The 57,481-nt window shown below is 59.5% G+C and carries 51 protein-coding genes (2 of these 51 cut by a window edge); 25 read left to right on the forward strand and 26 right to left on the reverse strand.

All coding sequences use genetic code 11. From position 1 onward, the window contains the following. From ABJ076_RS03420 to ABJ076_RS03430, 3 genes are all read left to right on the forward strand, one after another. Positions 1-865 carry the 3' portion of a pentapeptide repeat-containing protein gene (locus ABJ076_RS03420; RefSeq protein WP_348186318.1) on the forward strand. It extends 398 nt beyond the left edge of the window, so only the last 865 of its 1,263 coding nucleotides appear in the window; the start codon falls outside the window, past its left edge; the stop codon is at positions 863-865. A gap of 79 nt (positions 866-944) precedes the next feature. Continuing rightward, on the forward strand, positions 945-2,471 hold the full coding sequence (locus tag ABJ076_RS03425; protein WP_348186316.1) for a YifB family Mg chelatase-like AAA ATPase: 1,527 nt from the start codon (positions 945-947) through the stop codon (positions 2,469-2,471). A 74-nt stretch (positions 2,472-2,545) separates the two neighbouring features. Further along, positions 2,546-3,373 (forward strand): DNA/RNA non-specific endonuclease, encoded by an 828-nt coding sequence (locus tag ABJ076_RS03430; RefSeq protein ID WP_348186314.1) that lies wholly within the window; start codon positions 2,546-2,548, stop codon positions 3,371-3,373. Between the two features lie 4 nt (positions 3,374-3,377). On the opposite strand, the gene gshB is transcribed toward ABJ076_RS03430, so the two are convergent. From gshB to rsmI, 5 genes are all read right to left on the reverse strand, one after another. Next, positions 3,378-4,316: a glutathione synthase gene (gene gshB / locus ABJ076_RS03435; RefSeq protein WP_348186312.1), complete on the reverse strand. Its 939-nt coding sequence runs from the start codon at positions 4,314-4,316 to the stop codon at positions 3,378-3,380. A gap of 81 nt (positions 4,317-4,397) precedes the next feature. Continuing rightward, positions 4,398-5,219 carry a transglutaminase-like domain-containing protein gene (locus ABJ076_RS03440; RefSeq protein ID WP_348186310.1) on the reverse strand — a complete coding sequence of 274 codons (822 nt, stop codon included), beginning with the start codon at positions 5,217-5,219 and terminating at the stop codon, positions 4,398-4,400. Between the two features lie 3 nt (positions 5,220-5,222). Continuing rightward, entirely contained in the window at positions 5,223-5,813 is a 591-nt protein-coding gene (locus ABJ076_RS03445) for a BON domain-containing protein (RefSeq protein ID WP_348186308.1), read from the reverse strand. A 9-nt stretch (positions 5,814-5,822) separates the two neighbouring features. Continuing rightward, positions 5,823-6,254: a YraN family protein gene (locus tag ABJ076_RS03450; RefSeq protein WP_348186306.1), complete on the reverse strand. Its 432-nt coding sequence runs from the start codon at positions 6,252-6,254 to the stop codon at positions 5,823-5,825. After that, positions 6,254-7,252: a 16S rRNA (cytidine(1402)-2'-O)-methyltransferase gene (gene rsmI, locus ABJ076_RS03455; protein ID WP_348202585.1), complete on the reverse strand. Its 999-nt coding sequence runs from the start codon at positions 7,250-7,252 to the stop codon at positions 6,254-6,256. The genes ABJ076_RS03450 and rsmI overlap by 1 nt, the downstream gene beginning before the upstream one ends. Positions 7,253-7,431: 179 nt before the next feature. On the opposite strand from rsmI, the gene ABJ076_RS03460 reads away from it, so the two are divergent. After that, positions 7,432-8,730: a penicillin-binding protein activator gene (locus tag ABJ076_RS03460; RefSeq protein ID WP_348186302.1), complete on the forward strand. Its 1,299-nt coding sequence runs from the start codon at positions 7,432-7,434 to the stop codon at positions 8,728-8,730. Between the two features lie 22 nt (positions 8,731-8,752). On the opposite strand, the gene hemW is transcribed toward ABJ076_RS03460, so the two are convergent. The 3 genes from hemW to rph are packed head-to-tail and all read right to left on the reverse strand — an operon-like array spanning position 8,753 to position 11,327. Next, positions 8,753-9,955 (reverse strand): radical SAM family heme chaperone HemW, encoded by a 1,203-nt coding sequence (gene hemW / locus ABJ076_RS03465; protein ID WP_348186300.1) that lies wholly within the window; start codon positions 9,953-9,955, stop codon positions 8,753-8,755. Further along, entirely contained in the window at positions 9,945-10,592 is a 648-nt protein-coding gene (gene rdgB, locus ABJ076_RS03470; RefSeq protein ID WP_348186298.1) for an RdgB/HAM1 family non-canonical purine NTP pyrophosphatase, read from the reverse strand. The genes hemW and rdgB overlap by 11 nt, the downstream gene beginning before the upstream one ends. 3 nt (positions 10,593-10,595) lie before the next feature. Further along, positions 10,596-11,327, reverse strand: a complete 732-nt coding sequence (rph, locus tag ABJ076_RS03475) for a ribonuclease PH (protein WP_348186296.1) — start codon at positions 11,325-11,327, stop codon at positions 10,596-10,598. A 220-nt stretch (positions 11,328-11,547) separates the two neighbouring features. On the opposite strand from rph, the gene hrcA reads away from it, so the two are divergent. Continuing rightward, a complete protein-coding gene (hrcA, locus tag ABJ076_RS03480; protein WP_348186980.1) occupies positions 11,548-12,594 on the forward strand; it encodes a heat-inducible transcriptional repressor HrcA in 1,047 nt (348 codons plus the stop codon). Between the two features lie 119 nt (positions 12,595-12,713). Further along, positions 12,714-13,337, forward strand: coding sequence for a nucleotide exchange factor GrpE (grpE, locus tag ABJ076_RS03485; protein ID WP_348186294.1), 624 nt, complete (start codon positions 12,714-12,716; stop codon positions 13,335-13,337). Positions 13,338-13,352: 15 nt separating this feature from the next. Here the strand turns inward: grpE and ABJ076_RS03490 are convergent, their stop codons facing one another. Further along, a complete protein-coding gene (locus ABJ076_RS03490) occupies positions 13,353-14,240 on the reverse strand; it encodes a DUF1848 domain-containing protein (RefSeq protein WP_348186292.1) in 888 nt (295 codons plus the stop codon). Between the two features lie 179 nt (positions 14,241-14,419). Between ABJ076_RS03490 and dnaK the strand changes: the two genes are divergently transcribed. Both dnaK and dnaJ read left to right on the forward strand, forming a co-directional pair. Further along, entirely contained in the window at positions 14,420-16,369 is a 1,950-nt protein-coding gene (gene dnaK / locus ABJ076_RS03495) for a molecular chaperone DnaK (protein WP_348198754.1), read from the forward strand. Between the two features lie 125 nt (positions 16,370-16,494). Beyond that, complete coding sequence (gene dnaJ / locus ABJ076_RS03500; protein WP_348186289.1) at positions 16,495-17,613, forward strand: molecular chaperone DnaJ; 1,119 nt, start codon at positions 16,495-16,497, stop codon at positions 17,611-17,613. A gap of 525 nt (positions 17,614-18,138) precedes the next feature. Here dnaJ and ABJ076_RS03505 read toward each other — a convergent pair. Further along, on the reverse strand, positions 18,139-18,675 hold the full coding sequence (locus ABJ076_RS03505; protein WP_348186287.1) for a PadR family transcriptional regulator: 537 nt from the start codon (positions 18,673-18,675) through the stop codon (positions 18,139-18,141). Between the two features lie 152 nt (positions 18,676-18,827). Here ABJ076_RS03505 and dapB point away from each other — a divergent pair, with 152 nt between their 5' ends. Further along, positions 18,828-19,628: a 4-hydroxy-tetrahydrodipicolinate reductase gene (gene dapB / locus ABJ076_RS03510; RefSeq protein WP_348186285.1), complete on the forward strand. Its 801-nt coding sequence runs from the start codon at positions 18,828-18,830 to the stop codon at positions 19,626-19,628. 12 nt (positions 19,629-19,640) lie between these two features. On the opposite strand, the gene ABJ076_RS03515 is transcribed toward dapB, so the two are convergent. Continuing rightward, positions 19,641-20,138 (reverse strand): DUF2244 domain-containing protein, encoded by a 498-nt coding sequence (locus ABJ076_RS03515; protein ID WP_348186283.1) that lies wholly within the window; start codon positions 20,136-20,138, stop codon positions 19,641-19,643. A gap of 156 nt (positions 20,139-20,294) precedes the next feature. Between ABJ076_RS03515 and nth the strand changes: the two genes are divergently transcribed. Beyond that, positions 20,295-20,936, forward strand: a complete 642-nt coding sequence (gene nth / locus ABJ076_RS03520) for an endonuclease III (protein ID WP_348186978.1) — start codon at positions 20,295-20,297, stop codon at positions 20,934-20,936. Between the two features lie 6 nt (positions 20,937-20,942). Here the strand turns inward: nth and ABJ076_RS03525 are convergent, their stop codons facing one another. The 3 genes from ABJ076_RS03525 to ABJ076_RS03535 form a co-directional block, all read right to left on the reverse strand. Next, positions 20,943-21,425, reverse strand: coding sequence for a hypothetical protein (locus tag ABJ076_RS03525; protein WP_348186281.1), 483 nt, complete (start codon positions 21,423-21,425; stop codon positions 20,943-20,945). Between the two features lie 14 nt (positions 21,426-21,439). Further along, entirely contained in the window at positions 21,440-21,886 is a 447-nt protein-coding gene (locus ABJ076_RS03530) for a polymer-forming cytoskeletal protein (RefSeq protein WP_348186279.1), read from the reverse strand. A 257-nt stretch (positions 21,887-22,143) separates the two neighbouring features. Beyond that, on the reverse strand, positions 22,144-22,812 hold the full coding sequence (locus tag ABJ076_RS03535; protein ID WP_348186277.1) for an EI24 domain-containing protein: 669 nt from the start codon (positions 22,810-22,812) through the stop codon (positions 22,144-22,146). A 250-nt stretch (positions 22,813-23,062) separates the two neighbouring features. Between ABJ076_RS03535 and ABJ076_RS03540 the strand changes: the two genes are divergently transcribed. Together ABJ076_RS03540 and ABJ076_RS03545 are read left to right on the forward strand one after the other, a co-directional pair. Beyond that, positions 23,063-24,055, forward strand: a complete 993-nt coding sequence (locus tag ABJ076_RS03540) for an adenosine kinase (protein ID WP_348186275.1) — start codon at positions 23,063-23,065, stop codon at positions 24,053-24,055. Beyond that, entirely contained in the window at positions 24,048-25,373 is a 1,326-nt protein-coding gene (locus ABJ076_RS03545; RefSeq protein WP_348186273.1) for an AmpG family muropeptide MFS transporter, read from the forward strand. Before ABJ076_RS03540 ends, ABJ076_RS03545 begins: the two co-directional genes overlap by 8 nt. Before the next feature lie 24 nt (positions 25,374-25,397). On the opposite strand, the gene phoB is transcribed toward ABJ076_RS03545, so the two are convergent. The 8 genes from phoB to ABJ076_RS03585 all read right to left on the reverse strand — a co-directional run bounded on the left by phoB (position 25,398) and on the right by ABJ076_RS03585 (position 35,639). Next, positions 25,398-26,105 carry a phosphate regulon transcriptional regulator PhoB gene (gene phoB, locus ABJ076_RS03550; RefSeq protein ID WP_348186271.1) on the reverse strand — a complete coding sequence of 236 codons (708 nt, stop codon included), beginning with the start codon at positions 26,103-26,105 and terminating at the stop codon, positions 25,398-25,400. 26 nt (positions 26,106-26,131) lie between these two features. Continuing rightward, positions 26,132-26,845: a phosphate signaling complex protein PhoU gene (gene phoU / locus ABJ076_RS03555; RefSeq protein WP_348186269.1), complete on the reverse strand. Its 714-nt coding sequence runs from the start codon at positions 26,843-26,845 to the stop codon at positions 26,132-26,134. A gap of 21 nt (positions 26,846-26,866) precedes the next feature. Continuing rightward, the gene (gene pstB, locus ABJ076_RS03560; RefSeq protein ID WP_348186976.1) at positions 26,867-27,658 is read right to left on the reverse strand and encodes a phosphate ABC transporter ATP-binding protein PstB; all 792 of its coding nucleotides are present in this window, start codon (positions 27,656-27,658) and stop codon (positions 26,867-26,869) included. Between the two features lie 28 nt (positions 27,659-27,686). Then, the gene (gene pstA / locus ABJ076_RS03565) at positions 27,687-28,985 is read right to left on the reverse strand and encodes a phosphate ABC transporter permease PstA (protein WP_348186974.1); all 1,299 of its coding nucleotides are present in this window, start codon (positions 28,983-28,985) and stop codon (positions 27,687-27,689) included. A 7-nt stretch (positions 28,986-28,992) separates the two neighbouring features. Beyond that, the gene (gene pstC / locus ABJ076_RS03570; RefSeq protein WP_348186267.1) at positions 28,993-30,375 is read right to left on the reverse strand and encodes a phosphate ABC transporter permease subunit PstC; all 1,383 of its coding nucleotides are present in this window, start codon (positions 30,373-30,375) and stop codon (positions 28,993-28,995) included. A gap of 139 nt (positions 30,376-30,514) precedes the next feature. Beyond that, entirely contained in the window at positions 30,515-31,555 is a 1,041-nt protein-coding gene (locus ABJ076_RS03575) for a substrate-binding domain-containing protein (protein ID WP_348186265.1), read from the reverse strand. 120 nt (positions 31,556-31,675) lie between these two features. Beyond that, on the reverse strand, positions 31,676-33,172 hold the full coding sequence (locus tag ABJ076_RS03580) for an ATP-binding protein (RefSeq protein ID WP_348186263.1): 1,497 nt from the start codon (positions 33,170-33,172) through the stop codon (positions 31,676-31,678). 202 nt (positions 33,173-33,374) lie between these two features. Further along, positions 33,375-35,639: an NADP-dependent malic enzyme gene (locus ABJ076_RS03585; RefSeq protein WP_348186261.1), complete on the reverse strand. Its 2,265-nt coding sequence runs from the start codon at positions 35,637-35,639 to the stop codon at positions 33,375-33,377. Positions 35,640-35,969: 330 nt separating this feature from the next. Between ABJ076_RS03585 and mutS the strand changes: the two genes are divergently transcribed. Beyond that, on the forward strand, positions 35,970-38,615 hold the full coding sequence (gene mutS / locus ABJ076_RS03590; RefSeq protein ID WP_348186972.1) for a DNA mismatch repair protein MutS: 2,646 nt from the start codon (positions 35,970-35,972) through the stop codon (positions 38,613-38,615). On the opposite strand, the gene ABJ076_RS03595 is transcribed toward mutS, so the two are convergent. Then, positions 38,612-39,805: an FAD-binding oxidoreductase gene (locus tag ABJ076_RS03595; protein ID WP_348186259.1), complete on the reverse strand. Its 1,194-nt coding sequence runs from the start codon at positions 39,803-39,805 to the stop codon at positions 38,612-38,614. The genes mutS and ABJ076_RS03595 overlap by 4 nt on opposite strands. A gap of 156 nt (positions 39,806-39,961) precedes the next feature. Between ABJ076_RS03595 and ABJ076_RS03600 the strand changes: the two genes are divergently transcribed. Both ABJ076_RS03600 and murJ read left to right on the forward strand, forming a co-directional pair. After that, positions 39,962-42,793, forward strand: a complete 2,832-nt coding sequence (locus ABJ076_RS03600; protein ID WP_348186257.1) for a [protein-PII] uridylyltransferase — start codon at positions 39,962-39,964, stop codon at positions 42,791-42,793. An 84-nt stretch (positions 42,794-42,877) separates the two neighbouring features. Then, on the forward strand, positions 42,878-44,455 hold the full coding sequence (murJ, locus tag ABJ076_RS03605) for a murein biosynthesis integral membrane protein MurJ (RefSeq protein WP_348186255.1): 1,578 nt from the start codon (positions 42,878-42,880) through the stop codon (positions 44,453-44,455). Here murJ and ABJ076_RS03610 read toward each other — a convergent pair. Further along, positions 44,359-45,324: a DMT family transporter gene (locus ABJ076_RS03610; RefSeq protein ID WP_348186253.1), complete on the reverse strand. Its 966-nt coding sequence runs from the start codon at positions 45,322-45,324 to the stop codon at positions 44,359-44,361. The genes murJ and ABJ076_RS03610 overlap by 97 nt on opposite strands. Before the next feature lie 110 nt (positions 45,325-45,434). Between ABJ076_RS03610 and ABJ076_RS03615 the strand changes: the two genes are divergently transcribed. Continuing rightward, on the forward strand, positions 45,435-46,349 hold the full coding sequence (locus ABJ076_RS03615) for a LysR substrate-binding domain-containing protein (RefSeq protein ID WP_348186251.1): 915 nt from the start codon (positions 45,435-45,437) through the stop codon (positions 46,347-46,349). A 144-nt stretch (positions 46,350-46,493) separates the two neighbouring features. After that, the gene (trpS, locus tag ABJ076_RS03620; protein ID WP_348186249.1) at positions 46,494-47,495 is read left to right on the forward strand and encodes a tryptophan--tRNA ligase; all 1,002 of its coding nucleotides are present in this window, start codon (positions 46,494-46,496) and stop codon (positions 47,493-47,495) included. Between the two features lie 4 nt (positions 47,496-47,499). Here trpS and ABJ076_RS03625 read toward each other — a convergent pair whose 3' ends face one another. Beyond that, complete coding sequence (locus ABJ076_RS03625) at positions 47,500-48,906, reverse strand: adenylate/guanylate cyclase domain-containing protein (RefSeq protein WP_348186247.1); 1,407 nt, start codon at positions 48,904-48,906, stop codon at positions 47,500-47,502. Between the two features lie 114 nt (positions 48,907-49,020). On the opposite strand from ABJ076_RS03625, the gene ABJ076_RS03630 reads away from it, so the two are divergent. Together ABJ076_RS03630 and ABJ076_RS03635 are read left to right on the forward strand one after the other, a co-directional pair. Further along, positions 49,021-49,578: a NifU family protein gene (locus tag ABJ076_RS03630; RefSeq protein ID WP_348186245.1), complete on the forward strand. Its 558-nt coding sequence runs from the start codon at positions 49,021-49,023 to the stop codon at positions 49,576-49,578. 99 nt (positions 49,579-49,677) lie between these two features. After that, complete coding sequence (locus ABJ076_RS03635; RefSeq protein ID WP_348186243.1) at positions 49,678-50,676, forward strand: glucosaminidase domain-containing protein; 999 nt, start codon at positions 49,678-49,680, stop codon at positions 50,674-50,676. Positions 50,677-50,691: 15 nt separating this feature from the next. Here ABJ076_RS03635 and ABJ076_RS03640 read toward each other — a convergent pair whose 3' ends face one another. Further along, positions 50,692-51,726 (reverse strand): polysaccharide deacetylase family protein, encoded by a 1,035-nt coding sequence (locus ABJ076_RS03640; protein ID WP_348186241.1) that lies wholly within the window; start codon positions 51,724-51,726, stop codon positions 50,692-50,694. A 170-nt stretch (positions 51,727-51,896) separates the two neighbouring features. Here ABJ076_RS03640 and tsaB point away from each other — a divergent pair, with 170 nt between their 5' ends. From tsaB to ABJ076_RS03670, 6 genes are all read left to right on the forward strand, one after another. Next, positions 51,897-52,610 carry a tRNA (adenosine(37)-N6)-threonylcarbamoyltransferase complex dimerization subunit type 1 TsaB gene (gene tsaB / locus ABJ076_RS03645; RefSeq protein WP_348186239.1) on the forward strand — a complete coding sequence of 238 codons (714 nt, stop codon included), beginning with the start codon at positions 51,897-51,899 and terminating at the stop codon, positions 52,608-52,610. After that, positions 52,607-53,083, forward strand: coding sequence for a ribosomal protein S18-alanine N-acetyltransferase (gene rimI, locus ABJ076_RS03650; RefSeq protein WP_348186237.1), 477 nt, complete (start codon positions 52,607-52,609; stop codon positions 53,081-53,083). The genes tsaB and rimI overlap by 4 nt, the downstream gene beginning before the upstream one ends. Positions 53,084-53,444: 361 nt before the next feature. Beyond that, the gene (locus ABJ076_RS03655) at positions 53,445-54,260 is read left to right on the forward strand and encodes a GNAT family N-acyltransferase (RefSeq protein ID WP_348186970.1); all 816 of its coding nucleotides are present in this window, start codon (positions 53,445-53,447) and stop codon (positions 54,258-54,260) included. After that, positions 54,257-55,174, forward strand: coding sequence for a lysophospholipid acyltransferase family protein (locus ABJ076_RS03660; protein WP_348186235.1), 918 nt, complete (start codon positions 54,257-54,259; stop codon positions 55,172-55,174). The genes ABJ076_RS03655 and ABJ076_RS03660 overlap by 4 nt, the downstream gene beginning before the upstream one ends. A gap of 195 nt (positions 55,175-55,369) precedes the next feature. Beyond that, complete coding sequence (gene miaB, locus ABJ076_RS03665; protein ID WP_348186233.1) at positions 55,370-56,806, forward strand: tRNA (N6-isopentenyl adenosine(37)-C2)-methylthiotransferase MiaB; 1,437 nt, start codon at positions 55,370-55,372, stop codon at positions 56,804-56,806. Beyond that, on the forward strand, positions 56,803-57,481 hold the 5' portion of the coding sequence (locus ABJ076_RS03670; RefSeq protein WP_348186232.1) for a PhoH family protein. 347 nt of this gene lie beyond the right edge of the window; only the first 679 of its 1,026 coding nucleotides appear in the window; its start codon is at positions 56,803-56,805; the stop codon falls past the right edge of the window. Before miaB ends, ABJ076_RS03670 begins: the two co-directional genes overlap by 4 nt.

Below are 57,481 nucleotides of genomic sequence, written 5' to 3' on the forward strand. Positions count from 1 at the left end.
TGATATGTCCGAAGCGAAGCTGATCCATACTGACCTCACCAATGCCAACCTTTCCGGTGCTGTTGCGGTCAACGCAAATTTCTCCGCCGCCAAGCTGGTTGGCGCAAATCTCCATCATGCCGACCTCAGCCGGACAGTTTTCAAGGATGCGGTGCTTCAGAACGCCAATCTTCAGGGCGCGAACCTGACTCAGGCGCAACTGCGCAACAGCGATCTTTCCGGTGCGGATCTGCGGTCCTGCAATTTTGACGGTGCGGATCTGACCGATGCGGATCTGACCGATTGCCGGATCGCTTCCGGCATGGAAAATCTGCCGGAGGACATTCGTAACCGGCTTATTGAACATTTCTACTGGGTTTCCTCCGGAGGGGTTAAAGGCACGCGTGGCGATTTCCGGGATACGGATCTTTCCGGCATGGACTTGAGCGGAACCGAGCTGAGTGCGGCGGAAATGTCCCGGGTCAAGCTAAACGGGACAAAGCTGAAAGGCGCGTCGCTTCGGCTCGCCAACCTGCAGAATGCCAACCTGACCCAAGCCGATCTCACCAGGGTCGATCTGCGTGGGACAAATCTGAAAGACGCGGACCTGAGCGGGGCAACCCTGGTTTCCGCACGGCTGTCCCGGATTTCGATCCTGAAACCGGGGACGCTTGAAGTCTTGCGTGAATGGCCGACGGATCTTCGTGGCGCCACGTTGGTTGGCGCCGACTTGCAGCGCGCCGATTTCTCCGGCGCTCTTGTTGAAGAGACCTGCTTCGATCATGCGGACGTGACCCATGCCAGCTTTACCGAAGTGGCGGTGCGATCCTGTTCGTTCCTTGATGTACGTGGCGGCGATCCGGCCATGCTGGAAGAGAGTTCCTAGGCTGCCGTATCAGCAACCTTCCTGAAAATCCGCCTGATCACTCCATGATCAACCGAGAGACACTCTCGGTGGGGCGGATATGGTTGCGCGGGTTCGGACAGTGGCGTTTCAGGGGGTCGATACCCTCGATATCGATGTCCAGGTGCATATGGGCAGCGGACTACCGGCCTTTTCCATCGTTGGGCTGCCTGCCAAGGCCGTGGACGAAAGCAAGGACAGGGTTCGGGCGGCGCTCAGCGCGCTTGGCCTTGCTCTGCCGCCCCAGCGCATCACAGTCAATCTCGCCCCGGCAGATGTGACGAAAGAAGGCAGTCATTACGACCTGCCGATAGCCGTCGGAATTTTGGTACAGATGGGCGTGCTTCCGGCGGAGGAAATCGCTGGCTATATGGTGCTCGGCGAGCTGGCCCTTGACGGGCAATTGACGGAAGTCTCGGGGATACTCCCCGCTGCGCTGGGAGCGGTTTCCCGTGGTGTCGGTATCATCTGTCCGGAGCAGGTTGGACCGGAAGCCGCCTGGGCTGGGGACCTGGATGTGTTGGCGCCACGGACACTGCTTTCCCTGATCAACCATTTCAAAGGCAGTCAGGTGTTGACCCCGCCCGAGCCGTCGGGGGCGGAGGAGCCAGGCCTGTTTCCTGACCTTGCGGATGTGAAAGGCCAGGAAAGCGCCAAACGGGCGCTCGAGATTGCTGCAGCAGGGGGCCATAACCTGCTGATGACCGGACCACCTGGTGCGGGTAAGTCGATGCTGGCTGCGCGGCTGCCGGGGCTCCTGCCGCCGCTCGACGCTCGGGAGGCTCTTGAGCTCAGCATGGTGCGCAGTGTCGCGGGCGATCTAAAAGGCGGCCGGATATCGCGCGCCCGGCCATATCGGGATCCGCACCATTCCAGCAGCACCCCTGCGCTTGTCGGTGGTGGATTACGTGCCCGGCCGGGAGAGGTTTCGCTCGCGCATTGCGGGGTCTTGTTTTTGGACGAGCTGGCGGAATTTCCGCGCACGGTGCTCGATTCACTGCGGCAATCGATCGAAACCGGGCAGGCGGCGGTCAGCCGGGCCAATCATCGCGTGACTTACCCGGCGCGTTTCCAGCTCATCGCGGCGATGAACCCCTGCCGGTGCGGATATCTTCCCGACCCGGCCCAGGCTTGCGGCCGGGCGCCAAAATGTGGACTAGACTATCAGGCGCGCCTTTCCGGCCCGCTGCTCGACAGGTTCGATCTGCGGATAGAGATCGAGCCGGTATCGGTTCAAGAGCTGGGCCAACCGCTTGATGCCGAGCGGTCGGTGGATGTGGCCGTCCGGGTGGCTGCGGCACGGGGGCTCCAGCGCCGCCGGTTCGAGGGTGCGGGGGAAGGGACCACAGGCCGGGTCAATGCGGATCTTGACGGAAAGCTGCTTGAGGAGCATGCCCGACCCGATCCGCCGGGTAAGGCGCTTATGGAGGAGGCAGCGTCTCGTCTTTCGCTCTCGGCACGTGGCTACCACCGTATATTGAGAGTAGCCAGGACCATCGCCGATCTGGAGCAGTCCGGGCCGGTTAGGCGGCACCATATTGCCGAAGCACTGGCCTATCGTGGCTTGGCGCTGAAACGAGCAGCCTAAAAGAATATATATTTACTCAAACGAACGAATAATATGATACTCAATCGCATCGATAATGATCGGTGTGATTGTTTATGTCTGCCCTACGCTCGTTGCATGCTCGGCTGTTGGCGCTTGCTCTGCTTCTTGCCTTGCAGCCTCTTTCAGCGGCCTCGGCGGCGCCGTTGGATCCCAACTGCTTCCAGCAATGCCCCATCACCGCGACGGACAACCGGGTGTTGACCAGGGTCAGCCATACGCTCTCCAACAACGCTGTAACGAAGTTCGCGGACTGGGTGGCCTACGAGGTTACTGCTGCGGATATCGGCAGATCCCAGCGCCGTGTCTGGCGTCCGGACCCTCTGTTGCCGGAAGACGATACCCTTGAGCCGGCGGACTTTAAGGGTGCACATAAGGCGCTGAAAACAGATCGGGGACATCAGGCACCGCTCGCCAGCTTCACGGGCGCGCCGGGTTGGGATGCCACGAACTATCTCTCGAACATCACGCCGCAGAAGAGCGCCCTCAATCAAGGGCCTTGGAAGAAGCTTGAGGCAGCGGTCCGGACACTTGCAAATTCAGGTGTGGGAGTGGTCCATGTGATTACGGGACCGCTTTATGAGCGCGAAATGCAGCCTCTTCCAAAAGCGGACGAACCGCACCGTCTGCCGAGTGGGTACTGGAAAATCATTTCCCTGCCTCTTGGAGGCGTGACCGCCGTAGCCGGGTTTGTTTTCGATCAGGAAACACCGCGAAAGGCTGATTTCTGCGACACAGCCTATGCCGTTTCAGTCCGTGAGATTGCTAGGCGATCAGGGCTGGATTTTGCGCCTGGGCTGGAAAGCGGTTCCGCAGCTCAGGTGCGGGTGCATCTCGGTTGCACGGCGGTCGCCTCGTCGTCCGAAGCGGCGCCGCGCAGTTGAGGGTTCAGCGTTTGGCCTCGATGGCGTCCCAGAGTTCGCTCTCGATGGAGCGGCCTTCGAAACGGCCGAGTTCCTGAAGGCCGGTCGGGGAGGTCACGTTGATTTCCGTCAGATAGTCGCCAATCACGTCGATGCCGACAAAGATTAGTCCCTTCTTGGCCAGGGTCGGGCCGATGATTTCGCAGATTTCCGCGTCGCGCTTTGTCAGGCCGATCTTTTCCGCCCGGCCGCCGACATGCATGTTGGAACGTGCCTCGCCAGCGGCCGGCACGCGGTTGATTGCGCCGACAGGCTTGCCGTCGATCAGGATTATGCGTTTGTCGCCCTGTCGCACTTCCGGCAGATAACGCTGGACGATCACCGGCTCGCGATACATCTCGGTGAACAGTTCCAGTAGGGAGTTCAGGTTCTCGTCGCCGGGCTTCAGATGAAACACGCCTGCCCCGCCATTGCCGAACAGGGGTTTTACGATGATGTCTTCATGCTCGGCCCGGAACGCCTGGATCTGTTCCCGGTCATGGGTGATCAGGGTTGGTGGCATGACATTGTCGAAATGCGTGACGAACAGCTTCTCCGGTGCATTCCGGACTTCCACCGGATCGTTCACTACCAGTGTTTTCGGGTGGATGTGTTCAAGAATGTGGGTCGCGGTGATGTAGGACATGTCGAAGGGCGGGTCCTGCCGCATCAGCACCACGTCCATCTCGGAGAGGTCGATCAGCTCCGGCGCGCCCAGCGTGAAGTGGTTGCCCGCTTCACGGCGTACGTCGAGCGCCCGGACCCGGGCCATCACCTTACGGTCCTGGAAGCTGAGGTCTTTCGGCTGGTAATGATACAGCGTGTGACCGCGCCGTTTGGCTTCCAGTGCCATGGCGAAACTGCTGTCGCCGTCAATGTCGATATGTTCGATGGGATCCATCTGGATGGCGACGCCGAGACCCATTGCTTCCTCCGTCAGGTAAGCGCTTTTAACGAGCCGCGACTATGTGGTGATCAGGCCTGCGGGATCAACCGGATTTCCGGCTCAGTTCAATTGACTTTCAAGAACTTGAAGAACGCGTGCTGCATCCATCCGCTCCGGCTCTCGAATACCTTCAAGGGAAAGGAAGTCGCGAAGGCAGCCTATGGCCGCCCGGCGCTCCCCCTTCCGGGCCAGTAGCAGGCCCTCTTCGCGCAGCAGGCTCGGGATAGCGGGTGCGAGCAGCCGCATGTCTCGGATGATCTGCAGCGCAGGCTCCAGCTGACCGTCTCGCAGCAGGCGCAGCTTTATGTTGTTTTGCAATCGTAATAAAATATCGAGATCTGTGACGTCGGTGTAATGGGCCTGGGTGAGTTCGGCGCTTGCCCCTTGAAAATGGGCGAGCAAATCGCGTAGCGCGCGTGCATCCAGGCTGACACCGCCATTGAACGGATCGACAATGGCACGTCCGCTATCCCATTGCAGTCGGATCAGAAAATGGTTGGGGAAGTTCAGACCGCAGGCCTCAAGCCCGAGCGCGCGCGCTGTCTCAATATAGAGGATTCCAAGTGAGACCGGCAGGCCTTTGCGCCTCTCGATCACCCGTATCAGGTTTGCGTTTTGCGGATCGTCGTAGGTTTTCTGGTCGCCCTCATAGCCGAACGCTCCAGCGATTGCCTGACGCAGGGCGGAACTTGGGTCATCGGCTGAAAATTCCACCGCCGTCTTGGCGATGGACGCCAGATGATCACGATATTGGTCCAGCGGCAAACCAGGGCAGTCAAGTGAGGCGAGCAATAGAGCCGCTTCTCCGAGATTGGCGTTCTTCAGACCACCTTCGCCGAAGCCGGCAAGGGTGGCGCGGGTGGATTCCGGGTCGGGTACCATGACTTACGAGGCGCCGCGGACACGCACATAACTGACGACATTGCGGACATAATTGAGATTGCGCGCATGATTGACGACACGCAGATGCTCCGCATTGTCCTGGGCGGTTCCAAAGATATAGACGGTGCCGTTGACCGTATCGATACTATAGTTGATCGATTGGATTGCGCCGTCGAACAGCAACTTTGCTTCAAGCTGTGTTTCGATCCAGGTGTCGCGGGCCTTGTCGATAATGTCCGAATTGTCGACGACTTGAATTTCGTTGATCACCTCCCGGACGCCATCTGCCTTCCACGCAAGCCGCGCGGCCTCGATTCGGTCGTCCGGCTTCTCCACCGAGCCGGTCAGCAGGACGCGTCCGCTTTCGACGGAAAGCCCGACCGCTGCAAACAGATCTACATTGCTCTGGAACAGATAGTGGTTGATCTCTGTATAGAGGGCGATGTCCTTGGCGGTTCCTTCAAGCCCCCGCTCGCTCTGACTGGCGGTCCCGGCGGCCGCACCGGCTCCTACCACAGCGCCGATCGGTGTACAGGCGCCAATGCCGAATGGAGCAAACAGAAGGAGCAAGGCAAATATGAGACGATGCGACATGAGAGCACTCTATCGGTTGGGGTCGACGGTCCAAGCATTTTGAATATGGCGAGGAATGCGCCAGTGTGCCACCGCGAAGAGGTCGAATCTAAGGCAATGGTTTGCGAGCCTGTTGTTTCCATGCTGGACCCAGAGGGCAGCGCGCTCGAGACGCCTCCGTTGTGACATCGAAACGGCATTGAGCGCGGCTTCCTCTGTTGGCCGTGCCTTTACCTCGACGACGGCCAGGACGTGACCCCGTTCAGCGAGAATGTCGATTTCTCCAACCTTCGTTCGTAATCGGCTCGCCAGTATTCTGTAGCCTTTCAGCCGCAGGATTAGACGGCAGAGCCATTCGGCCATGGCCCCGTAGCGGAATGCCCGGCGCCGGGCTTCCCGTTGATTGTTTCTCTGGCTGGGCCGCTTGCCGGGACTAGGGGAGGCGCCGGGCAGGCGGGACATCACCCGGTCTTGTCCTTTAACTGTACGGCCCGGTCATAGAGTGTCTTGCGGGGTAACCCGGTCTGCGCGGCGATTTCCTTTGCCGCATCCTTGACCTTCTGGCGGCTGAGAGCTTCCGTGAGCATGTTATCCAGTTCGGCGTCGCTGATTTCGTCGCGTTGTTCCGGAGGGCCGAAAAGCAGCACGGCTTCGCCCTTTGGCGGTTCGATTTCCGCATAATGGCGGGCGAGATCTTCAAGGCGGCCACGGGTCACATCCTCGAACCGCTTGGTCAGCTCCCGTGCCACCGCCATATCCCGGGGGCCGAGAATTTCGGCGGCGACAGCCAGGGATTCTGCCAACCGGCGCGGTGCCTCGAAGAAGATCAGCGTGGCACGCAGTCCGGATACCTCTTCCAGAATACGGCGGCGTTCGCCTTGCTTGGTCGGCAGGAAGCCGCCGAAGAAGAATCGGTCTGTTGGCAAGCCGGAGATGGATAGGGCAACGATTGGCGCTGCCGGTCCGGGCACAGACGTGACCGGTGTGCCCTGGGCGGCGGCTTCGCGGACCAGCTTGTAGCCTGGGTCGGAGATGGTCGGCGTCCCGGCATCGGTCACCAACGCGATGCTTTTACCACCGGCGAGCAGGCGCAGCAGCTCGGGGCGGCTGCGCTCCGCATTGTGATCCTGGTATGCGAGTACGCGGGCCTTAATGGCGAAACGCTGCAGCAAGCGTCCGGTGAGCCGTGTATCTTCGCAGGCGACAATATCGGCTGCCGCCAGTGTTTCTAGGGCCCGGCGCGAAACATCGCCGAGATTGCCGATTGGTGTGGCAACCAGAATTAGTCCTTCGACAGAACGCCCTGAGGCCTCTGAAACAAGCGCATTTTCAGGCTCTGACGCAGGGTTCGTATCAGTGGTCACAATGGTGCCATCTTGCAGCGGTTTACTCTCGTCGCCAGCTTGATTAGCCTTTGGCGCCGAAGAGCGGGAGGAGATCTGAGGTGTACGAGTCTTCATACCGTACCGGATGTGACTGGAGCGACAGTCGAGTTATGGGAGGAACCGGGCGGTTTCTCCAAGCCCTTTTCGCCATCGCGGGTAGGGCGGCCCGACTTTGTCTGCTTCTGGTTTGTGTCTCATTGACAGCTTGCCAGACGCCGAATCCCCTTGCGGGCTTCGGGCAGGAATCCAGCGCTGTGCCCGTGGCGACGGCTGAGCCGCAGCCGATCACCCCGCCATTGGACCGGACGCGCACAGGGGAAGAGACGCCGGGGGCTGACATGGGGCTTGTGGTACCCGAGACCGAGTTGTCGCTCGAGACTCCGACGGCACCAGTACAACTGGTCGAGCCTGATGGAACCACTGTCAGCATAGCCATGTTGTTGCCATTGAGCGGTGCCCGCGCTTCGGTTGGACAGATCATGCTCGATGCCGCGCAGATGGCGGTGTTTGACATTGCCGGTGATGATTTCAACCTCATGGTCTACGACACGCAAGGCACGCCGGAAGGCGCGGAGGATGCTGCCAGGCTTGCTGTTGCGGACGGGGCACGGATAGTGCTTGGGCCGCTCTATGGGCGTTCCGCTGCCGCGATCCGGCCGATTGTCGCGGCGGCCGGGATCAATGCTGTTGCGTTTTCCAATGACCGCACCGTTGCTGGAGCACCGGTGCACCTGATGGGTCTGATGCCGGAGCAGCAAATCGAACGGGTGATCCGTTATGCCGTTCAGCGCGGGTACCGTCGGATCGGTTTATTGCTGCCGCATGGCGGTTATGGCGATCTGGTGCTGGAAAGCGCCCGTGCCTCGGCTATCGCGTCCGGTGCCGAGATCACCCGGATTGCCTATTACGATGCGCTGGCCAGCGATTTCACCGAAACCGCTCGCTCGTTTGCGGAATATGACAGCCGACGGGAATCCCTGAAGATCCAGCAAGATGAGCTGGCAGGCCGGACAGACGAAATTTCCCGGCAGACCCTCGCCCGTCTGGAAGCGATGGAGACACTCGGCGATCCGCCCTATGACGCTGTCCTGATCCCTGAAGGCGGCAATGTGTTGCGCACGATCGCGCCTCTGCTCGCTTTCTACGATGTCGACACGCGGCGGGTGAAGCTGCTCGGCACGGCACAGTGGGAAGATCCCAGCCTTGGCACCGAGCCCAGTCTGGTCGGCGGGTGGTTCGCCGCTCCACCATCTCTCTACCGGGAGAATTTCGCGCTGCGCTATGAAGCTGCTTTCGGTAAGCGGCCTTCCGGGCTTGCCGCTCTCGCTTACGATTCAATCGCGTTGAGCGTCTCGCTGCAGCGTGGCGAAAATGGTGCGAACTTCGGTGGGGCAGCCTTGATGTCGAAGGGTGGTTTTGTCGCGCTCAACGGTCTGTTCCGTTTTGTCGAGGATGGCACCAATCAGCGCGGACTTACTGTTTTCGAGATCGGCGACAGAGCGCTTGATGTGGTTGATCCGGCGCCGGATCAGTTCACGGATCTGATTAACTAGGCGCCGGGCCTCAGGCTTAATCTCAGAGCCGCTCAGTCAGGGCGGCGATGACGGCGTTCAACCGCTGTCGCCCTTCAAGGGTCGCGGCGAGACGGGTGTGCGGCCGTTCTATGTAGCCAGCCGTTTCGAGGTCGGAGAGCAGGTCTGCACTGAACAGCGTTTGCAGATCGCATCCGGCCTCCTGTTCAAGTCGGTCTTTTTCTATGCCGCCCCGCAACCTGAGGCCCATCATCAGCATTTCGGTCAGTCGTCCGGTTCGGCCGACAGTCTCTTCCTCGGCAATGCCATGACCCTGCTTGCCGACCTTGTCGAGCCAAATGGCTGGCGCCCGCACTGTTTGAATTGCTTTCGTAATGACCGGATTGCCAGCTCCGGCGGTCCGTATCCGGGAATGGGCGCCGGGTCCGACGCCTGCATAGTCGTGATAGCGCCAATAGACCAGATTGTGTCGGGATTCATCCCCGCTGCGCGCATGGTTGGATATCTCGTAGGCCGGCATGCCTGCCAGTTCCAGCGCCTCCTGCGTTGCTTCGTAGAGCGCTGCCTGGGACTCGTCCTTTGGCAGTTTGATCTCACCCTTTGCATGGCGGGCGAAGAACGGGGTCTCTGGCTCTATGGTCAGCTGGTAGAGCGAAATGTGATCGACGGCGAGATCCAGCGCTTCTTTCAGCTCGGCGCGCCAGGCCGCCACCGTCTGTCCTGGCCGGGCATAGATCAGATCGAAGGACATGCGCTCGAAAGTATCCCGGGCGATACTGATCGCCGCCCGGGCTTCCGCCGCGTTATGAGTGCGGCCGAGGAATTTCAGGTCTGTATCGTTCAGTGCCTGGATACCGAGAGAGACCCGGTTTACACCGGCTTCACGGAAAGCGGTGAATTTGTCTGCCTCGACGGATGTCGGGTTTGCTTCCAGCGTAATCTCGACCTGGTTGGTCCATGGCCAGAGCCGGCGGATCTCGGAGATCACCGCATCCACCGTCTCGGGTTCCATCAGGGACGGCGTACCGCCGCCAAAAAAGATGCTGGAGACCGTGCGCTCCGGCGCCAGTGCTTTGAAATATCTCAGCTCTTTGGTCAGCGCCGTGCGCCAACGCGCATGATCCACTTTCGTGGAAACATGGCTGTTGAAGTCGCAATAGGGGCATTTCGAGAGGCAATAGGGCCAATGCACATAGACCCCGAACGGCTCCGCTGCTGCGGCGTTGATTCCGGCTCTATCCGGCATTGTCCCCGGCACCGCTTGCCGCTCGATCGAGGCCGACCTGTTGAAGCAGGTCTTTGAAGGCGATGGCCCGATGGCTGACGGAATGTTTCCAGGCTGCATCGACCTCACCAAAGGTCTGACTGTAACCCGAGGGAACGAACATCGGATCGTAGCCGAAGCCATTATCTCCGCGCGGTGGCCAGACCAGATCACCATGAACCCGGCCTTCGACCGATTCTGTATGACCGTCCGGCCAGCAAATGGTCAGGGCGCAGACAAAGGCAGCGGAGCGGTCACTGTTTCCGCTGTCTGCCTGCTTCTGCAATTCGTCTTCGACCTTTTGCATGGCCATGGCGAAGTCTTTCTCAGGTCCGGCCCAGCGGGCGGAATAGATGCCGGGATCGCCATCGAGCGCTGTAACACTCATTCCGGAATCATCTGCCAGCGCGGGCAGGCCGGAGCCTTCGGCTGCGGCCCGCGCCTTCAGTTCAGCATTCGCGATATAGGTGGAGCCGGTTTCTTCCGGTTCCGGCAGGCCAAGCTCTCCAGCCGACACCACCTCGATCCCGAGCGGGCCAATCAAGGCGCGGATCTCCCGGAGCTTGCCCTGGTTGTGACTGGCAATAACCAGTTTCGTCTCGGAGAAGGTGCGGCCCATGGATCAGCTCCCGATTGCGGCTTTCTGCAGGTCGACCAGCTCGCCGATTCCCTTCCGCGCGAGACGCAGCATATCGGTGAAAGCGCTGTCCTCGAATGGCTCGGCCTCGGCGGTAGCCTGGATTTCGACGATGCCGGCTGTGCCGGTCAGCACAAAGTTCGCGTCGGCTTCCGCATTGGAGTCTTCCGGGTAATCGAGATCCAGTACCGGCGTGCCTTGATAGATACCACAGGAGACGGCCGCGACATGATCGGTCAGTGGGATGTCTTTAAGGGCGCCGAGCTTTACCAGCTTTTGCATCGCAAGATGCAGGGCGACGAATGAGCCGGTGATTGCAGCTGTGCGGGTTCCTCCGTCGGCCTGCAGAACGTCGCAATCGACTTTGATCTGGCGTTCGCCCAAGGCCTTTAGATCGGTCACAGCACGCAGTGAGCGTCCGATCAGGCGCTGGATTTCCTGGGTCCGGCCGCTCTGTTTGCCGCGCGCCGCTTCCCTGTCGGTCCGTGTATGGGTTGAACGGGGCAGCATACCGTATTCGGCGGTTACCCAGCCGGAGCCGGAATTGCGCAGGAACGGAGGAACCCGATCATCGATTGAGGCTGCGCAGAGCACGTGCGTGTCGCCGAATTTGACGAGGCAGGATCCCTCGGCATATTTGGCGAAGCCCGGCTCAAGCGAGACCGCGCGCATATGGTCGGCGCTGCGCCCGGAGGGGCGTTTGGCTGTTACGGTCATGACAATACTCCTATTTTCCGGCCATTACGTGGCCCAGGCGGCGCCGGTCGGCACCTGCCATTGAATGTGTCTGTTTGGAAAGCGCGCGCAACCTACTATCGGGTCCGGGATGCGTCCATGACTTTGCGTGACTACGGACGCGGGTCCGGGAAAGAGGAGCTATCCATTCTGCCGCATTGACGGGCCGCGGGGGGCTGCCTAGGTTTTGCTCATGGAACATATGTCAGGCATCGGCGCACTCAACGCCCGTTCGCGGGAAATTCTGCAGCACATTGTCGATACATATGTCGAGACCGGTGAGCCGATAGGCTCGCGTACGATTTCCCGGCGTATTGGCGACATGCTGTCCCCGGCCACCATTCGCAACGTGATGGCGGACCTTGAGGAAGCGGGCCTGCTCTACGCACCGCACACGTCCGCTGGGCGCTTGCCGACCGACCGTGGCCTCCGCATCGTGGTCGACGGGCTGCTCGAGATTGGCGGCGATCTGAGCGAGGACGAGCGCGGGACGATCGACTCCATGCTCGGGGCCACCGGGCGCGGCTATGACGAAGTGCTGGAGGAAGCAACCAGCGCGCTTGCCGGCCTCTCGGCCTGTGCCGGCCTGGTGATTTCCCCGAAGTCTGATCCGTCTCTGCGTCATATCGAATTCGTTCCGCTGACAGCTGGCCGTGCGCTGGTGGTGCTGGTGAACGAGCTTGGCCTGGTCGAAAACCGGGTCATTGAGCTGCCGCCGGAAGTCTCGACGTCGGTTCTGGTCCAGGCAACGAATTTTCTGAACACCCGGTTCCACGGCGCCTCCATCGATCAGGCGCTCAGGGACATCAAGGCGGAGATGGATCAACGCCGAAGCGAGCTGGACGAGCTGACGGCGCGGGTGGTCGAGAACGGTCTCGCCCTGCTCGCAGGCGGTGGGCCGGATAGCGGGTCGCTGATCGTGCGAGGCCAGTCCAAGCTGCTTGACGATGTGAATGCGGTCGAGGATCTGGAGCGGATCCGGCTTTTGTTTGACCAGCTTGAGCAGAAGCAGGGCATGTTACGGTTGTTGCAGGCGACCGGGGATGCCGACGGCGTGCAGATTTTCATCGGTGCCGAAAACCAGCTGTTCGATCATACCGGCTGCTCGATGATCCTTTCACCTTACCGGGATACGAAGAAACGAGTGGTCGGCGCCATTGGTGTGATCGGTCCGACCAGAATGAATTATGCCCGGATCATTCCGATGGTCGATTATACTGCCCGGCTTATCGGTCGTGTCATCGGTTGATTGCGACGCCAAGCCGGGGTAAAGCAGGCGATGCAGGCTCGGAATGATTGATTTCCCGTTCCAGCCGCCCACATTTGGGCCTGACTTTCAGGATCTACAGACGAGAAAGAGCCGGGATTATGGCCGAAGACGACAAGAAGACAGAGCAGCACGCCAATCAGGACGCGGAGCCGCTGGTCAATCCGGATGACGGCATCATTGACATGGACGCCCTGACAGGCGGTGAAGCGTCACAGGAAGCGAGTGCGGAATCCGATGAGGATAGTGAGGCCCACCAGCTGAAAGACCAGCTGATGCGGACTCTCGCCGAACTCGAAAACACGCGTAAGCGTGCAGAGCGTGACATTGCTCATGCGCGCAAGTTCGCGATTACGGATTTCGCGCGTGATCTTCTCAGTGCTTCCGACAATCTCCGCCGTGCCGTTGAATCGGCGCCGGAAGACCGGGATGAGCTGGATATTACGCTGAAGAATCTGGTGATCGGTGTCGAGATGACCGAAAAGGAAATGCTCGGCGCGTTCGAGAAGCATGGCATCCGCAAGATCGACCCGATGGGTGAGAAGTTCGACTACAACCTGCATCAGGCGATGTTCGAGGTTCCGGATGCGAACAGCGAGCCGGGCACCGTCGTCCAGGTGATGCAGCCGGGTTACGTGCTGCAGGACCGCTTGCTGCGCGCGGCCATGGTCGGAGTCTCTAAAAACCCCGATGCTCAAAAGGAAACAGTCGACACAACCGTCTGATTTCAGAACTGAGGCCTAGTCTGTCTTCGCCGGGAGCAAAGTCTCTCCGAGGGGGTCATGGCGCTTCAGGGCGTCCTTTGCCCGCTGCCGGTTTCCAACCGCATAGCAATAGACGCAGCCGTGCGGGCAACTGTCATAGCCTCCGATATCACGGGATTCCGCACAGAGGCAGCCCGGCCGGTTGCCTTTCTGGCGGGATTTGAATGGCTTTCCGGCGACATCCGCCAGACGTTCCGCATCTATGCATTTAGCTGGTTCTAGGGCATCGGTGAGCAAGTCTGGCTGGGAGCATAGTGTTGTTGTCATGCCGGCATCAGCAGCAAGGGCGGCAAGATCACTCAGCAATGCGGTTTTCTCGTCCTTCGCCGGATCCCGCCATGTGAAGCCAGCGCGTCCGGCGCTGTCATCCGTGTTCCGGCGGGTCTTGCGATAGATATGCGCGGCCGAGAGCGTGACCTCATCGACAGAGCCGCGCAGTGTGGCGGCCAGCGTTGCAAAATTCTCGCGATGAAAACGCGCAGGCGTGAGACTTGACCAGAAAACCGGATCGTAGCGCCAGACAACGGCGCGCGGACCGAAGCGGCCCGCCAGCGCAATGATATCGTCGAGCGCGGCTGATGCTGGCGGAACGCTGGTTTCAAGCGCGGTGGGGTATCCTGTCACGGTGTACTGCACCACGAATGGCACACCGTCTCCGGCGAGTTGGTCAAAAACTCTTCGGGCGGGCCGGGCATTCCGGGTCCAGAACACGAACCCGTCGACATCCTGTGCCCTGAGAGAAATCTGCGACGGTTTGCCGCTATAGGGATTGGGCACGACTGCATATCCGGCATCGAGCCGGACACGCAGCCAGTCACTGTAAAAGGCGGGTATATCGGTCCGGTAGCTTGCTGAAATGATCATCCGGGCGTCGATTCTTGAAAAATGACGGGTTTCATCCACATTCTGATGCGAAATCCTATTTCACTTGGTTGCAGCGCGGCCAGACCCCGCCTATATAGCGGGTTGCCTAAACACACCAATCGGGAACGGATGTGGCGCTTTCATAAGGCCGCTGGCGTTTGCTGAAGGATGAGGAAAACATGAGCAAAGTAATCGGTATCGACCTCGGGACCACGAACTCTTGTATCGCGTTCATGGACGGTAAGGACGCGAAAGTCATTGAAAACGCCGAAGGCGCACGCACAACGCCGTCGATGGTTGCCTTCGCCGAAAGCGGCGAACGGCTCGTCGGCCAGGCTGCGAAGCGACAGGCAGTGACGAACCCGGAAAACACCCTTTTCGCAATCAAGCGTCTGATTGGACGCCGGTTCGACGACAAGGCATCCAAACGCTTCAACGATCTCGTTCCCTATGAGGTCGTCGCTGGCGAGAACGGCGATGCCTGGGTTGAGGCGCGCGGAGAGAAGTACAGCCCCAGCCAGGCTTCCAGCTTCACCCTTCGCAAGCTGAAGGAGGACGCTGAGGCGTATCTCGGCGATACGGTCGATCAGGCCGTGATCACGGTTCCTGCCTACTTCAATGACGCACAGCGTCAGGCAACCAAGGATGCCGGCAAGATCGCGGGCCTCGAAGTCCTGCGTATCATCAACGAGCCGACGGCAGCCGCGCTGGCCTATGGCCTCGACAAGAAGAACACCGGCATCATCGCGGTCTATGACCTTGGTGGCGGTACCTTCGACGTTTCCATTCTGGAAATTGGCGATGGCGTGTTCGAAGTGAAGTCGACCAATGGTGACACTTTCCTCGGCGGTGAAGACTTTGACCAGCGGGTCATCGATTACCTTGCCGACGAGTTTAAGAAAGAGAACGGCATTGACCTGCGCCAGGACAAACTCGCGCTGCAGCGTCTGAAAGAGGCCGGCGAAAAAGCCAAGATCGAGCTCTCCAGCTCGATGCAGACGGAAATCAACCTGCCTTTCGTTACCGCAGATCAGAGTGGGCCGAAGCACCTGAACATCAAGCTGACACGGGCAAAGCTCGAAGCGCTTGTGGATGATCTGGTGCAGCGCACGGTCGACCCGTGCAAGGCGGCTCTCAAGGATGCGGGTGTCAGTGCTGGCGAGATCGACGAAGTGATCCTGGTCGGCGGTATGACCCGCATGCCGAAGATCGCGGAGACGGTGAAGAGCTTCTTCGGACGTGAGCCGCATCGCGGCGTGAACCCGGACGAAGTCGTGGCGCTCGGCGCGGCAATCCAGGCTGGCGTGCTGAAGGGCGACGTCAAGGACGTCCTGCTGCTCGACGTGACCCCGCTGTCGCTCGGCATCGAGACCTTGGGCGGCGTCTTCACCCGTCTGATCGATCGCAACACGACGATCCCGACGAAGAAGAGCCAGACCTTCTCTACTGCGGAAGATAACCAGACCGCGGTCACCATTCGGGTGTTCCAGGGCGAGCGCGAGATGGCGGCGGACAACAAGGTCCTCGGCCAGTTCGACCTGGTCGGTATCCCGGGCGCTCCGCGCGGTGTGCCGCAGATCGAGGTCACGTTTGACATCGACGCCAACGGCATCGTCAACGTGTCCGCAAAGGACAAGGCAACCGGCAAGGAGCAGCAGATCCGTATCCAGGCTTCCGGTGGTCTGTCCGACGACGATATCGAACGGATGGTGCAGGAAGCGGAAGCCAATTCCGAAAGCGACAAGGCCCGGCGTGAAAGCGTTGAGGTTAAGAACCAGGCCGACAGCGCACTCCACGGAACGGAGAAGATGCTCGCCGATCATGGCGACAAGATCTCCGAGGAAGACCGCCGCGAGATCGACGAGCACATGACCGCCCTGAAAACAGCCATGGAAGGCGATGATGCTGCTGACATCAAAGCTAAGATGGATGCGCTTCAGCAGGCGTCGATGAAGCTCGGCGAGGCGATGTACAAGGCCTCGCAGGAAGCCGGACCCGATGCAGCTGCCGCAGATGGCGACGCCGGTGACAGCGCCGGTGGCGATGACGGTTCAGCGGCGAGCGACGATGTCGTCGACGCGGATTTCGAAGAAGTCGACGATCAGAACCGCGACAACAAGTCCGCCTGATCCCAACGGTCCGGGCGGAGGCGCCGATGAAAAACCGGCATCCTTCGCCCGTTTCCGACCAGGAACGGCAGACGGCAGATAGTATCTCCGGGCTGCCGATACCGTTGCGGGGACGATGACGCGCTATGGCAAAAAGAGACTATTACGAAGTTCTGGGGGTCGAACGCGGCGCTTCGGATGCGGAAATGAAATCCGTTTACCGCAAGCTGGCGATGCAGTACCACCCGGATAGAAATCCCGATAACCCTGAAGCCGAAGCCAAGTTCAAGGAATTGAACGAGGCCTATGACGTCCTGAAGGACGAGCAGAAGCGTGCAGCTTATGACCGCTTCGGGCACGATGCCTTTGAGGGCGGCGGCGTGGGTGGTGGCGGTGGCGCCGGGTTCGGTGGCTTTGCAGATATCTTTGACGAGATGTTTGGTGATTTCATGGGCGGCCGTCGCGGTGGCGGCGGCCGGCGTGGTTCTGATCTGCGCTATAATATGGCCATCAGCCTTGAAGAGGCTTTCAAGGGCAAGCAGACCGAGATCCACATACCAAGCTCCGTACAGTGCGATGAGTGCAACGGTTCCGGTGCGGAAAAAGGCAGTGAGCCTGTCACCTGCACGACCTGCCACGGTCATGGCAAGGTGAGGGCCCAGCAGGGCTTCTTCACTATCGAGCGGACCTGCCCACATTGCGGCGGCAGCGGTACGCGGATCGAAAAACCGTGTAAGAAATGCGGCGGCAATGGCCGGGTCCAGAAGGAAAAGACCCTCTCGGTCAATATTCCGGCAGGAGTCGAGGACGGCACACGCATTCGTTTGAGTGGAGAGGGCGAAGCTGGCCAGCGCGGCACTGCGCCAGGCGACCTCTACCTGTTCCTCGCAATCGCCGATCACCCAATTTTTCAGCGCGAGGGAGCGGATATCTACTGTCGCGTTCCTTTGCCGATGACCACAGCCGCGCTTGGTGGCCAGATCGAGGTTCCGACGATTGAAGGCGGGCGTGCCCGCATTACTGTCGGAGCCGGAACCCAAAGCGGCAAACAGTTCAGGCTGAAGGGCAAAGGCATGTCGGTGCTTCGCAGCCCGGCCCGGGGTGATCAGTATGTCGAAGTGATTGTCGAAACCCCGGTTAATCTCGATAAGCGCCAGAAGGAGCTTCTTGAGGAGTTTGCGGCCGGGCAGAACGAGAAGACCAGTCCGCAATCAGCCGGCTTCTTTGATCGCGTCAAGGAGCTCTGGGACGATCTCAGGGACTGACTTTGCCTTCACAATAGAACTTCGAGCGATAGAGCGCCGGCCCACTGGGCCGGCGTTTTTCGTATGACCGCTCCCTGAAACGATAGTCTGCCGTATTCTGGACGTTGATAAAGGCGGCGAGGCTCTCGGCTGTTCGAGTCGTCGCGTTCATGGCGGGCGGGCGGGCCGGGCAGCCTGTCTTCACCAATGAACGGGCTCCGCAGTCCGTGACGGGCCGATCAATATGTCGGTGTGATTGTCGATACCCGAGTCAATCTCGGTAAGCGCCAGCCGGAAATGTGAGAGGGCTGTGCTCCGGGCGGAGCGAGAAGACCACCCTGCCAATCTGCTAGTTACTTTGCCTGGTTTGCGGAGCTCTGGAGCGATCTCAGGGACTGACTTTACTGCTATGAGCTTACTTCGAGCGCTTGAATGCCGATCCATTGAGCCAGCATTTTTCGTAGGACTGCTTTCCAAAATGGTAGTTTGCCATACTATGAAAAAGCAAGGGATGTCTTCGGTATTCCCGGTATTATTTCGCTCTAACTATCTGTTATTTCGAGATTCTATGTCGATCGCTGTTGCGATAGCACGACCCTCATGGCGAAGGAACTCCAGCCCTGCACGACGCACCGCCAATGCGTAGCGCACTGTGAATCGCTCGGTATTAGTCATGGATCGAAGGGGTAAGGCCAGAAGTGCCCGGATCTCCTGGTTCAGGGCACCGGCCCTCTCCTCGATGAGCCGTGCGGTCTCTTCCGGACCGGCACTCTCGGAGAAATAGATCGCGGCCAGAAAATCTGACCGGAGACGCTCATCCGCCCCTGCCTCCTGCACCACTTGACGTAATATAGTACGCCCAAGGTCGGTGATTGCGAAAGTGCGACTGTCGAGAGAGCCATTTCCCGTCCCGGTCTCTGCAATGGCTCCGCGCGCCTTCAACTTGCTTAGCGCGGGGTACAGACTACCTGTGCTGACTGATTGGAAGTGGGCAAAATCGCTGTTGATCCGGCGACGGATCTGATAGCCGTTCGCAGGGCTCTTCGACAAAGCGCCAAGGATAATATCGCTGATTTGAAACATATTTTCACTTCGATATATCATTATGAATTCCGAAAAGCGAGCGTTGTGTTGCGCCGCGCCTGACGGGAGAACAAGCGGGCTCGACAGGTGCGGGAAAGCAGGCTACGACCATCTGGAGCAGTGCTAGTCTATTAAGGAGAGCGTCGATGGGCATGACAAAGATTGGAATCATGGGGGTCGCTGGCTTTATGGGCCGGATGATTGCCAAACAGGTCCATGAGCACCCAAAAGCAGTGATCTCGGGCGGTACTGTTCTCCAGGGTAGTGCTGAAGAGGGCATTGAAATTGCAACGCTTTGTCAGTTGCACGGCGAAGCGGTTAAAACTGTCTCGGACCCACGTTCAGTTATCTCTGCATCAGATGTCGTGATCGATTTCACGCTTCCAGAGGTAACAGTCGCGCATGCCCGGATCGCGGCAGAATGCGGCACGGCATTCGTTGCGGGCACAACGGGCCTGACGCCGGATCTGGAAGCGGATCTTGCTGAGGCGGCTAAAACCATCCCGCTGGTCTATGCGCCGAACATGAGCCTTGGTGTGAACCTGTTGTTCGACTTGGTGAAGAAGGTCGCGGCTGCTCTGGATGATGATTACGATATCGAAATAATTGAGATGCATCATAAGCGGAAGATTGATGCCCCATCGGGGACGGCACTCGGCCTCGGAAAGGCCGCCGCGGCCGGTCGCGGCGTGTCGCTTGACGAGAAAGGAGTGCTGTCACGAGAAGGGATCACAGGCGCGCGCGAACAGGGCCAGATCGGCTTTGCGACCCTGCGTGGCGGTGATGTGGTTGGTGATCATACGGTAATCTTCGCCGGCCCGAACGAGCGGATCGAGCTTACGCACAAGGCTGCGAGCCGGGATATTTTTGCGGCGGGTGCCGTGCGCGCGGGTATCTGGGCCGCCGGACGGAAGCCTGGTTTCTATTCCATGACGGATGTGCTCGAAATCTGACGCGAGGTCGCGTCAGGCGGACCGTACTTTCGTCAGGGCATCGTTGAGATTGTCTGCTAAATCCTGCTTCTCGGGCGGGGAGAGAAAAGCGCCTATCTCGAAGGCCTTCCCATGGCTGCGCAAAATCAGCCGGTCCGGCCCCGTGCGCTCTTCCTCAACACGGACATTCAACCAATATGGCTGAAGCTGTTTCTGCATAACCTGGCGCCCCCGCACGAAACGCTCGATGGTCAGCTCGGAGCGGGTGAGCCGAACAATTTCATAGCGTCTCGCGTCGCGGTAACTCAGTCGGAAAGCTGTATAGATCAGCACAACGTCGAGCCCGAAGAATCCGACGACGGGCCAGGCACCTGCTATCCAGAACACAGTGCCGAGGGCAATGCTGCAACAGGAGATGGCTGTCATCAGAATAAGAAAACCGGTTGGTGACAGGCTCCGGTGCGGATAGAGAACCGCATCGAAGAGTGCGCCGTCAGGCGCAGAACCATCCCTGTTCTCAAGTCTGCTCACTGCCGGTCGTCCGGACTGTTGCGTCATGATTCATCAAGGCCCTAACCTGTGATTGCCGCAGGATAAAGGCAACCTGAAAACAGGGCGAGTCCGGAAGCAATCTCCGGTAATAAGCGCCCGATATTAAGCGAGAGAGTGCGGGAAATGGTAAAACGGATGACGAATGCGGCGGTTGACGCCTTTTTCCAGCGCCTGAGCGATCGCGAGCCGGAGCCGAAAGGTGAGCTCAATTACGTCAATCCCTATACCTTGCTGGTTGCTGTTGTGCTCTCTGCGCAGGCCACCGATGTCGGAGTCAACAAGGCGACGGGACCGCTATTTGTGGTCGCGGATACGCCGGAGAAGATGGTCGCGCTGGGCCTTGAGAAGGTGCGCGACTACATCAAGACCATCGGTCTGTTCAATTCAAAGGCCAAGAATGTCATCGCGCTTTCGGAAATCCTGATCCGGGAGCATGCCAGCATCGTGCCGCAGGATCGGGAGATGCTCGAGAAATTGCCAGGTGTTGGCCGGAAAACCGCAAATGTCGTGCTCAACATGGCGTTCGGTCATCCGACCATTGCTGTCGATACCCATCTTTTCCGCGTTTCCAACCGCACCGGGATGGCGGCCGGCAAGACACCGCTTGCTGTGGAGCTGGCGCTGGAAAAACGCATTCCCGCGAAATGGATGCTCCATGCACATCACTGGCTGATCCTGCATGGGCGTTATATCTGCAAGGCGCGCAAGCCGGTCTGCCCGGTTTGTCCCGTCTCGGACTTGTGTAATTTCAAGGATAAGACGCTGGAGCCTGCCTGAGCCGGCTCAACTTTGTGCCGCGCGCGAGACCCCGCGCTGCAGCAGGTTGACGAAGCATTCGTCCCGGACAATCTCAGCGTCGCGCCTTGGTCGGAACTCGTAATAAGTGACGGCAAGATCGCGTCCGTGTTCATAGAGGAACAGATCCAGGACACAGGCGTCCGTGCGGTATTGCCAGACCACCGCGGACATGTCGCGACGGACGAAGGCGGGCTTGCCGAGGATGCTGGAAAGGTCGTGCTGCCCGAGGTCCAGAAGCCTTTTCGGGTCCCGCTCTTCATCGCTGAAAGCAGGCGCGCGCTTGCTCTCCGGCTCTGGCAGGCTGGCGACCGAAGCGGGGTCTTCAGCCTCAGTCCGTTGTGTGACGGTGGCGGCGGTTTTCTCGAGAGAAATCGCTTGCTGGACGCGCCCGGTGCTTGCCGTTTTCTGGACGGTTTCGCCGCAACTCGCCAGGCTGACTACAACCAGAAGAAGGATAAGAGAACGCACCTGCTTTAACCTGCTTATTCCGGCGTCTTCACAGGCTCGTCTTTGAAAATGGATATATCGCCGTCGATCTGGCCGCCGAGTTCGACTTCGAGCTGACCGAACCGTACAGACCCGGTTACCCTACCGGTGCTGCGTATCTGCAGGACGTCCCGTACCACGAGGGTGCCTTCAAAGCGGCCTCCGATGATGGCTTCGTCTATGACCACCTTGCCCTTGAAATGGCCGGATTCGGTGACTTCGAGCTGGCGGCTGTTTTCCAATGTCGCATCGACGGTGCCTTCGACGACGAGGCTGTCGCAGGCCGTGATCTCACCTGTCAGCGAGATCTCGGGGCCGACTGTGAGCTTCTTGCTTTCGCTGCGCGGTGCGGCGCCTCGGCGGTTCGGTGCGCCCGGAAGATCGAGAGTCCGGCGTGGGATCTCTGGCACAAATCCCGATGAGGAAGGCTTGCTCGGTTGCATTCTGGACTCCTCGCCCGGTTTCCTGGCTGTGACTTCATCGGAGACAGGCGCCGCCGGGTCCAAGCGCGCCTCCGAGGGAGATTTCCCATCCTGGGGTCCGGAAACCTTCTGTTCGTCTGTCGCGCCGGTGCCGAATGACGGGCTCGTGCGCTCGGTGGTGTCCGTGCCAGATTTTTTACGCCGAAACATCAGATCGTCAACTCATATAATTGCAGAAGAGACCTTGGCCATCGAGCTTAATACTCAATGACTTATTATCATTTCTTCATGTCATTCCGCAAGCGCTCGAAACGATGCAGCATAAAAGCCGTCGCAATGACCGGTCCGGCGAAGTTCAGAATGGGTATGGTCATGACCGCGGCGATGAAAACGCCACTGACGAAAACCGACCCAGCCTTACGTTTCCGAAGTTCCCTCGTTTCTGCGGGAGTCAGCCGCCTAATGGCGACCATTTCGAAGAACTCCCGACCCAGAAGGTACCCGTTCGCGCCGTAGAAAACGACTAGATTAAGACCGGGGACCAGCAGATAGATGGGCAGAAGCAGAAGGTTAACGAGTACGGTAACTCCCAGAAATTTAAGGCTTTCCAGAACGGTCTCGATGAATGGCTGAGGCCGTGCGGGACCGAGTGCCGGATAATGCTTTCCTTCCACTGCCTTACAGACTGAATCCAGAAACAAGCCGGAGATTATGTTGGCAGCGCCGGGGAAAAAGAGAAAGCCGAGGACCACGACGATCAGACTTGCAACCCAGGCCGCAGCTTCATCCAGCCAGCCGCCGAAAATTGTAAACCAGTCGAGAACATACCAAACCGTGGCACCAAGCAGGAAGATCGCCACGATCGAGCCGATGACACTGAGGATAATCGGATTGCGGAGCTTGGGGTCCGTCAACTGACCGAGTGTGGCGGTCACGGATGAAAACATGGCGAACTCTTCTTCTTCCAGGTGCGGTCACCGGATCAGATGGGACCGACGGCGGTGCGTCCCAATACTTTTTGAGGGCCGCATCGCTGTTTGAGGCAAAGAGCATAGGATTTCTGCATGCGCAAGACCGGTTGCGCAGTTCAGCGAGAGCAGACTTTCCTTGCTGTCCCTGCTCCAGTACCTTGTCGCCGCATTCAGCGGGCATCCGGTCCGCCATTTTTTTCGTTCTGTTTCCGGGAGCCTGGTCCGCATGGTAGCCAAACCCATTGATGTCACCTGTATCGGTAACGCGATCGTCGACGTTTTTTCTCAAGCCACTGACGATTTTCTGACCGAAAACGGCATTGAGAAAGGCGCGATGAACCTGATCGACGCGGAGCGTGCCGAACTGCTCTACAGCAAGATGGGCCCTGGCATGGAAATGTCCGGAGGCTCCGCCGGCAACACGGCGGCCGGGATCGCCTCTCTCGGCAGCAAGGCAGGCTATATCGGCAAGGTGCAGGACGACGTTCTTGGAAAGGTCTTCCGGCACGACATCACGGCGGTTGGCGTGCGCTTCGAGACGGCGCCGACCATGGATGGTCCGCCGACGGCCCGGTCCCTGATCATGGTGACGGTGGACGCCCAGCGCAGCATGAACACTTTCCTTGGCGCTTGCGTGCAGCTTGGCCCGGAAGATGTAGACCCGGACCTGATCTCTGACAGCCGGGTAGTTTATCTCGAAGGTTATCTGTTCGATCCGCCGGAAGCCAAGAAGGCTTTCGTCAAGGCCGCCCGGACGGCGCATGAGACCGGTGGCAAGGTTTCGCTCACCCTCTCCGATCCGTTCTGCGTCGATCGCCATCGGGATGCCTTCCTCGAGTTGGTCGATCACCATGTCGATATCCTGTTTGCCAACGAGGACGAGCTTAAGTCGCTTTATCAGACGACTGATTTCGATGAGGCGCTGCAGAAAGTTCGCGAGAATTGCGAGACGGCCGCTATCACGCGGGGCGCAAAAGGTTCTGTCGTTCTGCACAAATCGGAAGTCCATGTGATCGACGCTGAGCCGGTGGACACGGTGGTGGACACGACCGGCGCGGGCGATCTTTTCGCCGCAGGTTTCCTGCATGCCTATTGCCAAGGTATGGAGCCAGCTGACTGGGGACGAGCAGGCGGTGTTGCCGCGGCCGAGATCATCTCGCACTATGGCGCCCGGCCTGAAGCCAATCTGAAAGATCTTCTGGCAGCACGCCTTGGCTGAGACTTTGTCCCGCACCCGGGGCTGGTTTATGGAGACGGCGGCGCTTTATCTGAGGCGCCGCGTCCTGGTGGTTCTGCTTCTAGGGTTTTCCAGCGGATTGCCGCTGCTTTTGTCCTTCTCCACGCTCAGCGCCTGGATGCGTGAATCCGGTGTGGATCTGACCACTATCGGCCTGTTCGCATTGGTCGGGACGCCCTATACGCTGAAATTCATCTGGGCGCCGGTGATGGACAGTCTGAAGGTGCCGATCCTCGGCCACCTGTTCGGCCGCCGCCGTGGCTGGCTGATCTTCACTCAGCTCTGCCTTATGCTGTCGATCATTCTGCTTGGCGGCACTGACCCGCTGGCCAGTCCCGCACTAATGGCGACGATGGCAGTTGCGGTGACCTTTTTCTCCGCCAGCCAGGACATTGTTGTCGACGCTTACCGGATCGAGACGCTTCCAGAGGAAGAACAGGGGGCGGGAGCGGCAGCTTATACATTCGGATACCGTATCGGCGTCCTCGCCGCCGGGGCCGGCGCGCTGTTCTTGGCGGACGCAGTCGGCTGGTTCATTGCCTATATTGCCATGGCCGGCCTTATGCTTGTCGGGCTCTTGACTGTTCTTGCGAGTCCGGAGCCTGAAGCCAGCGTGGTTGCCGATGCCGAAATGGACCACGAGAAACAATCAGCTCTCGATTGGGCTCGTCGGGCCATTATCGCCCCTTTCTCGGAATTTCTGCTTCGGCGCGGAGCATTGCTAATCCTTGCCTTTATCCTGTTCTACAAGCTTGGGGATGCATTCCTCGGCACGCTCACCAATCCGTTTTATATCGATCTCGGTTTCACGAAGACGGAGATTGCACAGGTTACCAAGGTTTTTGGTCTTGTCGCTCTGCTGGCGGGATTGTTCGCAGGCGGTGCTCTGGTAAAGCATATGGGGCTCCTGAGAGCGCTGCTGGTCTGCGGCGTTCTGCAGGCTCTATCGAACCTGGTGTTCGTCGGGCAGGCCGTTGCGGGGCACGATCTCTGGATGCTGACGGCCACGATTGGAGTCGAGAACTTCACAGGCGGGATGGGAACGGCGGCCTTTGTTGCCTATCTCTCAAGCCTTACGAACATCGCTTTCACGGCGACGCAGTTCGCCTTGCTCTCGTCCTTCATGGCCTTCGGGCGCACGATCCTCAGCTCCGGCGGCGGCTGGGTGACAGATAACATTGGCTGGATCGGATTCTTCCTTGCATCGACGGCGATTGCCGTGCCCGGTTTGATCCTGCTGCTGGTGCTGATGCGGATGTTTCCGCCGGGGCCTGTGTCCGGCGGAAAGCAGGCAAACTAGTTACCGGCAGGGCCGGCGACCGGGTCAGGCCGGGGTGGTCGACCGGTCGAGAGCGTATCCGGCAGAGCGAACCGTACGGATAAGGTCGGACTCGGCTTCGATATTGATGGCCTTGCGCAGACGGCGGATATGCACGTCGACGGTACGCGGCTCGACATAGATGTCGGGACCCCATACGCGATCCAGCAACTGCTCACGGGAAAACACCCGGCCCGGATGCTCAAGGAAATAGCGCAGAAGCCGGAACTCGGTCGGGCCGAGATGGATCTCCCGGTTGTTCCGACGCACCTTGTGGGATGCCAGATCCATTTCGAGATCTTCGAACTCCAGGGTCTCGGCATCGCTTGCCGGCCGTGTCCGGCGCAGCACGGCGCGGATGCGGGCGATCAGCTCGCTCGGGCTGAAAGGTTTGGTGATATAATCGTCCGCGCCTGCATTGAGGCCACGGATCCGGTCACCCTCATCGCCGCGCGCTGTCAGCATGATCACCGGCACGCCCTTTGTTTCGGGCGTCCGGCGCAGTCTGCGGCAGACCTCGACACCGGAGAGAAGCGGCAACATCCAGTCCAGCAGGATCAGATCGGGGGTTTTCTCCATGGCCAGCAGTATGGCTTCTTCGCCATCGCCCGCTTCAAGGACTTCGAACCCTTCCCGCTCAAGGTTGTATCGCAGCAGAGTGACGATAGGGGCTTCGTCCTCCACGATCAGGATTTTGGGACTCATCATGTTCATAGGACACTAACTCTCGATATGAACGCTTATTCGGGCATCGTCACGACGTAGCTGGCATCCTCGCCTTTGGGGCGGTCGGCCTGCATTTTCGTGCCTTTGATCTGGAAATGCACGGTCTCGGCGATGTTGGTTGCGTGATCGCCCATGCGTTCCAAATTCTTTGCGATGAATAGGAGATGGGTGGATGCTGTGATGTTCCGCGGATCCTCCATCATGTAAGTCAAAAGTTCGCGGAACAGGCTCGTGTAAAGCTCGTCGATATCCTCGTCCCGATGCCAGGCAGCCACTGCAAGCTCAAGATTGTCATCCGTATAGGCGTCCAGCACGTCCTTGATCAGGGACTGCACAAGACCGCCGATCCGCAGGATGCCGTTGGCCGGTGGAATTTCGGGAAGGCTGCTCAGCACAACGGCCCGCTTACCAATATTCGCAGCGTAATCGCCAATACGCTCAAGATCGCTGACGATTTTCAGGCTGGCAACGACGGTACGTAGGTCCCCGCCGAGCGGCTGACGCAACGCCAGAAGCCGGAGACTCATAGCCTCGACTTCGGACTCCAGCTCATCAATCCGTCCGTCCGCCTCGCGCACTCGCTGGGCTAAAGTCTGGTCCCGTCGGTGCACGGCGCGCACGGCCGATTCACATTGACTCTCAACCAGCCCGCCCATCTGGGCAATCTTGGCTTTCAGAGCCTCAAGTTCTTCGCCGAACGAACTGACTATGTGGTTGTTTCCATCCATGGCTTTAAAATCTGAGGCCTCTTAGCCGAACCGACCGGTAATGTAGCCCTGCGTGCGGGAGTCGTTCGGGTTTGTGAAGATCTGCTCGGTATCGCCAACCTCAACCAGTTCACCCAGATGGAAGAAGGCAGTACGCTGGGAAACCCGAGCGGCCTGCTGCATGGAGTGGGTCACGATTACGATGGTGTAGTTCTCGCGCAGCTCGTCGATAAGTTCTTCGATCTTCGCAGTCGCGATCGGATCAAGGGCCGAGCAGGGCTCGTCCATCAGGATCACTTCCGGATTGACCGCAATTGCGCGGGCAATGCAGAGACGCTGCTGTTGGCCGCCTGATAGGCCAGTACCGGGCTCCAGCAGACGATCTTTCACTTCGCCGAAGAGACCTGCCTTAGTGAGGCTGGATTCGACGATCTCATCGATGTCGGCCTTGCTCTGTGCCGTGCCGTGAATGCGCGGACCATAGGCGACATTGTCGTAGATCGATTTCGGGAACGGGTTCGGTTTCTGGAACACCATACCGACGCGGGCGCGGAGCTGCACCGGGTCGAGACTGGAGTCATATATATCCTCATCGTCGAGGGTGATCTTGCCTTCGACGCGGCAGATATCGATGACGTCGTTCATCCGGTTGAGGCAGCGCAAAAAGGTAGATTTGCCGCAACCGGACGGTCCGATCAGTGCTGTAACCTCGTTTGATTTGATGTCCAGGTCGACATCCATCAAGGCCTGCTTCTCACCATAGAAGACCTTGACCTTGTCGCCCTTCATCTTCGGCTTGGCATTCGGTGCCGGGGAGGCATCGGACTTAGCCATCTTTTTCTTATCGCTCATGGAATTACCTCTACCAGCGCCGCTCGAACTTCTTGCGAAGCATGACGGCCAAAATGTTCATGAAAATAAGGAACGCAAGCAGCACCATGATGGCGGCGGACGTCCGCTCTACAAAGGCGCGCTCGGGGCTGTCCGCCCAGAGATAGATCTGCACCGGCAGCACGGTTGCCGGATCTGTGAAGCCGCCGGGGACGTCGACGATAAAGGCGATCATGCCAATCATCAGCAGCGGTGCGGTCTCGCCCAGCGCCTGGGCCATGCCGATGATGGTGCCGGTCAGGATACCGGGCATAGCCAACGGCAACACATGATGGGTCACTACCTGCAATGGCGATGCACCAAGCCCGAGTGCCGCTTCGCGGATAGAGGGCGGCACTGCTTTCAGAGCGGAGCGGGATGCAATGATAATGGTCGGCAATGTCATCAGTGCCAGCACCATGCCGCCGACCAGCGGGGCGGAGCGGGGGAAGCCGAAGAAATTCAGGAACATCGCGAGACCTAGCAGACCGAACACGATGGACGGCACCGCTGCGAGGTTGTTGATGTTCACCTCGATCAAGTCGGTCCATTTGTTTTTCGGCGCGAATTCCTCAAGATAAATCGCCGCCATCACTCCGATGGGGAAGGACAGAAGCAGCGTGATCACCAAGGTCAGCAAGGAACCTGTCACCGCGCCAAGGATTCCCGCTTCTTCCGGCTCGCGGCTGTCTGCGTTCGTAAAGAAATCGGTATTGAAGCGCGTTTCAATGCGATCGTTCGAGTCCAGCTTATCGTACCAGGTGAGCTCGGTATTGGTGACCCGGCGGTTGCTTTCCTCAAGAGTGCGATCGACATAGCCCTTGGTCAGCATGTCGATGTCGTCGGATGCCTTGACCCAGAGGTCGAAAGTCTGCCCTACCAAAGCCGGGTCTTCGATCACCATATCCCGCAAGACAAAACCGGCATTCGGCGAGACGAAGTTATACAGCTTCCGTTTGTCTTTTCGGCCGGTGACCTCCGGAAAGTTATCGCGCAGGTTCTTCTTGATCAGTCCGCCATAATCGGCGGTTTTGAGCTGGGCTACGTCTCCCGTGCCGGCTGGATCGAGATATTCCGGATCGAACGAGATATTCAGCTTGATGTATGTCTGCAGGAAAGCGCTATAGCCCGTTCCGGAGATGCTTCCGACGAGGAATACCAGCATCAGACCGGCGGCAATAATGCTGCCCAGACCGTACATCCGGAAACGGCGTTCCGCTGCGTAGCGCTTTTTCAGCCGGTCTTCGGAAAGAGTCGGCCGGCGGATCTCGGTACCTGATTTCGAATTCATGATCGCGTCAGTCATATTTTTCCCGATATTTCCGGACCACCCGCAGGGCGACCACATTCAGACCGAGGGTGACGAAGAACAGCACAAGACCGAGGGCGAAGGCCGCGAGCGTCTTGGCAGAGTCGAATTCCTGATCGCCGACCAGCAAGGTGACGATCTGCACCGTCACCGTGGTGACGGCTTCAAACGGGTTCGCTGTCAGGTTCGAGGCGAGGCCGGCGGCCATCACCACGATCATGGTCTCGCCGATAGCGCGGGAGACGGCCAGCAGAAAAGCGCCGACGATGCCGGGAAGGGCGGCCGGAATAATCACATGCCGGATGGTCTCGGACTTTGTTGCGCCAAGTCCGTATGAGCCGTCGCGCAGCGATTGCGGTACCGAGTTGATGACGTCGTCCGAAAGCGACGAGACGAAAGGAATGATCATAATGCCCATGACCAGGCCTGCCGCAAGCGCGCTTTCCGATGAAACATCGAGCCCAACACCCTCGCCCCAGCCGCGGATCAGCGGCGCGACTGTCAGAGCGGCGAAGAAGCCGTAGACGACAGTCGGAATACCGGCCAGCACTTCCAGCATCGGCTTGGCAATAGCGCGGAATTTGGGATTTGCATATTCCGCCATGTAGATCGCGGAGAGCAGACCGATCGGACCCGCGACCAGCATCGCGATCAGAGTGATCAGCATCGTCCCGGCGAAAAGTGGGACGGCGCCGAAGCTGCCGGAGGCACCGACCTGCTCGGCGCGGATTGCCGTCTGCGGGCTCCAGTGAATGCCGAACAGGAAGTCGAAGAAGGGGACGCGGGCGAAGAACCGGATGCTTTCGAAGATCAGCGACATGACGATGCCGACGGTCGTCAGGATCGCGATCATGGAGCAGATAATCAGCAGCCCGCGAATGATTTTCTCGACCGCATTACGCGCCCGGAATTTGCGGCTGATCTGGGAGCGGGCCCAGGCGAGACCAAGCAATGCGATGCAGACGACGCTGGCGACCATGGACCAGAAGCCGATGGATTGCAGCGCCAGATAGCGTTCGGTGGCGGCGACGATAGCCGGGCTGGCCTCACGGCTGACTGCGTTGCCGCTGGAGAGGTTCCGGATATCTGTCAGCATCAGTGAGTATTCGTCCGCATTTTGCGGCATGATCGACGCATCAAGGCCCGACATCACCATGTGATCGACGATCTGCGGCTGGACGATTAGCCAGATCGCCAGCAGAAGTATCGCGGGCAACCCGCAACCGAGCGCCACGAACATTCCGTAGTAGCTTGGCAGTGAGTGTAGGATACGGACATCTCCCGACGCGGCGAAAACGGATCTGGCCCGGCCGACCGCGTAGCCGGCAACCGACAGTCCGATGACAACCAGAATAAGAAAGAAGCTGTTCATAGTGCCCCGCCGGCGGAGGTTGCTATTGGCCGTGGCTGGAGGTGCCGGGCCGAATAAATGCCTGTTTTTATGGATCCACGGTTTCGTGCGGGTCCATAAAGACAGGGGAGAGGCGGCAGACCGCCTCTCCCGTGACCAATTACATGGTCAGGTTGGTCTTGTTGGCAGCGGCCGCGCGATACTTTTCGCGGTCGGCTCCCGGCAGCGGGATCAAGCCCTTGTCGGTCAGATATCCTTCATCGCCGATGGCTTTTTCGCTGGTGAACTCAGCGACATACTCCTGAATGCCCGGAACCACACCGATATGCGCGGATTTCACATAAAAGTACAGGGAGCGGGAAATGCCATATTCACCGGAAGCGATGTTTTCAAAGGTCGGCTGTTTGCCGGCAACGGTCGCGCCTTTGATCTTGTCACTATTCTGGTCGAGGAAGCTGAAGCCGAAGATGCCCATCGCGACCGGATTGGCCTGCAGCTTCTGAACGATCAGGTTGTCGTTCTCGCCAGCCTCAATGAATTTGCCGTCTTCGCGCATGGTATCGGAAATCGCGCGGAAGGCTCTTTTGTCTTTTTTGCGCAGGGCTTTCAGGTCCGGGAAGGACTTGGCGCCAGGGCGCATGGCCAGTTCGACGAAAGCGTCGCGGGTACCGGACGTCGGCGGCGGGCCGAGCACTTCGATCGGCTCGTTCGGCAGTGATGAATCGATTTCGGACCAGTTGTTAAACGGGTTCTTGACCAGTTTACCGTCAACAGGAACTTCGGCGGCGAGCGCCAGGAAGATCTGCTGTTTAGTCAGGTTGAATTCCGGTCCGCTCTTGGAGTTGCCGATGACGATGCCGTCAAAACCGATCTTCACTTCAACGATGTCGGCAACGCCGTTCTTGGCGCAAAGCTCGACCTCGGACTTCTTGATCCGGCGCGAAGCGTTGGTGATGTCCGGATGCTGGACGCCAACACCGGAGCAGAACAGCTTCAGACCGCCACCGGAGCCGGTGCTCTCGACGACTGGCGTCTTGAAGCCACTGGTCTTGCCGAACGTTTCTGCAACGGTCGTGGAGAACGGGAATACGGTCGAGGACCCGACGATACGGATCTGGTCGCGGGCTTCTGCGGCAGCTGTAACAGCGATAACGCCGGCGAGAGCGAGCGGGATAGCCTTGATAATTGAGTTCCTAAGCACGATTTTGCCTCCGGGACAAAGGAGTGTGATCGATCAGGCCCGGCACATTGCAGGCCGGGTCGCCCCGTTACCTACGCCTGTCAGGAGTCCTAAATACTACGAATATGTGAAGGTTTTATTTCAACCGGCGGCGAAAGGTTGCGCCTTTGTGACGGCAGGTGCCTTGCATGGAATATAGGCCGTGAAAGTGCTGCCTTCGCCGACCTTGCTGTCGATCGTGAGGGCGCCGCGGTGGCGGCTGATAATGTGCTTCACGATGGCCAGGCCGAGGCCGGTTCCGCCCATTTCCCGAGAGCGAGCGGTGTCCACACGATAGAAGCGTTCGGTCAGGCGCGGGATGTGTTCCCTCGGGATGCCCTCGCCCTCGTCGGATACCTGGATCGCGACGAGATTCTCAGCCTGCAGGCTGATCGATGCGGGCAGGTCTCCGGCAATTTCGGCCCGGATGGTTACGACACTTTGGTCGCGGCCATATTTGATCGCGTTTTCCAGAAGGTTTTGCAGTACCTGGGAGATTTCATCACTGTTGGCGATGAGGGTCGGAAGATCGGGATGGATATCGAGGACGATGCCGATTCCGCGTCGTGCCGCAGTGAGCTCCGCGGCCGCGGTCAGATGCTCTGCCAGCGGACGTAGCGCCACTTCTTCATTCGGAGCCGTATGCTCGGCTGTCTCGATCCGGGAGAGTGACAGCAGGTCCGTCACCAGCCGGGTCATGCGGCTGGTCTGTTGCTCCATGATCTCAAGAAACCGCTCATGCGCGTCCAGATCGTCCCGTGCCGGCCCGCGCAAGGTCTCGATAAAGCCATGCAGGGTCGCCAGCGGTGTTCGTAGCTCATGGCTGACATTGGCGACGAAATCGACGCGCATGCTTTCGATCCGTCGGATTTCGGTCAGGTCCCGGAAAATAACCAAGGCCGAGCGTTGCTCGTCCTGCTCGTCGGGGAGGGCTTCTATCCGGACAGTAAAAACCTGATGCACAGGATCCGAGATAGAGATCTCCACCATCCGGTGCCCGCCTTGGGCAAGTACAGCGTTGCCGGCCTCAAGCAAAGCGGGGTCCCGAGCGACATGGGAGAGCTCGCGCCCCATGACGCGGCCGCCAAAACGGTCCCGGGCAGCCTTGTTCATACTTTGAACGCGGCCTTTGGCGTTCAGGAAAATCAGCGGATCAGGGATGTTGTCTATGATCGAGACATGGCGCTCATTCAACGCCTGAAGTTGTGTCCGTCGGTCAGCCGTCACCCGGAACAGGCGGGTCAGTGCGGCGGCGAGTTCCGAGGTTTCCCCAATCCCGTCAGCGATATTGTCCAGCACGTCGCCAGCCTTCGAGGCACGTTCGGGCGCACTGGACCCTGCACGGCGCTGGATATGGCGCTTAATGGCGTCCAGCAGGCTGTAATGCCGCCGCACGATCCCCATAGCCACCATCAATGACACGATCCAGGCGCCTACGGCATGCCATGGCTCGACGGCGTCCAGGGCTGTAATCCCGCCGAGTGCGATTGCGGCTGGCATCGAGACGACCAAACCGCCACGGAACACATCCCAAAGCGGCAGGGCTGCGGGACTGTCGTTCTTGGCTGTGGAATCCGTATCGATCGGCTGTTCGCTCATCGGTTTTTATCAATTGGCGGTTCTGGGACGGCTGGCCAGCATTCTTGCGCATTGAACGCAATCTCTAGCGCCTGTCGTATGACAGTTTCTATCATACGGGTCGGAAAATACGGACCCCAGACTAAAATAGGCTGAAAAATGCAAAAATAGAGGCCTTTCGCGCCAATTATGGCGCGAAAGGCGGATCAATGTGGAGAAAGGTCTAGTCTCCGATGGCCGTATGGGCAGCGATGGCCGCGGCGTTGACCAGGTCAGTGACGGTCGCGCTCATCTGGACGATCTGAACCGGCTTCTCTAGTCCGACCAGCATCGGCCCGATGACGGCGGCGCCGCTCATCGACTGCAACATCTTGTAGGTGATGTTGGCGGAATGCAGGGCTGGCATGACCAGAACATTGGCCGGGCCGGTAAGACGACAGAACGGATAGTTCCGCTTCATTGCCTCGTAATCGAGGGCGATATCCGCAGACATTTCGCCGTCATATTCGAAATCGACACCACGCGCGTCGAGGATGGCGACCGCATCGCGGATCCGCACGGCCTTCTCGCGCGGCGGATAGCCGAAGTTCGAGAATGAGAGCAGTGCGACACGCGGTGTATGACCAAAGGAACGGGCATGCTCCGCAGTCTGCACCGCGATATCTGCAAGTTCTTCAGCGCTTGGCAGCTCGTTCACGTTGGTGTCGCTGATGAAGATCGTGCGACCCCGATTGATGACGATGGAATAGGTCATCAGCTGCTGACCCGGCTTCGGATCGAGCACGCGGGTGACATATTCGTGGGTCACGCCGAAATTCCGCGTCAGGCCGGTCACCATCGCCTCCGCATGCCCGGAGGCAACCATGCAGGCGCCGAACACATTACGGTCTTGGTGGACCATGCGCTGGCAGTCGCGCTGGATATGCCCTTTGCGCTGCAGGCGCTTATAGAGCATCTCCGTATAGGCTTCGTTGTGTTCCGAGAGTTTGGCGTTGTTGATCTCCAGCGTCTCGGCGCCCTTGATGCCGAGCTCGGTGATCTTCTCTTTGATCACATCTTCCCGGCCGACCAGCACCGGAATGCCGTAGCCGCCATTCCGGAATGTGACGGCGGCGCGGATCACCCGCTCCTCTTCACCCTCGGCGAAGACGACGCGCTTCGGATTGGCACGGATGCGGTCGAAAATGACCTGCAGGCTTGAGGACGTCGGATCGAGCCGTGCACCGAGCTCGGCCCGGTAGGCGTCCATGTCTGCAATCGGGTTGCGGGCAACGCCGGTATCCATCGCTGCCTGGGCCACGGCGGAGGACACCTTGACGATCAGGCGCGGATCGAACGGAGCGGGAATGATGTAGCCCTCACCGTAATGCAACGTACGGCCGTAGGCTTTGCCGACCTCGTCCGGCACATCCTCGCGGGCAAGTTCCGCCAGTGCGTTTGCGGCGGCGATCTTCATCTCGTCATTGATCTCGCTCGCTCTGACATCGAGGGCGCCACGGAAGATGTAGGGGAAGCCGAGCACGTTGTTGACCTGGTTCGGATAGTCAGACCTGCCGGTGGCGACGATGGCGTCTGAGCGGACGGCGGCAACGTCTTCGGGGGTGATTTCCGGGTCCGGGTTGGCCATTGCGAAGATGATTGGCCGGTCGGCCATGTCTTTCACCATGTCCTGGGTCATGGCGTCCTTCGCGGAGAGGCCGCAGAAAATGTCCGCGCCCTTGATCGCTTCGGCAAGCGTGCGCATCGGGGTGTCGACGGCATGCTTCGATTTCCACTGGTTCATGCCGCCCTCGCGGCCTTGGTAGATCACGCCGCGGCTGTCGCACAGGATGACGTTCTCGTCCTTCATACCCATGGATTTGAGCAGTTCGACGCAGGCAATGGCAGCGGAACCGGCGCCGTTCACCACCATCTTGGAGTTTTCGAGCGAGCGGCCGGTCAGGTCCAGTGCGTTAATCATCCCGGCGGCGGTGATGATCGCTGTGCCATGCTGGTCGTCGTGAAAGACGGGGATGTCCATCAACTCTTTCAGGCGCTGCTCGATGATGAAGCAGTCCGGGGCCTTGATGTCTTCGAGGTTGATGCCGCCGAAGGTCTTGCCGAGGAAGCGGACGGAATTCACGAATTCCTCGACATCCTTGGTATCGACCTCAAGATCGAAACCATCGATGTCGGCGAACCGCTTGAACAGCACCGCCTTGCCTTCCATCACCGGCTTTGCGGCTTGTGCGCCAATATCGCCGAGGCCGAGCACTGCAGTGCCGTTCGAGATGACGGCGACGATATTGCCTTTGGCCGTGTATTCGTAGGCCTTGCTCTCGTCCTTGTTGATCGCAAGGCACGGGTAGGCTACGCCCGGAGAGTAGGCGAGGGCCAGATCGCGCTGCGTCGTCAGATTTTTGGTCGCGGCGATTTCGAGTTTACCGGGGCGGCCGGAGGCATGAAATTCAAGTGCTTCAGTCTCAAGCATGCGCTTCGCATCATCCATGACGCTTCCCCCAAGAGCTTTGTTTTTTGGCAGACCGCCATCGGTCCGCGCAGGACATTTTGAACCCCGATTACTGAACGATAGGCCCGGCTTATGCCACGGGTAATTTCATATCATGGGAAGACGTTCCATAAATGTAGGAAAACAGGTGTCGTTCGGCATTGGAAGTTGCCTCGAACGTCGTGTTATGGTCGCCGCCTTTTCCCGAAATCATCCGACCTTAGCGACTTTTTGGCAGTGAACACGATCTCTACAGCAAATCCGCAGACAGGGGACGGGCAGACTGCCACCTCTGGGGCTGCCTCGCATGACCGCACGGCGGCAACGCCGATGTTCCAGCAATATTTTGCGGTCAAGGATGCTCATCCGGACGCTCTCCTATTCTACCGGATGGGAGATTTCTACGAGATGTTCTTCGAGGATGCCGAAGCTGCGGCGGCCGCGCTCGATATTACGTTAACGAAACGAGGGCAGCATGGCGGCGAGCCGATTCCGATGTGCGGCGTGCCGTATCATGCTGCGGAAGGATATCTGGCGCGCCTGATCCGCAAGGGCTACCGGGTTGCTATTTGCGAGCAGACGGAAGACCCGTCGGAAGCAAAAAAACGCGGGGCAAAATCGGTGGTGAAGCGGGACGTGGTGCGCGTGGTCACGCCCGGAACTATCACCGAAGACGCTCTGCTTGATGCCCGCAGCAACAATTATCTCGCAGCCCTGGCTATGGCGCAGGGTGGCCTTGGGCTGGCCTGGATCGATGTGTCGACGGGCGACTTTCATGCCCAGCCGGTGGCGATGAACGGCCTTGGCGCGGCTCTTGCCCGGGTCGGCCCCAGCGAGCTGCTGGTTCCTGACACACTGATGGAGCCGTCAAGCAGTCTCGGCAACGCTCTTGAAGACTGGCGCGCGGCGGCAGTACCCCAGCCTGCCAGCCGGTTCGACAGCGAGAATGGGCGCAAACGGCTCGAGGCACTGTTCGAAGTCTCGTCACTTGAAGGCTTCGGAGCCTTTGAAAGGGCTGAATTGGCGGCAGCCGGTGCCCTGGTCGATTATCTGGAGCTGACTCAGATCGGCTCCATGCCGCGCCTGCTGCCGCCGCGCCGCTGGCAGGCTGGCGGCCTTGTCGAGATTGATGCTTCGACAAGGCGGAACCTTGAGATTCTGCGGACCCTTAGTGGCGAGAAGCGTGGCGCGCTGCTGAATGTCATAGACCGCACGGTGACAGGTGCCGGTGGGCGCTTGCTGGCCCAGCGTCTTTCCGCGCCGGTGACGGATGTCGGGGAAATTGGCCGCCGTCTCGATGCAGTGGCGCATTTCCGCGAAGGTGAACGGCTGCGCGGAGAGATCCGCGAGACACTGAGGGCTTTGCCGGACGTGGAGCGCGCGCTTTCCCGTGTCGCGCTTGGGCGAGGCGGTCCGCGCGATCTAGCGGCGATCCGTGATGGCTTGGCCGGAACCGGCCCGCTGCGAGATCAGTTGGCCCGAGCCGATACTATGGCGGGCGGCTTGACCGGCGACGCGGGTGGTGCGCCCGAGGAGGCGCGGACGATCTTCGAGGAGCTCGGCTATCACGAGGTGCTGGTCGACCGGTTGACCCGGGCCTTGGCGGCCGAGTTGCCGCTGCTTGCCCGCGACGGCGGATTCATCGCGTCCGGCTACGCGCCTGAGCTGGACCGGCTGCGCTCCCTGCGGGACGAGAGCAGGCGTCTGATTGCCGGTCTGCAAGCCCGTTACGCAGCCGAAACAGGAGTCAGTGCACTGAAGATCAAGCACAACAATGTGCTTGGGTATTTCATCGAAGTCACGGCGGCGCATGGCGAGAAGCTGATAGGCCGGGAGAATTTCATTCACCGCCAGACCATGGCGAATGCCGTGCGGTTCAGCACCGTGGAACTGGGTGAGCTGGAACGTGATTTGTCTCAGGCGGCTGACAAGGCCGTCGCGCTGGAGCAGGGGCATTTCAACGAGTTGGTCGAGGCGATCCTAGCTGAAGCGGCACCGATTTCGCTGGCGGCTGCAGCGCTGGCCCGGCTTGATGTGGCGACCGCGCTGGCGGAGCTTGCCGTCGAGCGCCGTTATTGCCGTCCCGAGGTGGATGGCTCTGTCGCCTTTGAGATCCGTGGCGGACGGCATCCGGTGGTCGAGGCACTCAACCCCGGAGACAGCGGGTTTGTCCCGAACGATTGCGTGCTTGAAGATGCGCAGCGCCTCTGGCTCATCACTGGCCCGAACATGGCCGGTAAAAGTACATTTCTGCGCCAGAATGCCCTGATTGCCCTGATGGCGCAGGCCGGGTCCTTCGTCCCGGCGGAAGCCGCTCATATCGGTGTTGTCGACCGTCTGTTCAGCCGGGTGGGTGCTGCTGATGATCTCGCCCGTGGCCGCTCCACCTTCATGGTCGAGATGGTTGAAACAGCCACCATTCTCAATCAGGCGACGGAGCGTTCGCTGGTCATTCTCGACGAAATTGGCAGGGGCACGGCGACTTTTGACGGCTTGTCCATTGCCTGGGCGACGGTTGAACATCTGCACGAAATCAGCCGGGCGCGGGCTCTTTTCGCGACCCACTATCATGAGCTGACGGGCCTTGAAGCGAAGCTCGGCAGCCTTTCCTGCCACACCATGCGCATCAAGGAATGGAACGACGATGTCGTCTTCCTGCATGAGGTGGTACCCGGTGCGGCGGACCGTTCTTACGGCATCCATGTTGCCAAACTGGCTGGTTTGCCGCCGGCGGTGGTCGCGCGGGCGGAGGAAGTGCTGAAGCTTTTGGAACAAAGCAAGGCGTCGAGTACCGCTTCCAGCCTCGCCGAGGAGTTGCCGTTGTTTCAGGCAATGGCGCCGGCAAAGCCTCAGGCGCAGAAACGGGTCAGCCCGTTGGAAGCGCGACTCTCGGAGATCCGCCCGGACGACCTCACGCCGCGTGAGGCGCTCGACCTGCTGTACGAGCTGATTTCGTTACGAGAGCAGAAGAATTAGACGATATTACGTTCCAGAACCAGGGCGCCGCTTTCGAACCGCTCGAAGCAGAAGCGGGACAGGTCAATGGTTCTGAATGCGCCCGAGATCAGTAGTTCCGCCATCGCCCGGCCAACGGCCGGAGCCTGTTGCAGGCCATGGCCGGAAAAACCGTTGGCGAAATAGAAATTCACAAGCGCGGGGTGGGCGCCGACAATACCGTTCTGATCGACACTGTTGTAATCGTAATATCCGGCCCACGCCCCGGACAGCTTGATCGCTTCAAAGGCTGATATCCTGTGTGCGAGGGTCGGCCAGATCACTTCCTCGAACCAGTGATAATCGACATCCAGGTCGTTCGTGTCCCCGTCCTGATCCTGATCTGCAGGGGGTGAAACCCCGCAGATATACCCGCCGCTCTCGGGCCGGACATAAACGCCGGTCGGGTCGATCAGCAGAGGTATCGCCGGGTCCAGCGGCTCACGGCAATCGAAGACGAAGACATTGCGTTTGCGGGGGGAGACCGGCAGCGCGACACCTGCCAGAGCCGCGACCTTGCCTGCATTTGCGCCCGCTGCATTAACAACGATGCCCGCTGCAATGCGTTGCCCATCTCCGAGGATAACCGCCGCGATGTGGCTGTAATTATGCTCCAGAGCGATGACTTCGCCCGCGAGATATTGAACCCCGAGGCTGCGGGCCTTGCGCTTGAAAGCCTGCATCAGGGTGTTCGGGTCTATCCAGCCCTCGCCTTTACGACCGAATGCGGCGCCGACAATGCCGTCAAGATTGAGCCAGGGGAATTGTTTCTCAAGTGAAACAAGATCAAGCAGATCAATTTCGCATCCGTGGCGAGCCTGCTCCTCGTGGTTCTGGCGAAGAATCTCCTGCCCGTCCGGTCCTGCAAGGAACAGATAGCCGCCCTCTCGGAAGCCGGGGTCAGGGCATTCACCATCAACGGACAGATATTCCGGGAGGTTGGTCACAAAATGATGTCCGAAAAGGCCGATCTCGATGTTTTCGGGGTTGGAGAATTGCTGGCGGATGCCGCCAGCGGAGCGCGGCGTTGATGCGCTCTCGTATGTCGGGTCTCGCTCGATCACGGTAATAGTGCTGGGTCCCGAAGGGTTGGAGGCAAGAAAATATGCGATCGCGCTGCCGATCACGCCGCCTCCGATGATGATGACATCGCTGTTTTGGTGACCTGCCAAGGCGCTGCACTCCGGGGAATCAGGGTAACAAACCATGTTCCTCATATCCCTCAGCACTTCGCGCGTCCAGCCTGTGTCAAACCACCGCTGGACATGGCGCGGCCAGACAAAGTGCACTAATGTTCGTTAAGGGTTTACGCGAGGTGTGAGGGTTATATGGCTTCCGATCAGACACTGCCGGTGAGCGAACCGGTAACGGATGCTGCTATCGTCACGCCGTCTCCGAAAATCAAAAGCCGTAAGAAAATTGTCGATCCGCTGGAGCTCGAAAAGGCCGTCGACGCCTTGTGGGAGGCAGCGGATAAACCAGAAAACTTCCGCATCGAACTGCTGGCGCTGTTGCGCCGGAGCCTTGATGAAGGCCGTTCCGAGATAGAGAGACGGTTTCTTGATAGCAATGACGGTGCCGAGGCGATCCGGGCCAACGCCTACCTGATGGATGTGCTCGTTCACAGGATTGCTGAGACGGCAACAAAGAAGATCTACAAGAACGCCAACCCGACTCACGGCGAGCAGATCTGCATTGCGGCGGTTGGCGGATATGGCCGCGGGGAGATGGCGCCGTTTTCCGATCTGGATCTGCTCTTCCTGCTGCCCTACAAGCAGACGCCATATAGTGAGCAAGTTGTTGAATATAGTCTCTATCTGCTCTGGGATTTGCGGCTGAAAGTCGGCCACTCCACCCGCTCCGTAGATGAATGCGTGCGGCAGGCAAAGGCGGATATGACGATCCGTACTTCGCTGCTCGAATTGCGCTACCTCTGGGGCTCAGAGCCCCTTTTTGCCGATCTGCGCGAGCGTTTCCGCAAGGATGTCGAAACTGGCACCGCCATGGAATTCGTCGAGGCCAAGCTGGCGGAGGCGGAAGAGCGGCACGAACGGCTCGGCGATAGCCGTTACGTTATCGAACCGAACATCAAGGAGGGCAAGGGCGGGTTGCGTGATTTGCACCGCCTGTTCTGGATCGGCAAGTACGTTTACAAGGTCGACAAGGTGAAGGATCTCGTTGACCGGGGCGTGCTGACGGCGGCAGAGGCCCGGAAGTTTGCTAAGGCCCAGAAGATGCTCTGGACCATCCGTTGCCATTTGCACTATCTGACCGGCAGGGGTGAGGAACGCCTGACTGTCGATCTTCAGACCGAGATCGCGAAGCGCATGGGCTATACCAACCGGGCCGGAGCGGTCGCGGTCGAGCGCTTCATGAAACACTATTACCTGACCTCAAAAGATGTGGGCGACCTGACGCGGATCTTCTGCGCCAATATCGAGGCGGAAAACCAGAAACGGCCACGCCTCAGGCTCTCCTGGGCGTTTTCCCGCAAACTTGATGTTGGCGATTTTCGAGTAGACGGAGACCGTCTCAACGTCACCGACGATGACATGTTTGCCCGCGATCCGGTCAATCTGATCCGCTTCTTTCACACGGCCCAGAAGTGCGATCTGGAACTGCACCCTTATGCGCTTCGCCTGGTGACGCAGAATCTGAAGAAAATCGACAAGGAATTGCGGAAGAACGAGGAGGCGAATCGTCTTTTTGTCGAGATGCTGGAGGCTCCGCAGGGGCCGGAGCGGATCTTCCGGCGGATGAATGAAGCCCAGGTTCTCGGCCGATTCGTGCCGGATTTTGGGCGGGTGGTCGCCCAGATGCAATACGACATGTACCATGTCTATACGGTCGACGAGCACACCATCGTCATGCTCGGTATCCTGCACAAGATAGAGAAGGGTGAGCTGGCTGATGCGGCGCCGATTGCCAGCGAGGTCGTGCACAAGGTGCTGTCGCGCCGGGCGCTCTATGTTGCCGTCTTTCTGCACGATATTGCCAAGGGGCGCGGCGGGGACCATTCCAAGCTTGGTGAGCGCGTAGCCCGCCGTTTGTGCCCGAGACTGGGGCTCACTGATGAGGAAACCGAGACCGTCGCCTGGCTGGTGCGGTGGCATCTGCTGATGACCTATGCGGCTTTCAAGCGCGATGTGAACGATCCGAAGACCGTGCAGGATTTCTCCGCCATCGTGCAGTCGCCGGAACGGCTGCGTTTGCTTCTGGTGCTGACCGTCGCCGATATCCGGGCGGTTGGCCCGAATGTCTGGAACGGCTGGAAGGCGGCGTTGCTGCGCGAGCTTTACTGGGCGGCGGACGGCACGCTCTCGGGCCTTGGCGAAGAAGCGGGCCGCAAAAGGCGCACTGAAGAAGCCAAGAATGCTCTGGCGGAAATGCTGCCAGAATGGTCGCAAGAGGAAATCGAGGGGCATCAGGCGCTCGGCTATCCGGACTATTGGCTGGCTTTTGACTCTCAAGCTCATGTACGCCATGCCCGCATGGTGCATGCAGCCGAGGCCGAACAGCGTGACCTTGCGGTAGAAAGCCGTGTCGATACCGCCCGTGAGGTGACGGAAATCACTGTCTACACCACTGACCACCCGGGCCTGTTCTCGCGGGTGACCGGGGCAATGGCGGTTTCCGGCGCGAGCATCGTGGATGCGCGTATTGCCACCTTTAGCAATGGTATGGCGCTGGATGTGTTCTGGATCCAAGACGAGGATCGCAAGGCCTTCGACCGACCGGACAAGCTGGCAAAACTCTCCGTTGCCATTGAACAGGCTCTGACAGGACGGCTGAACCTTCTGTCCGAACTGGTGAAGCGCCGGCGTAACATCGAACGCCGGGCCAGGGTCATGAAGATCCCTACCCGTGTGCTGATCGACAATAAGGCAAGCGTGACCCATACCGTGATTGAGGTGAACGCAACGGACCGTCCCGGTGTGCTCTACCGGATCGCGCGGGCGCTCCGGGAGATCAAGCTGCAGATCTCCTCTGCCAAAATTTCGACTTATGGGGAGAGCTTTGTCGACGTGTTCTACGTGAAGGACCTGTTCGGGCTTAAAATTGATTCTGAGACACGGATCCAGGAAATCCGCAGCGCATTGCTGACAGCCTTGGCCGAGGACGCAGCATCTCCGCCGTCGGGCGAAAGTAGTGTGTCTTGAATGCCGCTTTCATGCCCAGATTGACGCGCATCCCTTTCCCGCACTCGGCATCAAGCCCGTTCCCGATTTGAAGACAGAGTTGATATGTCCCTGATCCGCGCCGCTGCGACTGTTGGCAGTTTTACCATGATAAGCCGGGTTACCGGCTTTGTGCGCGACGTCCTGATCGCCGCCCTTCTTGGTGCCGGACCGGTCGCAGATGCGTTTTTTGTGGCTTTCAAGCTGCCGAACTTCTTCCGGCGGCTGACGGCGGAAGGTTCATTCACGGTCGCGTTCGTGCCGCTTTTCGCCGGAACGCTGGAAGCAGACGGTGTGGCTGCGGCCAAGCGCTTTGCCAGCGACGTGCTGGCCATGATGTGTGCGGTATTGCTCGCGCTGACCCTTGCCATGGAACTTACCATGCCCTGGATGATGCATGTGATGGCGCCGGGTTTCGTTGCGACACCGGATCGATTTGCGCTTGCGGTCGATTTGACCCGCATCACCTTTCCCTATTTACCGCTGATCTCTCTGGTTGCGCTCTATGGCGGTATCCTGAACAGCATAGACCGGTTTGCTGCTATGGCGTCGGCACCGATCCTGCTGAACTTGATCCTGATCGGCGCCATGGTGGGCTTTGCGGATCGTCTGGAGACCCCGGGTCATGTGCTGGCATGGGGTGTGGCGGCGGCGGGTCTGGCGCAACTGATCTGGCTGATAGCTGCTGCACGGCGCGATGGCTGGACCCTCACACTCCGTCTGCCGAAGGCGACGCCCGGTGTGCGTAAGCTGTTCCGCCTTATGCTGCCGGCGATGCTCGGCGCCGGTGTGGTGCAGATCAATCTGCTGATTGACATGGTTCTGGCCTCGACCCTGCCGCTCGGCTCGATCTCTTTTCTCTATTACGCGGATCGTGTGAACCAGCTTCCGCTCGGGGTCATCGGCGTTGCCATCAGCACTGCGCTGCTGCCTATGTTGTCCCGGCAATGGCGGGTGGGGGATGGTGAGGCGGCTCTCGAAACACAAAACCGGGCGCTGGAATTCGGTGCTCTGCTGACAGTTCCCGCTGCGATCGGTCTCGCGGTGCTGGCGACCCCGATCATCACAGTTTTGTTCGAGCGGGGCGCCTTTGAAGCTGCGGACACCGCTGCTACTGCCGCGGCAATGACCGCGTTTGCCGCAGGGCTTCCGGCGTTCGTGCTGGTGAAAGTGCTGCAACCGGGTTTCTTCGCGCGTGAAGATACGAAGACCCCTGTGAAGGTTGCTGCGGCCGCAGTTGCGCTCAATCTCGTGCTTAATCTGATCCTGATGCAGTATCTCGCCCATGTCGGCCTCGCTCTCGCGACGGCGATTGCATCCTGGATGAATGCCCTGGTGCTGGCACGTCTGCTCCACCGGGATGGTGCTTTCCATCTGGATGCCCGCTCCCGTAAACGCCTGCCTCGGATCCTGCTTTGCGCGCTGCTGATGGGCGGTTGTCTCTATGGCGCGCTTCAGCTTGCGGAGCAAGCGGTCCCCGGTCTTTTCTCGGCCGCCGCCGCTGGGATTGGAGGTCTGACAGTCTTGATCCTGCTGGCGCTCCTTCTCTATTTCGGCGCGGCGCTGCTTTCGGGGGCGATGCGATTTTCCGAACTGAAAACCGCACTCAGGCGGCGCGGCGCAGGCGCCGGAACCGACTGCTGAAACATGTTCCCGGCGAGGATCATCGCAACACCGGCGCCGATCAGGACTGCGGGGAAGATTTCCGCCATTCCGGCCGCCTCGTCGAGAAACAGAGCACCAAGAAGAAGAGAGGCCAGCGGGATGAGGGCTGGTAGGGTCGCTCCTGCGATTGGGCCGAGCAGTTCCGCTGAACGGTTGAAAGCAAAAATGGCGAGGATACTGACAAGGACGCCCTGAAACGCGGCCTGGATAAGCATGTCCGGGAGGGGTGCAGTGCCGATCTGCTTCGGCAGGAAGAGGAGATAGACGGGAAGATAAAGCAAGGCCGACCAGACCGCGACATAGGCGGTGGCCTGCAAGGCGGGAATGGCTTTCCAGCGCACCGTCATTGCATAGGCGCACCACATTAGCCCGGTTCCGATCAGGATCAGATGTCCGACTGTGGCGGGTCCGGCCACCGCTATGATCAGCGCGCCGCCGCCCAGTATCAATCCGATGCCGCCGATCCGTATGCCTCCGATGGAATCCCGGAAGACTATGCCACCGAGCACGACCGATGCGATTGCCATGACCCCGGGATTGAGGGCACCTCCCGCCGAGGCAGTGGCTGTCTGCAAGGCTGTCGACATCATGATGATATACGGGGCACCGAACCCTCCCACCATCGTTAGAAACCCGCCGATTCCGAGAGTTCGCAAACCGAACCCGTGACGGAGCAGAACGGGTAGAAGCACGAACGCCGCGATACCGAACCGCAAGGCGGTCAGATCGTACACATTCAGGCTGGTTGTCACGCCGAGCCGCAGCATGACCAGCGACCCTGACCAGACCAGGATCGCGGTCGTGGCCCAAAAGAGGCCTCTTAAAGCAGGAATATTCGATAGGTGCATGAAGCCTCCGGTCTGTGTGGGATGTGGAGGCTAGGCGTTGAAGTGTGTTTAGAAAAACGAGACTTTCAGATAGTATGATGCAGAAAATCTAAACATTGAATTGAAGCATCGTGCCGCTGGACACTGCCACGACTGGAAACAGGACGCTGAATCTGGATGCGTTGCGGACGTTCGTCGCTATTTGCGAGACAGGGTCTTTCCGGAGTGCCGCGTCGCGCGTTCACCGGTCGCCCTCGGCGATTAGTCTCCAGATAGCAAAGCTGGAAGAAGTACTTGATGCGCGGTTGTTGCAGCGTGATGCCCGCCGAGTGCTGCTGACCGAGCAGGGCGAGACGCTGCTCGGCTATGCGCGCCAGCTGCTGGCGGTTAGCGCTGAAGCAATGGCGGCGGTTAACGGCTCTGTCCTCTCCGGCGTTATCCGGCTGGCTGCGCCGCATGATCTCGGGGTGTCTCTCGTGCCGCGGCTGTTGCAGCGCCTCGCTGATGCGCATCCGGGACTTGTCGTGGATGTTCGTCTGGACACGACGGGTGTCATCCAGCGCCTCTTTGAGGATGGAGCGGTTAACCTTGCACTTTTCAACGACGCTGGTGCGCCGTCGGTGAAGGTAGAGACGCTGTTCTCGGAACCGCTGAAGTGGCTCATGCGAAGTGGCGGCCGGGCAGTCGAGCAGGTCCCGCTTCCTCTGGCGGTTGCGGAAATGGGCTGCGCGTGGCGTGACTCCGCGCTTGAGGCCCTGCAGGCCCAGGGGCGCGCTTATCGGGTTTCCTATTCCAGCGATACGTCCATGGGGCAGGTGGCGGCTCTTCGTGCAGATCTGGCGATAGCGGCATTACCAGGCTCGCTGGCCGGAAAGGACCTTGTGGAAGTTCCTGTCACTTATGGCCTTCCGCCCCTGCCGCACACACAGATTTGCCTTGCCTCCGATGGCAGCGAGTTGGCTGGGGCCTTTGTATCGCTTGTCGTTCCGGACCTTCGGGCATCGGCGTCAGGCCTCCCCTTTGAGCCCTTTGTGATACGTGGTTGACCCTTGGCTGGCCGCTTTTGTGGCGTTAAATGGTGAGTGAGGGAGTTCGTGACGGCGCCATGGAGCTAGTCCGGCCTTGACCGCCAGCCAGCCTCCCGCAATAAATCAGGCCCTTTTTCGCTTCAAACCTATGGATCGCGTCAGATGAACCGCATCTTCTCGGGCGTTCAGCCCACCGGTAACCTGCATCTCGGGAATTATCTTGGGGCGATCCGCAACTGGGTGCAGTTGCAGCGGGACTATTCATCGATTTTCTGCGTCGTCGACATGCACGCGATCACCATGCCGCCGCACGACCCGGCGGAGCTGCGCCGCGCCACCCGCGAAGTCGCGGCCGGCATGATCGCAGCGGGTGTCGATCCCGACGATTGCATCATCTTCAACCAGTCCCAGGTCCCGGCGCATGCCGAGCTAACCTGGATCTTCAACTGCGTTGCCCGCATCGGTTGGCTGAACCGCATGACCCAGTTCAAGGAGAAGGCTGGAAAGAACCGCGAGAACGCGACCGTTGGTATCTATGACTACCCGGTCCTGATGGCTGCCGACGTACTGGTCTACAAAGGCACGCACGTGCCGGTCGGCGACGACCAGAAGCAGCATCTGGAGCTGATGCGCGATACCGCGCAGGCTTTCAACAGCATGTATGGCGTGGATTTCTTCCCGTTGCCCGAGCCGATGATTTTCGGCGAAGCGACCCGGGTGATGAGCCTGCGCGACGGCACGAAGAAGATGAGCAAATCCGATACTTCGGAATATTCGCGTATCAACATGACCGACGAGGCAGACGATATCGCCCAGAAGGTCCGGAAAGCGAAGACCGACCCGCACCCGATCCCGGAAACGGCGGAAGAGCTGGCGGAGCGGCCGGAAGCCCGCAACCTGATTGCGATCTATGCGGCGCTTTCGGGTCTTGAGACGGACGTGGTGCTCAAAGATTTCGCCGGCAAGGGTTTTGGAGACTTCAAGAAGTCCTTCGCCGAGCTTGCTGTCGAGGTGCTGGGGCCGATCGGCTCCGAGATGAAGCGCCTGACCGACGATCCCTCCTCGGTCGATGCGGTACTGAAGAAAGGTGCCGAACGGGCTCGGGAAATTGCCGAGCCCGTTATCGAGGAGGCCAAGGAAATCGTCGGTTTCCTCAAACCGTAACGAACTAGACACCGTAGGGCGCGAAGATTTCAACCGGGTCGCGCAGGCCGCGGATGGGATGTCGTCCGAGCGGTTTCACAGGCAGCCTCACCATCTGCGCGATCATATCTGACGCAACGATCGGATGGCCCAGTTCCTTGGCAAGACCCTGCAAGCGGCTTGCAAGATTCACCGCCGGTCCAATGACGGTGAAATCCAGCCGGGTCGGGCTGCCTATATTGCCGTAGCTGACATCGCCGACATGCAGGCCGAGTGCATGTTCTATCAGCGGCTTGCCGTGTTTCTCGCGAATGGCATTGCGTCCGCGCAACAGGGTTTGCGCCTCTATTGCTGCCTTCAACGCCGCATCTGCGTCTTCATCCGCGCTGTCCGGGCCGAGCGGGAAAATAGCAAGCAGCCCGTCACCGACGAATTTCAGTATCTCACCGCCGCGTTCCTCAATCGGTTGAGACATCATCTCGAAATAATCGTTCAGCATCGAGATGATCTCGGGACCGGGAAGCGCGTCTGAGGCTGCCGTGAAGCCGCGCACATCGGCATAGAGGATGGCCGCACGGATGGTTTCTGTGCTGCCGCGCCGAATTGCGCCGTTGAGCACCCTCCGGCCGGTGTTGCGCCCGAGATACACTTGCAGCAGTTCCTCGGTCAGTTTCTGGCGTTCGAGGATTTCGGTTCTGAGAGCCAGAACAGGAAGCAGGCCGTCCAGAATGCTCAATTGCTCGGTGGTGAAACCGTCCGGGGCGTCGGTGGTCCAGGTCACGAAATTGATTTCGCCATCGCTGAATTTCAGTGGCATGGCCACATAGTCGGTCGCGCCCTCCTCCTTCAGGTCCACCAGAACGGGGTAATCGAGCGGAACCGAGGGATCCGCGAGGCGCCGGCGGATGGCGCCGGCGCCGTTGAAAATCACGGGCAGAGGGCTGGTTTTGAAGGTTTCCGCTTCCTCAATGCCATGCAAGACCATGAGTTCTTCCGGATCGCGCATTGTATTTCGCCAAATCACGCTGCGGCCATTTGCTTGCGGGTGCAGCGTGCGGATGAAGCATGAGACCCGCTGAAGGGGCATGCCCTGGACGACCAGAAGGTGGCAGAGATCGCGCATCAGGGCCCGCATCGAGAGGATCCCGGTCGAGCGCTCCAGCAGCCAGCGTCCGGGCGGTAAAGCGAGGTCGTCCTCGGTGAGCACGCTGCCGGTTGGCAGCAGATCCGCCGGGTCAGCACCACGATGCATGACCCGGATATGCGGGCGCGCGGGGTTTTCGGGAAGGGTCTGTGCCAGTGTCGCTCTCCGATTCTTGCCGGATGCCCGGTATGGAAAGACTGTCTTTCCTTGCGCCTGAAACGCAATTTGATGATAAGGCAGGCGGACGATTGCAAAAAGTGGGCTTGAAATCCGCGTCTGCAAGGTCACTGTATATGGGACCAATTTGGTGCCCGACGATAGGCGGCACTGTAAGGACGTGACGGCACTGGCGCCCGATAAAGAAGGCGCCGGCAGGAGCGAGCCTCTCAAGGAGAGAACGGAATGTTCATTCAGACTGAAGAAACGCCGAACCCGGCAACGCTCAAATTCCTTCCCGGGCAGGATGTCATGGGAACGGGAACCGAGGAGTTTCGCTCCGAGGAAGAGGCCGCCGGCAAATCGCCTCTGGCCGAACGCCTGTTCGATGTCGATGGGGTGACAGGCGTTTTCTTCGGCGGTGATTTTGTTACCGTCTCGAAGCGTGACGATAAGGAATGGTACCTGATGAAGCCAGCTGTGCTCGGCGTCATCATGGAGCATTTCACGGCGGGTCGTCCGGTCGTGACGGCAAGTTCCGACGCGGGCCATGCCAGCGATGGTGAGGACAGCGAGGTGGTCTCCCAGATTAAGGAGCTGCTCGATACGCGCGTGCGCCCGGCAGTTGCCATGGATGGTGGCGATATCGTGTTCGAAAGCTTCGACGAAGGCGTCGTGACACTCTTCATGCGGGGTGCTTGCGCCGGGTGCCCGAGTTCGACCGCGACCCTGAAGATGGGTATCGAAAATATGTTGCGGCATTATATCCCGGAAGTCCGCGAGGTTCGCGCTGCCGCTATGTAGTGACCGTATGCGGCGAATGGCAGCTATTCCGGAAACGCGGTGGCGCCGTATAAACGGCGCAGTTATCTAAACTGCTGTCCACTGTCGGCAGAATGCGTCGTGGCGCCTTCTTCACTGAACGAATTTGTGCTCATGCCGTCGTTTTATACGGCCGCGCTCGTCGGCAGCATGGTCTTGCTGGCAAGTCAGGTCCAAGGTTTCCTTGATCGCACCCAGGTGACCCCGGCCAGTTTCTCTGTTGAGGAACCGCCGGCGGATCACATGGCTGCTCCGGCTCGCGCACATCTCGATGTTGCGAAAGCAGACGATTTTGAGATGATTCTGGAGCGGAGCGGGTTTGACTTGAACAATATCCGAGGCGGCTCCGACCTCGTGCCGGCAGTCTATCTTGCCAGTTTGCCGGGCGATCTTGGCAGCCTCGATCAGATCAAACGTAAGAAACAACTCTTCTTCTCCGCCGTATTACCGTTGGTCCTGCGTGCCAATGAAAAAGTGGCGCGAGAGCGTGTGAGGCTGATCCGGTTCCAGGACCGCGTCCTTGATGGTGCCCAGCGTCGCCCGGTCGAACGGGAGTGGCTGTTGGAGCTTGCCGACCGCTATGGCCTAGATGCGGAAGGTGCCGAAATCGACTCAGTCCTGTTTGCCACGCTCTTGCCGAAGGTAGACGAAATCCCGGTTTCGCTCGCTTTGGCGCAGGCGGCCGTAGAAAGTGGCTGGGGAGCTTCACGCTTTGCCCGCAATGGCAATGCGCTGTTCGGGCAACGGGCCTGGACGGAAAAAGCAGGCATTGTACCGAAAGAACGCGCCAGTGGCGAAAAGCACGTTGTGCGCAAGTATGACAGCTTGCTGGGTTCTGTTGCGTCCTATGTCCACAACCTGAACAGTCACCCGAGTTATCGGGATTTCCGCCTGCGCCGCGCCGCGCTGCGGACTGCTGGGCGGGCGCTTGACGGCAATGTGCTGGCAGGCGGGCTGCTATCCTATGCTGAAATCGGTCAGGCTTATGTAGATACGCTGCGCCTTGTCATCACCAAGAACAGGTTGAGCGATTTTGATGGTGCAGTCCTGGAACGCTCCCTCGTAACCGTTTCCGGCTAAGGCTCAGATAGAAGGTTATTTCGGCACGACAAACTGTGTGCCGAACCACCGCCATCTGTTGTCCGGGCCAGGCATGGTGCAGTTGATGCGTGAACGGCCGGGCGGGAAGGCTTGCTTTAGCCGAACCTCGACCCGCTGTTCGAGATATTCGAGATGGGTCTCGCCTTCGCTCGACGCGAAGCAGGACAGGCTTCCCGGGTCGCCGATAGAGCTGTCCAGGGTAAAGCCAAAGGCCGGCGGGTTTTCGCCCAGCAGCGGGTCTTTCGGCAGAACGTCGGATACAGGCAATGGCAAGGCGTTGGTGACCAGACGGAATCGGTCGATCCCGCCATACCGTTCGTTCAGGGCGAAACGCGGCAGCGTCAACGGGTCCATGCCGTCATAGGCAACACCGGAATGCTGCCCGAAAGCCGCGTTGAATCCCGCATCTGCGACTGCCTTGCGAACCATCAGGCTGTATTCACCGTACGGATAGGCGAAAAGCCCAGGCCGTTCCTTAAGCTCCTCGACGAAACGCTGATTTGAATCGGCCAATTCGCGATCCAGCGCCTGGCGGTCCAGTGTGGTCATATGAGGGTGTGACTTGGTCTGGCTGCCGATGGTTACGCCACCATCTTTCATCTCCCTGATCTGGTCCCAGCTCATATAGCCCGGGACCTTGCGATCGATGACGCCGGTGGCAACGAAGAGTGTGAACGGCAGGCCGGCAGCTTTCAGCCGGGGCCATGCGTGCTCATAGACCGAGAGATACGCATCGTCGACGGTGATCGCGATGGTGTGATCGGCGAGAGGTGTGCCGGTTTTCAGAGCTTCGATGATTTCCGGCAACGGGCGGACTTTATACCGCTCCTTCTTAAGCTCCTCGAGATGCTCTTCGAACTGAGCGATCCGGATATTGGTCGAAGGATAGTCGTTTTCCCCGAACCGGTGATACATGGTCACAACGGCACCGGAAACTTCTTCGGCTGCTGCGGGCCCATCCATTGGGTTTGCAAGGCAGGCGACAAGCGCCAGGGCGGCTGTGATAACCGCACGGATCTTTCTTGGCATGTGCGCTCCACGACGAAAGGCGCGGTGAAAATTCATGCAGTTCGGCATAAAAGCTATATTCCCTTGCTCTCGTCCGCCAACGTGGTTTACAGGCGGCGATGCGATTGGAAAGGTTGCACTTTCAGGCCGCTCTGTCACCTTAACATACGCTATTTGCGGCGGAAATTAAGATGCTCTCTGCTTCCGGGACAATTATCGGCATCGATTCCAGCACCGGCGCCTGCTCGATTGCAGTGCGCCGCGGCGATGTATTGCTGGCTCATCTCCGCGAAGATATGGCGCGGGGCCAATCCGAGCGTCTGGCGCCGATGGCGAAAGCCGGCCTCGCGGCTGCCGGGCTGGGTTTCCCGGATCTGGATGCGATAGCCGTTACACGCGGTCCCGGCTCCTTTACCGGACTTCGAATCGGGATGTCCTTCGCAAAGGGTCTTGCTCAGGCGCTTGGCGTTCCAGTTTTTGGGGTCACGGGTTTTGACGCGGTCGCCCGGGCGGTTTTTGCGACTGAAGCCGCTGCCAGCCACCGCGTTGCCGTTATCCTGGAAAGTCGGCGGGCCGATCTGTTCCTGCAGCTGTTCACTACCGGCGGGGCCCCGGACGGCCCTCCCGTTGCACTGCCGCCGCAAGATATTGCTGCCAAGCTGCGACAGGTTCGCGACGCTCCGCTGCTGCTGGCCGGCGACGCAGCGGACAAAGTGCTGGCGGTGCTCGATGAGGAGGGTGCCGAAATGTTGCAAAGTAGCTCAATAACCGCGCCGGATGCCAGAGAGGTTGCCCTGATCGGGTTGGAAATGGCGGGGGAAATGGTCGGAGACGGGCAAGTACAGCAGGTGCTGCAACCGCTCTATCTTCGGGCGCCAGATGTAACGGCACCGAGGGCCGGATGACGGAACGGGACGGCTACAAGCTTCTCGGAGATATCGAAGCCCATCTCGACGATGCCGCAGCATTGCATGGCGCTATTTTTGACAAGCCCTGGTCACGGGACGCTTTGCGAGATCTGCTCTCGATGTCGGGCACGGCCGGGGCGGTGGTCCTGTCCAACGCGCGCGAGCCGACATTTGCTGGATTTGTTCTTTTTCAATGCATCGGCGATTTTGCCGAGATTCTAACCCTTGCGGTTGCGCCGGATCACCGGGGGCGCGGGCTGGGGCGCATGCTGGTGCAGCGCGTGCTCGCCCGGGCCCGAGAAACCGGCGCCGAAAAGGTGATGCTTGAGGTGCAGGACGGAAATTTGCCTGCAGTTCAGCTCTATGAAAGTCTTGGAATGAAGGCGTTTGACCGGCGCCACAACTATTACAAATCAGCGGATGGCCGCCATGCCGATGCCATTTTGATGCAGGTATTCTTCGATAATTGATGGTCCAGAAGGCCGAGAGCCGGGCAGCGAACCTGAAACCATCGGGATTCATGCGGGTTCCGAGTGCAACCAGTTTGTCATGAGAGTGTGTGAAAACTGTCACCGTTCACTCGGTATAAGCCGATACTGGGTGGCTTCTTGAGGTCCCATCCGGCGTGCGGTTCCCATATCGTTCGTGGGAGGTTCCTCGTAACGGGAGGGCGCGAAGCTATATCTGAGGAATGAGGGTGCCGCAGCGCGGCGCAATTGGCTCCGGTAGCCTGTGACCTCTAAAACAGGGATGCGACAAATCATGGGATTCTCGATTCCGACGAGAACAGCACGTTCCGAAACCGCACAGGCCGAAACCGCACCTGTCGTGATGTCTGGAGCGGCGCCGCTAGCGGACCAAACGCTCGTCTCCGGCTCGCTTGAAGTGAGAATTGCAACGACCGAGGAAGATATCCACGCGGCCAAGCGCCTGCGCTATCAGGTCTTCTATGAGGAAATGGGCGCGATTCCCTCCCCGGCCGCACGCGCGAGCCGTCTGGACGAGGACCCGTTCGACGATGTTGCGGACCATCTTCTCGTACTGGATCATACGCGGGGCAACGGCTCTGAAGCTGTGGTCGGGACCTATCGACTGATCCGCCGCGATGGTGCCGCCTTGGCAGGCGGTTTCTATACAGCCGACGAATTCGATATTGCCAAACTCGAAGCGCAACCTGGCGAGATTCTAGAGCTTGGACGCTCCTGCACGGCGGATGGCTATCGCACCCGTCCGACAATGCAGCTCCTCTGGAAAGGCATTGCTGCCTACGTGTTCCAGAACGACATTTCCTTGATGTTCGGCTGTGCCAGCCTTCCGGGCAATGATGCGGCTGCGCTTCGGACCCAGCTCGGCTATCTGCATCACAATCATCTGGCGCCGGAGCGGATTCGTGCGGCCGCGCTGCCGGAGCGGTATACTGAGATGAATCTGGTATCGGCCGAAGAAATCGATGCACGCCGCGTTGCTGCTGCACTTCCGCCCTTGATCAAAGGCTATTTGCGGCTTGGCGGTTATGTCGGTCATGGGGCGGTGGTCGATCACCAGTTCAACACCACTGATGTCTGTGTCATCGTCGAGACCAGCAATGTCTCCGACAAGTACTACAAGCATTATGAACGCGAGGCGCGCGGGGTCGTCATACAATGAGTGTCGCCGGTGCCCTTGAAGAGTTGAAGGAAGACGATGTCTTCGCCGATTCCGGGTTGCTCGGAACCTGGGACTGCGGTGCGGAGCCGGTAGAAGCGGCCGGTATGATCGCGCCGTCCCGGACTCTGCTTTGGCGCAGGCTCGCACTTTACAGCGTTCTGACGCTTGGCCTGCTGCCGGTGCAGATGCTGGCACTGGCCTTCCGGGCGTCGCTCTCCGGCAGTTTGCCGCTTTTCTATCACGGCCTCTGCGCCCGCCTGCTCGGCTTCCGGGTCCGGACCCGTGGCACGCCGCTGCGCAAGGGGTCGGTGCTCTATGCCAGCAACCATGTCTCCTATTTCGACATTGTCATACTGGGTAGCCTGCTGCGCGCCAGTTTTATCGCCAAGAGCGAGGTCAAGACATGGCCTGGCTTCGGTTTGCTTGCGACCCTGCAGCGAACTGTTTTCGTCGAGCGGCGAAGAACCCGCTCCAAGGAACATGCGAACGTCATCGCCGACCGGCTTTCGTCGGGTGACCGGCTAATCCTGTTCCCCGAAGGCACGAGCAATGACGGCAACCGTACGCTGCCTTTCAAGAGCTCGTTGTTCGCCGCCGTCAAGCAGTCCGGAAGCGACGCACCGCTGCGTTCCGACCTTCGTATTCAGCCGGTCTCTGTGACCTACACCCGGCTGAACGGGATGCCGATGGGACGCGGGCTCAGGCCGTTCTATGCCTGGTATGGCGACATGGATCTGTTGCCGCACCTGCTTGACGCTCTGGCACTTGGCCGGGTCGATGTCGATGTCGAGTTTCATGAGCCGGTGGACCCCGCAGAGTTCCGAAACCGCAAGGAACTGGCCGCGCATTGTCAGCGCATTGTCGCCAACGGTGTTTCGCGGGCCCTTTCCGGCCGCGGCGACGCTGCATCCTGACGCTGATCCTGACTGGGAAGGGACTTTTAAAATTCCGCACAATAAGCCGGTTACGCGGCTTGACTGGACGCCTCCCGGTGTTAGCATTTCGGGGATGAACAGAAACGCACGCTGGAATTTCAGTTGCACTCGGCGTATTGCTCCCGCCGTATCCTTGAAATTTGTCCCTTCGAGTGACCAAAAGGCGCGGCGCGCGTGAGCAAAAAACTCTATATCAAAACCTACGGCTGCCAGATGAACGTCTACGACAGTGAACGTATGACGGACAGTCTTGTATCTCTCGGCTATGACCCGGTGACCACGCCGGACGATGTCGATATGGTTATCCTGAACACCTGCCATATCCGGGAAAAGGCGACGGAGAAGGTTTTTTCCGAACTCGGCAGGATTCGTAAAGAAAAGGAATCCCGCGCTGCAGGCGGTAAGCCTTTGCTGATCGCGGTCGCTGGCTGTGTCGCCCAGGCAGAGGGCGAGGAAATCGTCAAACGAGCACCCTATGTCGATCTGGTGTTCGGACCGCAGACCTATCACCGTCTGCCGGAGCTGGTGCGCGCGGCTGAAGAAAAGGCGGCGGATTACCGGGCCACATCGGGCGGACGCGGTTCCCGCGGCGCCGGCGTCGTCGACACCGATTTCCCGGCGGAGAGCAAATTCGATCATCTGCCCGAAGAACGTCATTCGAATGCTGCTGCCGCGTTTCTCAGCATCCAGGAAGGCTGCGACAAGTTCTGCAGCTTCTGTGTGGTGCCTTATACGCGCGGTGCGGAGTTTTCCCGTCCGGCGGATCAGGTGATCGCCGAGGCGCGGCGGCTGGTGGCCGCTGGCACGTCGGAGCTCACCCTGCTCGGCCAGAACGTCAACGCATATCACGGCGAGGCGGGCGGCGGTGAATGGGGGCTCGGCAGGCTGGTCCGGGCGTTGGCCGAGATCGACGGGCTGGAGCGTATTCGCTATACGACCTCACACCCGAATGATGTAGATGACGACCTTATTGCCGCGCATCGTGACGTGCCGCAATTGATGCCGTTCCTGCATCTTCCGGTGCAGTCCGGTTCTGACAGTGTGTTGCGCCAGATGAACCGCAAGCACGATGCAGATTCCTATCGCCGCATCGTCGACCGGCTTCGAGAGGCTCGGCCGGACCTGGCCTTGTCTTCTGATTTCATTGTCGGACACCCGGGCGAAAGCGACGTGGATTTTGCCGACACACTCAGACTTGTAACGGATATCGGATACGTTCAGGCCTATTCGTTCAAATACAGTCCCCGCCCCGGCACACCGGCGGCCGGGACGGACCTGCAGATCGACGATGCTGTGAAGTCAGACCGTCTGGAAACCTTGCAGCAGCTTCTGAACGCCCAACAGCTCGCTTTCAATGTGGCAAGCGTCGGCGCGGTCCAGCCGGTGCTGGTCGAGCGTAAAGGGCAAAAAGAAGGTCAACTTGTTGGCCGTGGCCCCTATATGCAGGCTGTGCACTTTGCCGGTCCGGACCGGCTTATCGGTACGATCGCCGATATCCGGATTGAACAAGGATACGCCAACTCCCTATCGGGAACCGCAGTGATCGGCGAATGGGCCGGCGCGTCAGGCCCGAAACCGCTCACCTCCGACCATGAAAGGGCGATTGCTTGAGCATCATCGACGAGGCCACCGAAGTCATTCATCTGGAGTTTGCCGACCATGATCTGGTGCCAGCTTTGCTCGGCGAGCATGACGGTAATCTGGCGCGGATCGAACAGAAGCTTCAAGTTTCGATATCCTGCTTCGGAAACAAGGTCACCGTCGAAGGTGAAAAAGATGCGGTGGTTACGGCGCAATCGGCGCTGACCTCGCTTTATCGCCGCCTCGAAGGCGACATCAAGGCCGGCAAAAAACTCAAGACTCTCGACATCGGGACTGTCGATGCGGCCGTGAAATGGGCGCAGAACACCGGCGATGCGGCAAACGGTGACAGCAACGGCTTTAATGACCGCTCCGCCTTTGTGCCAACCTGGAAACGGGCGATCCAGCCGCGCTCACCGAACCAGCACCGCTATATTCAGGCGCTGTCGTCGGACGAACTCGTGCTTGGCCTTGGCCCTGCAGGTACCGGCAAGACTTATCTGGCGGTTGCAATGGCTGTTTCGATGCTGATGGAGCGCAGGGTCGAACGGCTGATCCTCTCTCGCCCGGCCGTTGAAGCCGGCGAGAGACTGGGCTTTCTGCCTGGCGATATGAAAGACAAAGTCGATCCCTATCTTCGTCCGCTCTATGATGCGCTGTACGACATGATGCCGGGCGAACAGGTCGAACGGCGGCTTGCGGCTG

It is taken from the genome of Nisaea sp. (assembly GCF_039990255.1).
Lineage (GTDB): Bacteria > Pseudomonadota > Alphaproteobacteria > Thalassobaculales > Thalassobaculaceae > Nisaea.

Bases quoted from the DNA above. Each gene is read 5' to 3' on its own strand.
- ABJ076_RS03425 (WP_348186316.1), top strand. From the start codon at position 945: ATGGTTGCGCGGGTTCGGACAGTGGCGTTTCAGGGGGTCGATACCCTC.
- ABJ076_RS03430 (WP_348186314.1), top strand. From the start codon at position 2,546: ATGTCTGCCCTACGCTCGTTGCATGCTCGGCTGTTGGCGCTTGCTCTG.
- gshB (WP_348186312.1), bottom strand. From the start codon at position 4,316: ATGGGTCTCGGCGTCGCCATCCAGATGGATCCCATCGAACATATCGAC.
- ABJ076_RS03440 (WP_348186310.1), bottom strand. From the start codon at position 5,219: ATGGTACCCGACCCGGAATCCACCCGCGCCACCCTTGCCGGCTTCGGC.
- ABJ076_RS03445 (WP_348186308.1), bottom strand. From the start codon at position 5,813: ATGTCGCATCGTCTCATATTTGCCTTGCTCCTTCTGTTTGCTCCATTC.
- ABJ076_RS03450 (WP_348186306.1), bottom strand. From the start codon at position 6,254: ATGTCCCGCCTGCCCGGCGCCTCCCCTAGTCCCGGCAAGCGGCCCAGC.
- rsmI (WP_348202585.1), bottom strand. From the start codon at position 7,252: ATGAAGACTCGTACACCTCAGATCTCCTCCCGCTCTTCGGCGCCAAAG.
- hemW (WP_348186300.1), bottom strand. From the start codon at position 9,955: ATGCCGGATAGAGCCGGAATCAACGCCGCAGCAGCGGAGCCGTTCGGG.
- rdgB (WP_348186298.1), bottom strand. From the start codon at position 10,592: ATGGGCCGCACCTTCTCCGAGACGAAACTGGTTATTGCCAGTCACAAC.
- rph (WP_348186296.1), bottom strand. From the start codon at position 11,327: ATGACCGTAACAGCCAAACGCCCCTCCGGGCGCAGCGCCGACCATATG.
- hrcA (WP_348186980.1), top strand. From the start codon at position 11,548: ATGTCAGGCATCGGCGCACTCAACGCCCGTTCGCGGGAAATTCTGCAG.
- grpE (WP_348186294.1), top strand. From the start codon at position 12,714: ATGGCCGAAGACGACAAGAAGACAGAGCAGCACGCCAATCAGGACGCG.
- ABJ076_RS03490 (WP_348186292.1), bottom strand. From the start codon at position 14,240: ATGATCATTTCAGCAAGCTACCGGACCGATATACCCGCCTTTTACAGT.
- dnaK (WP_348198754.1), top strand. From the start codon at position 14,420: ATGAGCAAAGTAATCGGTATCGACCTCGGGACCACGAACTCTTGTATC.
- dnaJ (WP_348186289.1), top strand. From the start codon at position 16,495: ATGGCAAAAAGAGACTATTACGAAGTTCTGGGGGTCGAACGCGGCGCT.
- ABJ076_RS03505 (WP_348186287.1), bottom strand. From the start codon at position 18,675: ATGTTTCAAATCAGCGATATTATCCTTGGCGCTTTGTCGAAGAGCCCT.
- dapB (WP_348186285.1), top strand. From the start codon at position 18,828: ATGACAAAGATTGGAATCATGGGGGTCGCTGGCTTTATGGGCCGGATG.
- nth (WP_348186978.1), top strand. From the start codon at position 20,295: ATGACGAATGCGGCGGTTGACGCCTTTTTCCAGCGCCTGAGCGATCGC.
- ABJ076_RS03530 (WP_348186279.1), bottom strand. From the start codon at position 21,886: ATGCAACCGAGCAAGCCTTCCTCATCGGGATTTGTGCCAGAGATCCCA.
- ABJ076_RS03535 (WP_348186277.1), bottom strand. From the start codon at position 22,812: ATGTTTTCATCCGTGACCGCCACACTCGGTCAGTTGACGGACCCCAAG.
- ABJ076_RS03540 (WP_348186275.1), top strand. From the start codon at position 23,063: ATGGTAGCCAAACCCATTGATGTCACCTGTATCGGTAACGCGATCGTC.
- phoB (WP_348186271.1), bottom strand. From the start codon at position 26,105: ATGAACATGATGAGTCCCAAAATCCTGATCGTGGAGGACGAAGCCCCT.
- phoU (WP_348186269.1), bottom strand. From the start codon at position 26,845: ATGGATGGAAACAACCACATAGTCAGTTCGTTCGGCGAAGAACTTGAG.
- pstB (WP_348186976.1), bottom strand. From the start codon at position 27,658: ATGGCTAAGTCCGATGCCTCCCCGGCACCGAATGCCAAGCCGAAGATG.
- pstA (WP_348186974.1), bottom strand. From the start codon at position 28,985: ATGAATTCGAAATCAGGTACCGAGATCCGCCGGCCGACTCTTTCCGAA.
- pstC (WP_348186267.1), bottom strand. From the start codon at position 30,375: ATGAACAGCTTCTTTCTTATTCTGGTTGTCATCGGACTGTCGGTTGCC.
- ABJ076_RS03580 (WP_348186263.1), bottom strand. From the start codon at position 33,172: ATGAGCGAACAGCCGATCGATACGGATTCCACAGCCAAGAACGACAGT.
- ABJ076_RS03585 (WP_348186261.1), bottom strand. From the start codon at position 35,639: ATGGATGATGCGAAGCGCATGCTTGAGACTGAAGCACTTGAATTTCAT.
- mutS (WP_348186972.1), top strand. From the start codon at position 35,970: ATGTTCCAGCAATATTTTGCGGTCAAGGATGCTCATCCGGACGCTCTC.
- ABJ076_RS03600 (WP_348186257.1), top strand. From the start codon at position 39,962: ATGGCTTCCGATCAGACACTGCCGGTGAGCGAACCGGTAACGGATGCT.
- murJ (WP_348186255.1), top strand. From the start codon at position 42,878: ATGTCCCTGATCCGCGCCGCTGCGACTGTTGGCAGTTTTACCATGATA.
- ABJ076_RS03610 (WP_348186253.1), bottom strand. From the start codon at position 45,324: ATGCACCTATCGAATATTCCTGCTTTAAGAGGCCTCTTTTGGGCCACG.
- trpS (WP_348186249.1), top strand. From the start codon at position 46,494: ATGAACCGCATCTTCTCGGGCGTTCAGCCCACCGGTAACCTGCATCTC.
- ABJ076_RS03630 (WP_348186245.1), top strand. From the start codon at position 49,021: ATGTTCATTCAGACTGAAGAAACGCCGAACCCGGCAACGCTCAAATTC.
- ABJ076_RS03640 (WP_348186241.1), bottom strand. From the start codon at position 51,726: ATGCCAAGAAAGATCCGTGCGGTTATCACAGCCGCCCTGGCGCTTGTC.
- tsaB (WP_348186239.1), top strand. From the start codon at position 51,897: ATGCTCTCTGCTTCCGGGACAATTATCGGCATCGATTCCAGCACCGGC.
- rimI (WP_348186237.1), top strand. From the start codon at position 52,607: ATGACGGAACGGGACGGCTACAAGCTTCTCGGAGATATCGAAGCCCAT.
- ABJ076_RS03655 (WP_348186970.1), top strand. From the start codon at position 53,445: ATGTCTGGAGCGGCGCCGCTAGCGGACCAAACGCTCGTCTCCGGCTCG.
- ABJ076_RS03660 (WP_348186235.1), top strand. From the start codon at position 54,257: ATGAGTGTCGCCGGTGCCCTTGAAGAGTTGAAGGAAGACGATGTCTTC.